Origin of the sequence: Candidatus Pantoea formicae (assembly GCF_011752625.1) — a bacterium.
Classification (GTDB): Bacteria; Pseudomonadota; Gammaproteobacteria; order Enterobacterales; family Enterobacteriaceae; genus Pantoea; species Pantoea formicae.
Genome location: NZ_VWXD01000017.1, coordinates 1 through 57,671 on the forward strand (window position 1 = coordinate 1; position 57,671 = coordinate 57,671).

A 57,671-nucleotide genomic window follows, 5' to 3' on the forward strand; every position below is an offset into this window, starting at 1 on the left:
GAACATGGAATGAGTGCTTGCCGAGATCGATACCAATGAGCGATACGTTTTGCATGATGATCCCCTTCAGAAAGAAAAACACCCTGTCAGCATAGCGCCCGACAGGGTGGAGGTGACCATCTCATTAGGGCAGCTTGCGCTGCCCCTGGCTCATACCCAGCCGACACTAGCCGGTATGCAATGAGGGAACAATAGCTTAGAACTGATACACCAGACCCACAGCAGTGATGTCGTCAGTATTCAGACCCAGTGGGTTGTTATCTTTCAACAAGGTGATGCGGTATTCAGCATACGCAGACATGTTTTTGTTGAAGTAGTAGGTTGCACCCACTGAGGCGTATTTGATGATGTCAGCATCGCCAATGCCTTCAATGTCTTTGCCTTTAGAAGAAACGTAAGCCACAGATGGACGCAGACCATTCAGGAACTGGTACTGGGCAACGGCTTCAAAGTTAACAGCTTTGTTGGCAAAACCACCGGTGATTGGGGTCGCGTTATAAGTCTGGCCGTAAATCGTTGCCAGGTAGATCTGGTTGGCGTCATATTTCAGACCCGATGCCCAATGCTGGGCTTTATCGCCATCACCACGTGCAGCTTGGTTCTGGGTGGTGGTGCGATCCAGGCTGGCATAAGCACCGACAACACTCAGGCCAAAGTCGAAGTCATAAGACGTGGACAAAGCAAAGCCATCGCCATTTGAACGACGTACCGCGATAGTGGAGTCTGTGCGGTCGTTTTTGCCTTCATACTGCGCCGCAAAATTCCAACCTTTCACCAAACCGAAGAAATCTTTGTTACGCCAGGTCAGCACGCCCGTTGAGCGGCCTGACAGGAAGGCGTCGGTGTAACCGGAGTCACCACCAAAGTAAGGCAGCATATCGGTGTAACCCAGTACGTCGTAAACCAGACCATAGTTACGACCGTAATCAATTGAACCGAACTGAGCGATTTTCAGACCCGCGAAACCAAGGCGGGTTTTGTTACCTGAGTTTGCATCGCTGCCTTCAGAGTTGCTCAGGCTGTACTGATATTGCCACTGACCATAGCCGGTCAGTTGGTCATTAATTTTGGTTTCGCCTTTAAAGCCCAGACGGGTGTAAGACGCGACTTCGCCGTTTTGGCTGTCGTTATCAGAGAACAGATGTGAAACGTTAATTTTGCCGGTCAGATCCAGTTTGTTGCCATCTTTATTATAGATTTCGGCGGCCTGAGCCGAAGAAAGTCCCAGCAGTAAAGGCATCACTGCTGCCAGTAACGAGCGCTTCATCATTTATAATTTACCCTGTGATATTTTTAATTGTATCCCCGTCTTCGGGGTGAAAAGAAAATGACACAAAAAGTTCAAGATCAGAAGTGCAATATATGTAACCAAATATTTCCTGTTGGCTTTTTGTGTGATTTTTAATCTTAACTTCCATTATATGGGATTTTATATTGAATATACTTATCTCATTCAAAGGAGAGTTATAGATTAATTTAATAATTAACATGTTGATTTTATTGAAAATTATTTATATTTATGGATGAGTGAACAGACATTTTTATTATGAGTTATATAGCACAAGCCTATGTATTATTGTTCAATAACAAATATAGAAATCCACCTAATGATTAGCATGGTAATTATCAAGTTTACATATGATGTGTCTGTTTATTTCTGATTTGATAATAACCTTAGTCACTAAATGTTATTTAGGATTTGTTTAATAAACTTCGATTAAAAAACATCCGTTACATTGGTCTTTTGTTAATAAAGATCACATTTATCGCCTTTTTCACTTGCCTCGCTTCTGCACAATCTCTGCATCCCACTGCACCACAGGTGCACAAATCGCCCCAAAACAGGGCGCTAAGCGCGTCATTTTGGCGAAATATTTCATGTGCGATCACAAAAGCATAATTTCATTTTGTGAATGCATAAATCTGCTAATGAAATGACTGCTATCCAACCCCCATCAGACTAATATTCACTTTTTATGCACTTAATGTGAATATCGACCTCCTATAACCTATTGATATTTCGTTGCTCCGACCAGTTTATGCATTTATTTCGCTAGCTGGCACGCTTACTGCACTCTACAGTAGAGCTGCAACACAATAGTTATTAACAATTCTAAAACAAAAGCTTCACTTAAGGTGAAGCAGGAGAAATGGCCATGTCACTGCAAGTTTCACGTCACGATTTCGATCAATGGATGATGCCGGTTTACGCCCCTGCGGCTTTTGTTCCGGTACGTGCTGAGGGTTCGACGCTCTGGGATCAACAGGGTAAGGATTACATCGACTTTGCAGGTGGCATTGCCGTGAATGCATTGGGACACGCGCATCCGGCTTTACAACAAGCGCTGACAGAGCAAGCCGGGAAACTGTGGCATACCGGTAACGGTTACACCAATGAGCCCATTCTGCGTCTGGCCAAACAGTTAATTGATGCGACGTTTGCCGACCGCGTGTTCTTCTGCAATTCCGGTGCTGAAGCGAACGAAGCAGCGTTGAAGCTGGCGCGTAAAGTGGCGCACGATCGATTCGGGGCGGAAAAAAATGGCATCGTGGCTTTTAACAACGCTTTCCATGGTCGTACTTTGTTTACCGTTTCTGCGGGGGGACAGCCCGCCTACTCGCGCGATTTCGCACCGCTTCCTCCAGCCATCCAGCATGCCAACTTCAACGACCTGGCATCTGCCGCCGCCCTCATTAATGATCAAACCTGTGCCGTGATTGTTGAACCGATTCAGGGCGAGGGTGGGGTGTTGCCTGCCGACCCTGCTTTCCTGCGTGGCCTGCGCGAGTTATGCGATAAACATCACGCCACGCTGATCTTTGATGAAGTGCAAAGTGGCGTCGGACGGACGGGATCGTTGTACGCCTACATGCACTATGGCGTGACGCCCGATGTCCTGACCACGGCTAAGGCCTTGGGCGGTGGCTTCCCGATTGGTGCCATGTTAACGCGTGAAGATCTGGCGTTGGTGATGGGCGTGGGGACGCATGGCACCACCTATGGCGGCAACCCACTGGCCGGTGCCGTCGCGGGTAAAGTGATGGAGCTGATCAATCAGCCTGACTTTATGGCAGGCGTAGCGGAGCGTCATCAATGGTTTGTTGCGGCGCTGCAGGAACTCAATCAACGCCTGCCTATCTTCAAAGAAATACGTGGCCTTGGTCTGCTTATTGGTGCCGTGCTGAATGAAGATTTTGCGGGCAAGGCCAAACAGTTCAATTTGGCTGCTGCGGAAGAGGGTGTCATGGTCCTGATCGCCGGGGCTAACGTGGTGCGTTTTGCACCAGCGCTCAATATCAGTGAACGGGAAGTCAAAGAGGGCCTGGTCCGTTTTGAACGTGCTTGCGCTCGTGTGCTAACAGGAGCCGCATCATGATGGTGATTCGCCCCGTCGAACGTGACGACCTTGCGCAGTTGCTGTCGCTGGCGGGCAAAACCGGGGGTGGCTTAACTTCGTTGCCCGCCGATAGCGATACACTAAAAGCGCGTATTGAGCGATCGCTGCTCACCTGGCAGGGGGCATTGTCACGCGCTGAACAAGGTTATGTGTTTGTACTGGCTGACAGCGAAGACAACCGTGCTGTCGGCATCTGTGCCGTTGAAGTCGCCGTAGGCTTACAGGACCCTTGGTACAATTTTCGCGTCGGCACCCAAGTGCATGCGTCAAAAGAATTAAATGTGTACGCCAGTTTGCCGACGCTTTCTCTGAGTAACGACCACACCGGGAGCAGTGAGCTTTGCACACTGTTTCTCGATCCTGACTACCGCGACGGCAAGAATGGCCATCTACTGTCGAAATCACGCTTTCTATTTATGGCGAACTTCCGCGACCGCTTTATGAAACATGTGGTGGCGGAGATGCGCGGAGTCAGCGACGACGACGGACATTCTCCCTTCTGGGACAGTGTGGGCAGCCGCTTCTTCTCAATGGAGTTTCGTGAAGCAGATTTCCTCAGTGGAACCGGCCAAAAAGCCTTTATTGCCGAGTTGATGCCCAAGCATCCGCTGTATATCCATTACCTCTCCGATGCTGCCCAGAAAGTCATTGGTGAAGTGCATCCCAAAACGGCGCCCGCACGTGCGGTGCTGGAAGCTGAAGGCTTTCGCTATCTCAATTACATCGACATTTTTGATGGCGGCCCGACGCTGGAGTGTGAAATCGACCGTATTCGTGCCATCCGCAAAAGCCAAATGCTGAATGCGGAAGCGGGTGAGGTGGATGAAACCTGGCCGCTTTGTTTAGTGGCAAATGGTGATTATCAGAATTTCCGCGTTGCGCTACTGCCGGTCGATATCGCCTCAGGCAGGGTGCGAATGAACGAGGAACAGCGCGTGGCATTGCGCTGCGAATTTGGCGATGCACTGCGCGTGGTGACGCTGTGCCGTGAGGAGAAAAAAGCATGACGCACTTTATTAATGGCCAGTGGGTAACGGGTGGCGCGGAAGTCTTTACCAAACATAATCCTGTCAGCGGCGAAACGCTGTGGCAGGGCAAAGCGGCGAGCCGTTCGCAGGTGAGTGCGGCGATTGATGCTGCGCGCGCCGCCTTCCCCGCGTGGGCGCGCACACCCTTTGCTGAGCGTCAGGCGCGGGTGGAAACCTTTGCTCAACTGCTCGACGGCAATAAAGTTGCCCTGGCAGAAACCATCGCCCGCGAAACCGGCAAACCACGCTGGGAAACGCTGACTGAAGTCCAGGCGATGATCAACAAGATTGCTATCTCAGTGAAGGCATATCATTCGCGCACAGGCGAGCAGTCTGAGGGTGAGAGTTCTCTGCGTCACCGTCCACATGGTGTGCTGGCCGTGTTTGGTCCTTATAACTTCCCCGGACATTTGCCGAATGGTCATATTGTTCCTGCACTGTTGGCGGGTAACTGCGTGGTGTTTAAACCCAGCGAGCTAACGCCGATGACAGCGGAAAAAACCGTGGCGTTATGGGAACAGGCGGGTTTACCTGCGGGAGTGCTCGGTTTAGTGCAGGGGGGACGTGAAACAGGTCAGGCGTTGGCGCACGAGCCGCAAATTGATGGATTACTGTTTACGGGGAGCGCCGCGACAGGCTATCACCTGCATCGTCAGTTTGCCGGACAGCCAGAGAAAATGTTGGCGCTGGAGATGGGCGGCAACAACGCTCTGATTGTTGAAGACCCTTCTGATCTTGATGGCGCGGTGCACATTGCCATTCAGTCCGCCTTTATCACGGCAGGGCAACGTTGCACTTGTGCACGTCGTTTACTGGTCAAACGTGGTGTCAAGGGAGATGCTTTCCTACAGCGTCTTATCGCCGTCAGCGCACGTCTGCAACCCGCTGCGTGGAATGCCGAGCCACAACCTTTTATGGGCAGTGTGATTTCCCCGACCGCAGCTGGACACATTTTTTCCGCCTGGCAACAGCGTATCGAATTGGGCGGTAAAGTGCTGCTGGGTATGCATTGGCCCGATCGTGACAGCGCCATCATTACACCGGGCATCATTGAGATGACGGATGTGGCCAATCTGCCGGATGAAGAGGTGTTTGGTCCCATGCTGCAGGTGATCCGATACGACGACTATCAGCAGGCGATTGAGATTGCCAATAACACACGCTATGGGCTGTCATGCGGCCTTATCTCGCCACAGCGCGACCAGTTTGATCAGCTGTTGCTGGAAGCGCGAGCGGGTATTGTGAACTGGAACAAACCGTTAACGGGTGCCGCCAGCTCCGCCCCGTTTGGTGGTGTCGGGGCCTCAGGCAACCATCGCGCCAGTGCCTGGTATGCGGCAGATTATTGCGCCTGGCCTATGGCCTCGCTGGAAAGTCCAAACCTTGCCTTACCCGGTACGTTATCGCCGGGCCTCGACTTTTCCGCTGAGGAGTCACTGCCATGAAAGCCTTTGAAGCCAATTTTGATGGATTGGTCGGCCTGACTCACCACTATGCAGGTTTGTCATTTGGTAACGAGGCCTCAACACGCAACCAGCTACAACCCTCTAACCCGCGCCTTGCGGCGAAACAAGGGCTGCTTAAGATGAAAGCGCTGGCAGATATGGGATATGTCCAGGGGGTGATTCCGCCGCACGAACGACCCAATATCCCTTTGCTGCGCCAACTCGGTTACAGCGGTACTGATGAGCAGGTGTTGGCTCGCGCAGCACAGCACTCCCCGCAGCTGCTGTCCGCCGCCAGTTCTGCCTCGGCAATGTGGGTTGCCAATGCGGCGACGGTTTCACCTTCAGCCGATAGCGCAGATGGGCGTGTGCATTTCACCGTCGCTAACCTTAACAACAAGTTTCATCGTGCGATTGAAGCGCCTGAAACAGCCGATCTGCTGCGGGCGATCTTCCGTGATCCACAGCACTTTAGTGTGCATGACGCGCTGCCTCAGGTCGGCTTGTTTGGCGATGAGGGGGCCGCAAATCATAATCGCTTCGGGGCGGATTATGGCGATGCCGGTGTCCAGCTGTTTATCTATGGTCGGGATGGTCAACAGCAAGGGGCAGCACCTGCACGTTATCCGGCGCGCCAGACAAGAGAAGCCAGTGACGCAGTGGCTCGTCTGCATCAACTAGAGAACAGTCGTACCCTGTTTGCGCAGCAAAATCCGGCGGTGATCGATCAGGGCGTATTCCATAATGACGTGATCGCGGTCAGCAACCAGCAGGTGTTTTTCTGTCATGAGGAGGCGTTTGTCGACCAGCCGCAGTTACTGCAACAGCTGGCTGAACGCGTGCCGGGCTTCCAACCGATTGTGGTGCCGCGCGAGAAAGTCTCTGTCAATGATGCCGTGAATACCTACCTGTTTAACAGCCAACTGTTGCGCCATCCTGATGGCGGTATGTTGTTGGTGTTGCCAGAAGAGTCACGCCAACATGAGGGTGTCTGGCACTATCTGACCGAACTGGTGGAGAACGGCGGGCCGATTCGCGAGCTGAAGGTGTTTGACCTGCGTGAGAGCATGTATAACGGCGGCGGCCCCGCGTGTCTGCGCCTGCGAGTGGTACTGACCGAAGCAGAGCGACAGGCGGTCAATCCCGCGGTGTTGATGAACGATCGCCTGTTTACCACATTAAACAGTTGGGTCGATCGCCACTATCGTGACCGTTTAACTCAAGCTGATTTAGCCGATCCACAACTGCTGCGTGAAGGACGCACTGCGCTGGATGAACTGACTCAACTGCTAGACTTAGGCAGTGTCTATGCATTTCAGCGTTAACGCCAAAGGCGAGCGTTAGGCTCGCCTTTGAGTTTGAAAGGAGAAATCATGCAGGATTTTTTACAACAAACCCTATCGGGAAAACCGCCGCAACAGCGTGAAGGCCGCAATGAGCATTTGAGCTGGCAATGGCTCGACGAGGGCATTCTATCCCTGACGCCACATCACCCCACGCAGCAGGCTTTAGTGCTTTCTGCCGGTATTCACGGTAATGAGACCGCGCCGGTGGAGATCCTTAACCTGCTCCTCATGCCGCTACTGCAAGGTGAGAAGCCGCTTGCCGTGCGTTTGCTGGTGCTGTTAGGCAACCCGGCTGCGCTACGCAGTGGTCAACGTTATCAACAATACGATATCAATCGCCTGTTCGGCGGGCGCTGGCAGAAGGTATCCGAACTACCGGAAGCACAGCGCACACTGCGGCTGGAACAGGCGCTAGAGAGTTTCTGGCGCACCTGCCGTGATCATGAAGTGCGTTGGCATCTGGATTTGCATACAGCAATTCGCGGCTCTTACCACGCGCGATTTGGTGTTATGCCGCTTAATCCACAGCCGTGGCCGGAAGATTTCCTGCATTGGCTGGCGGCAGCAGAGTTGGAAGCCTTAGTGTTTCATCGTTCGCCTGGCGGAACCTTCACCCACTACAGCTGTGAGCATCATGATGCAGCCAGTTGCACATTGGAATTAGGTAAAGCGTTACCCTTCGGCGAAAACGACCTTAGCCAATTTAGCGCGATACAAGGTGCATTAGCGGCCTTGCTTTATGGTGATGCATTGCCCGAGGTACATGAACAACCGCGACACTATCGCGTGGCTCAGCAGATCACGCGCCATGGGGATGAGTTTGTATTACATATGGGGCCTGAAACCCTGAACTTTACTGCTTTTCCGCAGGGCACCTTGTTGGCTGAAGAGGGCGAGACACGCTATTTCGTGCAACAGGCGCGCGAGTATGTGCTGTTTCCCAATCCTAACGTCGCGCCAGGGCTACGCACGGGATTGATGCTCGTTGAAGAGAACGAGCAGACGCAGGCTTTGACGCTTTAGTCCGTTCCTGATCTTATCGCCGCCATCTTCCCCGTCAGCATTTGTAGAGAGCGGCCGCCCGCTGCGGATGGCGGCCAATCCTTGCACGAAACCGTAGCGGCCGCCTGGTGTAATGAGTGGCCGCAACGCTCAATAGCGAAAGAGGTAGATTGGCATCAGTTACGACGCATATTTCCCTTCCTGAAAACCGACAATACCGTTACACTCCTCCTTAATTCCTGCGCATTTCCCCTTGATTGTCATACTCTTTTGCAATTCCTCACGCATTTCTTCGCTTTCTCTCCATGATTGCCTGATCTTTGTCTTTTATGCTTTCAGGGCTTTACTCAGCCTCTGAGTAGTTGACGTTTGGCGTCGTATGCTTGTTTCCGAAGACGCGACACACCTTGTCGTCATGAAACTGAATAGTAAGGACAATAATTATGCGTAAACTCACTTCCCTGTTCCTGGCTACTACAATGGCTCTTGGTGCTGCCAATATCGTCCACGCTGCGGCGGACAATCTGACACCACCGCCAGCAGGTAGCGAAAAACCGATGCACAAGCCGCCAATGCGCCATCACGGTATGGAGATGATGTTTAAAGGGCTTAATCTGACGGATGCGCAGAAAGCCCAGATCAAAACCATCATGCGTGACAGCCATAAAGATATGAAACGTCCGTCGCTGGAAGAGCGCCGCGCGAACCACAGCATTATTGCATCTGACACCTTCGACCAAGCGAAAGCAGAGGCACAGGCGGCGAAAATGACCGCTGACGCTAAAGATCGTGCGGTGAAGATGATGGAAACGCAGAACAAAATTTATAACGTGCTGACGCCAGAGCAGAAAAAACAGTACAACGCGAATTTTGAGAAACGTCTGACAGAGAAACGTCCGCATGACGGTAAAATGCCGCCACCGCCGGCTGATGGTGAATAAGCCGTTTAGCTAACCGGTTTGAGACCGCCGACGTTGTCCACTGCATCTGTTGCTCTGGGCAGCGTCGGCGGTTTTGTTTATAGCTCTATCAATGGGAAGACGCCGGACAGCAGCGGGCGACAGAGAATTTTATAACCGTCGTGGTCAAACCCGCTGCTTGCACGTTGCAGCTGTCTCGCTTCTGCTTCTGTGGCGACTGAACCCAGCCAGAACCAGTGATCAATCACATGGATCTGCGTCATCTCAGCGCCCACCTCCAGCATGCCCACTGGGCCTCGCCACGGCCAGCACACCACGCGCATTTGCTCCAGTGCGTCACGCAAGCGTTGCTGGTGTTGTTCTATCGATTCTTTGCCGTAGCAGGCGCCAGCGCAACGCTTCAACGCGGCACGAAAACAGCCTCTTCCCGGGCTTAAACGCTCCAATCCTAACAATCCATGGCATAGCCGCTGTTCATCGGCGATGGTTTTCAATTTTTCCAAGGCGGCAAAGCGACTGCGGAACAAGCCGTAAAGATTAGGGGAACAGGAAAAGTCGAGATCCTTGGCATAGACCACTTGGGGGGCGCCATCACCTAATTGCAGTGAGCAGAGCTGGCGGTTTTTGCGCAGGCGTTTATTGAACAGCGGCTGCTGCGTTTTAATCATCTGCGCTTCTAGCAGTTGTGCGCCTAAATCGCCTGCTGTGGGAATCCAGGTGACCCGTCGCGCCTGTCGCAACATACTGGCTTCTTCAGGCGTGCGGAAATGCGACATCACCCGACTGCGCAGGTTGACGCTTTTTCCGATATACAAGGGCAGGTCTTCACTCTCACCGTGGAAGGTGTAAACGCCCGGCTGATTAGGTAAGCCTTCCAGCCATTGACGAAGATGCTCGGGATATTGATAAATGGCCGCCGCATCGAATTCTAGGCGGTGGCTGGCTGCACGTCTGACCAAAACTCACTCCGATTACTGGTTGTCCGTCCAGTATATCAGTGCGCTGCTTTTCTCGCCAGTCAGTGACCGTGGAGGAGGCGTTTCCCGTGGGTTAACGGGAAACGCGGAAGGGCTACTTTTTCCAGAAATCGTCAAACACCGTAATCGGTGGGCGGCGTTTGTGTTCGGTTTTCAGATACCAGCCTTCGATGGTCTTCGCCGCTGCGGGATCAATGGATTTGCCTTCCAGATAAGCATCAATCTGCTGATAGGTCACGCCCAAGGCCACTTCATCTTGCAGGCCTGGACGGTCATCTTCTAAATCAGCCGTTGGGTGTTTCAAGTAGAGATGCTCTGGGCAACCCAAAGTTTTGAGCAACTGCTTACCTTGGCCTTTATGCAGACGGAAGATAGGGTTGATGTCACTGCCACCATCACCATATTTGGTGAAAAAGCCGGTGATGGCTTCTGCCGCATGGTCAGTGCCCACGACAACCCCTTTTGTCATCCCTGCAATGCTGTACTGAGCTTTCATGCGTTCACGGGCTTTCTCATTACCGCGCACAAAATCAGAAACCACAATACCGGCCTCTTTCAAGGCACGCTCACTGGCAAGAATCGCCTCTTTGATGTTAACCACAAGGGTGCGATCCGGCTGGATAAACGCCAACGCATCCTGACAATCTTGTTCATCCGCTTGAACACCGTAAGGCAGACGCACAGCGATAAAGGTGTAATCTTGATCGCCGGTTTCTTCACGCAATTCGCGAATAGCAGTTTGCGACAGCATCCCCGTGAGGGTAGAGTCCTGACCGCCGCTGATGCCGAGCACCAGGGTTTTCAGAAAAGGGTTGGCTTTCAGGTAAGACTTTAAGAAATCAACGCTAACGCGGATTTCCTGCTGTGGATCGATAACGGGTTTTACACCAAGGGCTTCGATGATTTCCTGCTGCAGTGACATGAACCTCTCCTCAAGTCAGTAGCCTGACGGCACAATGCGAATCATTTGCTAAAGCTAACGCCTCTGATGGCAAACAACAAGCCGTACGGCTTGTTGATGCACTTATTTGCAGGCTTTTCAGGCGCTTTTGGGCTTTTGTGCCAAAAGGTTGAACATCAAAATGGCCAGCATAAAGCAACCGAAAATCGTGCCAGTCATGCTGGCAACGGAGGTGCCACCCAGCCCGGTGACAGGCACACTGATCGCACCCAGCGTGAACATGGTGACACCAATCACGGCGGAGGCGCTCCCCGCACGATGTCCCTGACTTTGCATCGCCAGAGACGATGCGGTAGTGGCGATCACGCCGTTACTGGCGATAGTAAAGAACAGTGCAACCAAGATCACCGGCAGTGCAGCCCCGGTCAAGCCCGCCAGCAACAGGCAACTGGATGCGATAAACGCGAGGGTTAAGCCGCCTTTCAACACCCGATATTCACCCCATAGTGGGCATAAACGGGCACTGGTTTGAGATGCAATAATCAGGCCGATACCGTTCGCTGCGAAACAGAGGCTGAATGCCTGCGGTGATAAGCCGTAGATTTGCTGCAAAACGAACGGCGATGCACCGATATAGGCAAACATCCCAGACATCATAAAGCCTTGCGTCAGGCAAAAGCCCATAAAGGGACGATGTGTGAACACCTGTCCGAGTGCTGCCCAGGCAGAGAATACCGAACCCTGACTGCGTCGTTCTTCCGGCAAGGTTTCATGCAGCTTCCAGCGCGCCAGGAAAATCAGCAAAATCGCGACACAGCCTAACACCACAAAAATGCCACGCCAGTTAAGCACCGTCATCAGAGCGCCACCGAGCACCGGCGCGCCAATCGGTGCCAATCCGTTGACTAACATCAACAAGGCGAAGAAGCGTGTCAGCTCATGGCCGCTATACATATCACGTGCGATGGCACGTGACAGTACCGCACCACCTGCACCGGCTAAGCCTTCAAACAGGCGAGCCACCAACAGGGAATGAATATCTTTCGCCAATGCGCAGCCAATGGACGCGACGAACAGCAGAATGAGAGAGAGTAAAAGAGGGCGGATACGGCCGAACTTGTCACTCATGGGACCAAACAAAAGTTGGCCTGCGCCCAATCCAAGCAGGCCTGCGGTTAGGCTTAGCTGGGCCGTTGCTGTTTCCGTGTTGAGATCGCGTGCCAGTTCAGGCAATGCGGGTAAATACAGGTCGATACATAACGGCCCGAGTGCCGCGAGCAAGCCGAGTGTGATGGCATAAACCAGCCGATTGGAGTGTGCAGGTGTCATTGATCCTCTGTGTTCTTTTATGTCGGTAGATTTTTTTGCCGGGGGATTATACGAAGCGAGAGGCAGCAACACAGCAACTTTACGAAAAACTAACGCTTCAGAAATCGCTGAAAGCGAAGCCATAGATTTGATTAATCTGGATTTATGTTCCAAGCTTAGTGTGACATGGACAAAGTATGAGGAAAAAACAAAATGAATAAAGTGCTGGGATGTATCGCTGCTGCTGTAACGCTGGTTGCCCTGTCAGGCTGTACCACTTATGACAAAGCTGAAAGCTATGTCACCAAACCGGTAGTGAAGGACGTTAAGAAAGGTATGACGCGTGACCAGGTTCGCCAGATTGCGGGGCCACCTTCTACTGAAATTACCATGGTGCATGCACGTGGTACTTGCCAGACCTACGTGATTGGTGAGCGTGATGGCAAACAGCAAACCTACTTTGTAAGTTATAACGATGTAGGCCGCGTAATGAATTATGGCTTCCAGAGCTGTAAAGACTACGATACTGATCCTCAAGCCAATCAGTAAGCCTCATCCTATGAAACGGCCCGTCATTGACGGGCCGTTTTTTGTTATGCGCTTATAAGCCGTAAGGGCGCGGCACTTCCACGTAGCTGCCACCCACTTCACGTTGGTAATAGTGGCCTTCCTGCACGTAATAACGTTTGCCGTTAAAATCCAGCACGCGCATCCCGCCTTCTGGGGGTGCTTCAGGCGCTTGGACCACCACGTAGGTGTCACCCTGACGCTGATAGTAGTTGCCATTGAGCATGTAGTAAGTCAGGCCGCCGATCAGCACCGCCGTCGCGGCTTCAGGCAAGAAGCGCAGTGGGCCGGGGCCCCCCCAATGTGGACCTGGACCACCCCAGTGTGGACCAGGGCCGGGGCCCCATCCATAAGGGTGGGCAAAACTAATGGCTGGCGTCAGTAAGGTTAACGCCAGCACCGAGGCGATAACATTTTTCATCGGTGATTCTCCTGCTTTGACTAATAGCAGGATTCGCCTTCTGAGGATAAAACTCAAGTGAAAAGTGGCTGATTTTTCGTCCGTTTACCACGCTTAACACTTTCCTGACGCTTGCACCACGATTGGACTAAATTGCGGAGTTTACGCCAAAAAAAACGGCAGACTTTGCGGGCCTGCCGTGGGGGATGTCGTAAGAATTAACGATGCGCCAGTTCCGCGTTTTCGTCACTCTCTAGCACTTTTTTATCGGTTAATCCGAGCCAGCGGCTGGTGAGAGAACCGGCGGTCATTGAACCGTTAACGTTCAATGCGGTACGGCCCATATCAATCAGCGGCTCAATCGAGATCAGCAACGCAACCAGCGTGACCGGTAAGCCCATGGCAGGCAGAACAATCAACGCGGCGAAAGTCGCACCGCCGCCCACGCCTGCCACACCCGCAGAACTGAGGGTCACGATGCCGACCAGGGTCGCAATCCACATCGGGTCAAACGGGTTGATGCCCACAGTCGGCGCCACCATCACGGCCAGCATGGTTGGATAGAGACCGGCGCAGCCGTTCTGACCAATGGTCGCGCCAAATGAAGCTGAGAAGCTGGCAATCGATTCTGGCACACCAAGGCGGCGCGTCTGCGTTTCCACATTCAGTGGAATGCTGGCGGCGCTGGAGCGGCTGGTAAAAGCGAAAGTAATGACCGGCCATACCTTGCGGAAGAAGCGCATCGGATTGATGCCGTTCACTGACAGCAACAGGGCATGCACGCCGAACATGATCGCTAAACCGAGGTAAGACGCGACCACAAATCCACCCAACTTGATGATGTCTTGCAGGTTAGAACCTGCCACCACTTTGGTCATTAAAGCCAGTACACCGTAAGGAGTCAGCTTCATGATCAAGCGTACCAGTTTCATCACCCAAGATTGCAGGGTATCGATGGCCACTAACACGCGCTCACCTTTGACTTTGTCATCTTTCAACAACTGCAAAGCGGCTACACCGAGGAAGGCAGCGAAGATCACCACACTGATGATTGACGTTGGGTTAGCGCCCGCCATATCAGCAAATGGATTTTTCGGGATAAAGGAGAGCAGCAACTGCGGCGTACTCAGATCGGCGACTTTGCCGACGTAGTTGCTTTGAATCGCGCTCAGACGTGCGGTTTCTTGCGCACCTTGCACCAGTCCTTCAGCGCTGAGACCAAACAGGCCGGTGACCATCACGCCGACCAATGCGGAGATCGCCGTGGTAAACAGCAGCACGCCGATGGTCAATACGCTGATTTTTCCAAGTGAAGAGGCATTATGCAGACGCGCAACGGCGCTCAAGATTGAGGCAAACACCAGCGGCATCACGATCATCTGTAGCAATTGCACGTAGCCGTTGCCAACTATGTTGAACCAGCTAATTGAATCCTTCACCACTGGACTGTTTTCACCATAAATGGTTTGCAGGGCCAGGCCGAAAAGCACGCCAAACACCAAACCGGTCAGGACGCGTTTTGACAAACTCCAGCTTGGGTTGCCGATGCGATTTAAAACAATCAGCAGCGCGACAAAGGCCACGATATTAATAATGAGGGGAAAATCCATGCTTGACTCCAGAGATATACCGCGCCGCGAATGACCTCAGCGCGAAAAACAGTAAGTTCCCGTCAGGGAATGTCAGGAATGTTATCAGCTCAAGAAAGTGCAAGCTTATACTCAAAAGGAATGGCTTATAACTTTATTGCTTAAATTGTCACTTTATTGCGCTGTTTGACCGTTTACCAACCGACTAATACCATTCTGTAACGTATTAAACAGTTGCTCAGGCCAACCGTTAGCACCAAAAGAGGGCATGCCTGGCGGGAACCACAATGCGTACCCCACCAATGCGAGACAGAGTGCGCGTTCAAGTTGATTGCCTTTTTGGCTATTTAATAATGGGAGACGAAAGCGCCAACGACAGGGCCAAAGCAGCGGTACGCCAGCGGGTGTCAGCATATCGGCGACGATATGGCTCAGATACCCCAGCGTGAGTCCCTGTAACACATCGGCCGGTAAGAACCAGTCCGCGGGGACATTCAACTGGAACAGCCATAGGCTGATTGCGACGGCCAGCAAACTGTGGGTAAAACCGCGATGCCCAAATGCACGCGCGATGGGTTGTGAAATCCACTTGAAACGCTGACCTAACACAGATTTAGGGTGGTCAATATCGGGAAGCAGGCAGGTTAAAAGCGCAGCAGGCACAAGATGCCACCAGTCGGCGCTGGCCATTACCGGCGTCAACTCTGCGCGCTTGGCAAAAATCGCACTGGCAATGGCAAAAATGATATGGCCTTCGGCCGTCATGATAAAACCTGGCTGCAAAAACTGTCGATGCATCCAGTATAGGGATTTATCCAGTGAAATAGAACGGTGACGCTGTAACGAAGCGTTAATATTTTTCACTTTCCCGCGTCATAATGACGCGGGAAAAGAACAGGTTAGCTTAGCGTGCTAACCATCCGCCATCGACTGCCAAGGTGTAGCCTTGTACGTAATCGGATGCGCTGGAGGCCAGAAATACAACCGGCCCCATCATGTCATCGGGAATTCCCCAGCGACCTGATGGAATCCTGCCCAAAATCTCCTCATTGCGTGATTCGTCACTGCGCAATTGTTCTGTGTTATTGGTGGCCATGTAACCCGGCGCAATCGCATTAACGTTAATACCGTATTTAGCCCATTCATTGGCCATCAGGCGCGTGAGGCCCATCACGGCGCTTTTGGATGCAGTGTAGGAGGGTACGCGGATTCCCCCCTGAAATGACAGCATCGACGCGATGTTAATGATTTTCCCGCCATGACCTTGTTTGATAAATTGAAGGGCAATCTGCTGTGAGAGGAAAAACAGGCTCTTGCTGTTGATATTCATCACATCATCCCAGTCCTGCTCGCTAAAGTTAAGCGCGTCCTCGCGTCGGATAATGCCCGCGTTATTCACCAGAATATCAATATGCCCAGCCTGTGCGACGGCTTGTTCAACAATGTGCGGCACCAGAGACGGCTTGGTGAGGTCGGCCTGAATAGACCAGAAGCGACGGCCCAACGCTTCGACTTTAGCTTGAGTATCCGCCGGACCTGCGCGATTCACACCAATGATGTCGCAGCCCGCTTGTGCCAGACCCAGTGCCATTCCTTGACCTAGACCGGTATTACAGCCTGTCACCAGCGCCACTTTGCCTTCGAGATTAAATGCATTAAGAATCATCTTTCACTCCTGTTAGCGCAGCGCGCTGATGCTGACGTGGTCCATGTCATCGAATACTTGGTTTTCACCCACCATGCCCCAGATAAAGGTATAGCGCTGCGTACCCACACCGGCATGGATCGACCAGCTCGGTGAAATCACCGCCTGTTCGTTATGCACCAGCAGGTGACGGGTTTCCTGGGGTTGTCCCATCATGTGGAAAACGGCGCTCTCTTCGGCCATATCAAAGTAGAAGTACACCTCCATACGGCGTTCATGGGTGTGGCATGGCATGGTGTTCCACAGGTTGCCGTCATCAAGACGTGTTAAGCCCATCGTTAACTGGCAGGTCGGTAACACATCAGGCACGATAAACTTATTGATGGTGCGACGGTTGGACGTGGAGGCATCGCCTAAGGTGGCTTTTACGGCTTCTTCAAGCGTGATCTTTTTGTCGGGATAACGGGTATGCGCCGGTGCACTGTTGTAATAGAACTTGGCCGGTTGGCTGGCTTCGCTGCTGCGGAACACCACGCGCTGCGCACCTTGGCCTACATACAGCGCTTCCTGATGACCAATCTCCCAGGTTTTGCCGTCGACCTCGATTAAACCCGGCCCGCCGATGTTGATGACACCCAGCTCGCGGCGTTCAAGAAAGTAACTTACTCCCAACTGCTTACCGACTTCCGCGCCTATGGTGACGGATTGCTGCACCGGCATCACTCCGCCAATGATGATGCGATCAATATGGCTGTAAGTCAGGGTGTAGTTATCAGCCTCGAAGATTTTCTCGATCAAAAATTCGCGGCGTAATCCCGCGGTATCCAGTTGTTTGGCATGTTCAGTATGAATGCTTTGACGAACGTCCATCTCAAACCTCTCAACGTTAAAGGGCGTGTTTCAACGTGGCGCTTGGGGCATCTTAGGCAGGTTGGGATGTGAATTCAATAAAAATGAAACGTTGTTTTATTTATTTGCGGAGGCGATCAAAAGAGAGAGTGGCGAGCACCCATAACGCAATGGTGAAGCCTGATGGACAGGGAACGGCCTTCCCAGCCGCGACGTGTACAAGATATGGAAAAATGAGGGGAGCGTGTTGAAGCGTGGCCTGCTGGCGAGTGAGAACCAGGGATTGACCCGTCCGACCGGCAAGGATGCGGGGCGAACAGGTCCTACAGGTCTGAGAGCCAGGTGGTAAAGCGAGCCCCCTGAATAATTAGTTAAACAGGTGCTCAGCAGTGAGTTGAGTCAGGTCTTCCAGCTTCACATTCGCTAATGCCCAACGTGCATCGTCACGGTATTCTTTCGCCGGCACCACAATGGAACGCATGCGCGCCGCTTTGGTGGCGATCATGCCATTGAACGAATCTTCCAGCGTCACGCAGTTCAGCGGGTCAATGCCCAACTTCGCGGCTGCATCCAGATACACCTGCGGATGCGGTTTGCTGTAAGGCAGCGCTTCAGCCGAGGCAATGGCGTCAAAGTATTTACGCAGGTCAAACATCTCCAGCACGCGTTCCAGCATAAACAGAGGTGAAGCAGAGGCGAGGGCGACTTTTAAGCCTTGCTGCTGACAAAGTTGCAGTGCCTGCTCAACACCAGGCAGCAACGGACGTGTTTCTTCAACCAGCGCCAAGGCTCGCGCAATAATACGCTGGGTGACTTCAGCTTGATCTGGACCGTTCCAAGGCAGGGCTTCAAACCACATGCGGACGGTTTGATCGATGCGCAGACCCAAGGTATCCGGCAGTTCGTGTCGGCGGCTGATGTCCACACCTAAACTGGCGAAAACGTCGAGTTCAGCCTGATCCCACAGCGGCTCGGAGTCGATCAGCAATCCGTCCATATCAAAAATAGCGGCCAACACAGGGCGACGATAACTCATGCTACAGCTCCGTTTGAAATTTGCCCTACCTTAACATGTCAGGCAGGGAAAACCGACTTACGGCAGGTTACGCATTTTTCAGGAAAAATTGCCCCAGTACAGGTAGACTTAGGCAAAACTACTGTATGTGAAGGGAGACACCATGACTTACCAACAGGCTGGCCGCATCGCCATCCTTAAGCGAGTGGCTGGCTGGGTCATTTTCATTCCGGCTTTGCTATCGACCATCATCTCAATCCTCGGCTTTATGTTTAAACATAGCGAAAAGCAGCCGGGAATTGATGCCGTGATGCTCGATTTTGTCCATGTTATGGTTGACATGATTAAGTTCAACACGCCGTTTTTGAACATGTTTTGGCAAAATTCGCCGGTGCCAGAGTTTAACGGCGGAGCCAATATCGGTTTCTGGATCATCTACATCCTGATTTTTGTCGGGATTGCGCTGCAGGCTTCAGGTGCACGGATGTGGCGTCAGTCACGCCATATTAAAGAAGGCATTGAGGATCAGTTGATTCTTGAGCAGGCGAAGGGCGCTGAAGGTCGTACGCGCGCGCAGTTGGAAGAAAAAATCCATGTCCCACGCCACACGATATTGCTCCAGATTTTTCCGCTCTATATTCTGCCGATCGTGATTGCTATCGCCGGATATTTTGTCCTGAAGTTACTGGGCATGTTGTAAGTCGTCAGGCCGTTCAGGCCTGACGTTGTCCTAACGCATCCTCATCGAGCAATTGGTTGATGGCGAATTGCGCTTCATCTTCCCAATTACCCGCAAATACGTTGGCACGGTTCAACAGATAATAAAGTTGATAAATCGGCTGACGCTGCGAGAACCCCTCAGCCAATGGCCATACGGCGTGATAACCGTCGTAAATCTGACGCGGCAAATCAGCGTAGTAACTCAACATCGCGAGGTCGCACTCGCGATCCCCCCAATAACAGGCAGGGTCGAACAGCCAAGGGCCACTGCTGCTGCCGGCGCAGTTAGCCGGCCACAAATCACCATGTAATAAAGAAGGTTGCGGGTGGTGATTAGCCAGCGCTCGTTGAACGCAATCGACAATTAACTCGGTATTGCCATATTGCACTCCTTTCTCAGCGGCGAGTTGGAGTTGCCATCCGATTCGCTGTTCAGCGAAGAACACTGACCAGCGGCGTAACCAGCTATTGGGTTGGGGTGAAGTCGTGATGTTATTGTCGTAGTCGAGGCCAAACTGCGGTTGCTCACTCCATTGATGCAGGTGCGCCAACTGCTGCCCCAGTTGATAGGCAGTGTGCTCATTCAGGGCTTCAGGAGGAATATATTCCAGCAACAGAAAGCTACTGTCACGATCGCTGCCTACACCATAGACTTTTGGCACACGGACAGTTTGTGTGCGGGCTAGCAAACCGAGCTGGTCGGCCTCCCAACTGAATAAAGTAAGCATATCGCGCGTGTTGCACTTAACGAACACATCCAGTTCACCATAACGAATGCGCCAAGCGGGATGAACATCTCCACCGGGTAGTTCATGGCGTTCCGTGATTTCGGCATTGCCGGCGTGTTCGCTTAACAGACGACTAACGGCTGACCACATTGGGTAATCCTCTTAATTCGCTGCGTAAGTGTGATTGTAGCGCGCAAAACTTGAGCAAAACCAGTGTTGCTGCCTGATTTTTGCACTCCTTCAGGATTGCGACTTCAAATACTCTTCAAGTGTAGTGATCTCAACCTCAGGTTTGCGATGTAATGCCACCTCAGCGAGCCCCACCGTTTGCGCAATCGCTTCTTGCTGTTCCAGTGCACTGATCAGGCCAAAGCTATTGGTGCCGAGTTCGTGTGGATGTCCCTCATCATCTTTTATGGTGGTGCTGTAACCCCCATTAACCATCACGCTGTTAAGTGACTGGAGATCGCTTAAGCTCTCGTCCTGATAACTCAGCGTGACAATGTAACGTTTAAGGTCATGATCGCTCATCCTTCACCTCATTGTATTGGAACAGATTTCAGCGTAGACCAGCGCAGCTTATAGAGCGAATTCTGCACAATGTTGACCTGGGCGAGGGCGTAAATCTGTGTCAGTGAGGTTAAGAAAATTCTTGTAGCAATTAAGCTGCTATTTCGCTAAATGCCTCTTATAATGCGCGCCGGTAATGGGAAAAATCCCATTACGCAAGCGGGGCCAACGCGAAACATGGCTTTTCCGGCGATTTCATATTTTTTTACAAAACTTACCGTAAATTGCATTGATTGGCTGGGAAAACTCTTCAGACTCACCCTTTTTTAAACTGCCGTACGGGTCACATTTAATGAAAGCCTTTAATAAGCTGTCCGCTGTTGTATTGCTCTCTGCTGGAGCATTTTGTCACCAGGCATTAGCTGATAACACTGTTTTTACCTCCATGGATGACCCTTCAACGGCAAAAAAACCGTTCGAAGGCAGCGCGTCAGCGGGATATCTGGCTCAAACCGGTAACACCACCAGTTCAGCGCTGAGTGCTGCGACCAACATGACTTGGTATCAGACCAACACCGCTTACAGTCTCTGGGGTAATGCCGCGAACAACTCTTCAAACGATGAGCGTTCGTCAGAGACCTACAGCCTGGGTGGTCGTACACGCTACAACATGAACAGCGCTGATTACCTGTTCGGTCAGGCAAGCTGGTTGAGTGACCGCTTCAACGGTTATGACTCCCGTGATGTGCTGACCGCCGGTTACGGTCGCCAGATCCTCAACGGCCCAGTGCATTCACTGCGTGCTGAATTTGGTCCTGGTGTTCGTTATGATGATTTCCACGCGGGTGGCCACGAAACCAAAGCCTTGGGTTATGGTGCGGTGAGTTATCAATGGCAGCTGACGGATACCACCAAGTTCATTCAGGGTGTGTCAGTGTTGAGCAGCTTCGGTGACGACACTACGGTGAACTCCGAAACCGGCTTGCAGGTGGCGATCAATGCGCACTTTGCGCTGAAGCTGGCCTACAACGTGACCTGGAATAACAATCCGCCAGAGTCTGCGCCGGATCGTACCGACACCAAAACCACCATCCAGCTTTCTTACGCGATGTAAGCGAGCTGTGATGGAGAAAACCGTTGCCGGCCTGCGCCGCGCAGCGGTTTTTTTTTATCTGTCTATGGCTTAGCGCATTTTTCACGGGTTTAGATCGCGGGCGAAAGCTGCTATTATCTCCGGCGCTTTACACTCCTGGCGCCATTCCGACAACGTGGGTCTGACATTACGCCGGGTTACTCAAACTGAACTCAATGTTGCATGTAGGCTTTCGTGTGGCTTACCACTGCAATTAAGGATATGAAATGCCAGTAATTACTCTTCCTGATGGCAGCCAGCGCGTTTTTGACCGTCCGGTCAGCGTGATGGATATCGCTCTGGATATCGGACCGGGTTTGGCGAAAGCCTGTATTGCCGGTCGTGTAAATGGCGAATTGGTTGATGCGGTTGATCCGATCACCGAAGATGCTCAGGTGGCAATTATCACCGCCAAAGATGAAGCCGGTCTGGAAATCATTCGTCACTCTTGTGCGCACCTGTTAGGGCATGCGATCAAACAACTGTGGCCGAATACCAAAATGGCGATTGGCCCGGTGATCGATAACGGCTTCTATTATGACGTCGACCTCGAACACACCCTGACGCAGGAAGATCTTGAGCTGCTGGAAAAGCGTATGCACCAGTTGGCTGAGACTAATTACGATGTTGTGAAGAAAAAGGTGAGCTGGCAGGAAGCACGTGATGTGTTTGCTGAGCGTGGCGAAAGCTACAAAACCACCATTCTTGACGAAAACATCAGCCATGATGATCAACCTGGTTTGTACCATCATGAAGAATACATCGACATGTGCCGCGGTCCGCACGTGCCGAACATGCGTTTCTGTCATCACTTTAAACTGCAGAAAATCTCCGGTGCTTACTGGCGCGGCAACAGCGACAACAAAATGCTGCAGCGTATTTACGGTACAGCCTGGGGCGATAAGAAGCAGCTGGCTGCCTATTTGCAGCGCCTGGAAGAAGCGGCGAAACGCGATCACCGTAAAATCGGTAAGCAGCTTGACCTGTACCATATGCAGGAAGAAGCGCCAGGTATGGTGTTCTGGCACAACGATGGTTGGACCATCTTTCGTGAACTGGAAGTGTTCGTCCGCACCAAGCTGAAAGAATACGATTACCAGGAAGTAAAAGGTCCGTTCATGATGGACCGCGTGCTGTGGGAAAAAACCGGTCACTGGGAAAACTATAAAGAAGCGATGTTCACCACCTCTTCTGAGAACCGTGAATATTGCATCAAGCCGATGAACTGCCCAGGCCATGTTCAGATCTTTAATCAGGGTCTGAAATCCTACCGTGACCTGCCGCTGCGTATGGCGGAGTTTGGTAGCTGCCACCGCAACGAGCCATCAGGTGCACTGCACGGCTTAATGCGCGTACGCGGCTTTACGCAGGATGATGCTCACGTCTTCTGTACTGAAGATCAGGTACGTGATGAAGTGAACAGCTGTATCCGCATGGTGTACGACATGTACAGCACCTTCGGTTTTGAAAAAATCGTGGTGAAACTGTCGACCCGTCCGGAGAAACGTATCGGTACCGATGAAATGTGGGACCGTGCGGAAGTGGATTTAGCAGAAGCGCTGAAGGAGAACGAAATTCCGTTCGAATATCAGCCAGGAGAGGGTGCCTTCTACGGCCCGAAAATTGAGTTTACCCTGTACGATTGCCTCGACCGCGCATGGCAGTGCGGCACCGTTCAGCTAGACTTCTCCCTGCCAAAACGTTTGGACGCCACTTATGTGGGCGAAAACAACGATCGTCAGACGCCGGTAATGATTCACCGTGCGATTCTCGGTTCAATGGAGCGCTTTATCGGCATCCTGACTGAAGAGTTCGCGGGCTTCTTCCCGAGCTGGCTGGCCCCCGTGCAGGCTGTGGTGATGAATATTACCGACAGTCAGGCAGAATATGTCAGTGAATTGACAAAGAAATTGCAGAAAGCTGGCATTCGTGTCAAAGCAGACTTGAGAAACGAGAAGATAGGCTTTAAAATCCGCGAGCACACATTACGTCGCGTCCCTTATATGCTGGTTTGCGGTGAGAAAGAGGTGGAAGCAGGCAAAGTTGCCGTGCGCACCCGCCGTGGTAAAGACCTCGGGAGCATGGACGTAGATGTGTTTGTTGAGAAGCTGCAACAAGAGATTCGCAGCCGACATCTTCACCAATTAGAGGAATAAGGTTATTAAAGGCGGAAAACGAGTACAACCGACGCGTCCGAACCGTATCAACGGCGAAATCCGTGCTACCGAAGTGCGCTTAACTGGCGTAGACGGCGAGCAACTTGGCATTGTGACATTGCGCGAAGCAATTGAGAAAGCCGAAGAAGCTGGCGTAGATTTAGTTGAAATCAGCCCGAACGCCGAACCGCCGGTTTGCCGTATTATGGATTACGGCAAGTTCCTTTATGAAAAGAGTAAGTCTTCTAAGGAACAGAAGAAGAAGCAGAAAGTTATCCAGGTTAAGGAAATCAAATTCCGTCCTGGTACCGATGATGGCGACTATCAGGTCAAACTACGCAACCTGATTCGCTTTCTGGAAGAGGGCGATAAAGCCAAAATCACGCTGCGTTTCCGTGGTCGTGAAATGGCGCACCAGCAGATCGGTATGGAAGTGCTTAACCGCGTCCGTAAAGACCTGTGTGAAGATCTGGATCTGGCCATTGTCGAGTCCTTCCCGACTAAGATCGAAGGCCGCCAGATGATCATGGTGCTCGCACCGAAGAAGAAACAGTAGGCCTTCAAGTAATAATTCCGCGCAGCGTTCGTGCTGTGCGGAATCTTATTCGCCTGTCTGATTCATTTTATTAACAATGCGAAGTGGATATTTGTAAAAATGCCAAAGATTAAAACTGTCCGTGGCGCGGCTAAGCGCTTCAAGAAGACCGCTTCTGGCGGCTTCAAGCGTAAGCACGCGAACCTGCGTCATATTCTGACTAAGAAGTCTACCAAGCGTAAACGTCACCTGCGTCCGAAAGGCATGGTGTCTAAAGGCGATCTGGGTCTGGTTGTTGCCTGCCTGCCGTACGCATAAGTAAACTTTTTATAAATCTGCCTGAACACTTTGCGTACTGCAGGGAATAGGGCATCACAGAATATGATATAGGAGAGCTCACATGGCTCGCGTAAAACGTGGTGTAATTGCTCGCGCACGTCACAAGAAAATCTTAAAACAAGCTAAAGGCTACTACGGTGCACGTTCACGTGTTTACCGCGTTGCTTTCCAGGCTGTTATCAAAGCTGGTCAGTATGCTTACCGTGACCGTCGTCAACGTAAGCGTCAGTTCCGTCAGCTGTGGATCGCGCGTATCAACGCTGCGGCCCGTCAGAACGGTATCTCTTACAGCCGTTTCATCAATGGCCTGAAAAAAGCCTCTATTGAAATCGACCGTAAGATTCTGGCTGACATCGCTGTATTCGACAAAGTGACCTTCACGGCACTGGTCGAAAAAGCAAAATCAGCTCTGGCGTAAGTCAGATGAAAAAGGGAGCTTGCTCCCTTTTTTATTGCCTGCAACTCACGCAAAAGATTGACATTTTAACCGCTGGGCTTTTCAATAGTGCGGTTTCTATCAAGACAAGGTAACGCAAGCATGCACGCTGCTATTTTCCGTTTCTTTTTTTACTTTAGCGCCTGACAATCGGGGGCTTTTGCGCATAAGAAAAGAAACGAAAAATCGCGCTGAAAGCCTCCCTCGTGGAGGCTTTTTTGTTTCTGGCGACACTTAATCGGATCTCACGGTCCTAACAAGAACTGACCAGCCCGGCTGGAAGAAGAGGAAATCATGTCCCAACTCGCAGACCTGGTGGCCCGTGCCACGGCCGCTATCGACGAGGCGTCGGATATCGCCGCCCTGGACGCCGTGCGCGTCGAATTCCTGGGTAAAAAAGGGCACTTGACGCTGCAAATGACCACCCTGCGTGAACTGCCAGCAGAAGAACGCCCTGCGGCAGGCGCGGTGATTAACGAAGCGAAGCAGCAGGTGCAGGATCGTCTTAACGCACGTAAAGACACCCTGGAAAGCGCTGAGCTGAATGCGCGCCTCGCCGCAGAGACCATTGATGTCTCGCTGCCAGGTCGTCGCGTTGAGAACGGCGGCTTGCACCCGGTGACCCGCACCATCGATCGTATCGAAAACTTCTTCGGCGAGTTGGGCTTTGCGGTGGTCACCGGTCCGGAAATCGAAGATGACTATCATAACTTCGACGCACTCAACATTCCTGGACACCATCCGGCGCGTGCTGACCACGATACCTTCTGGTTCGATGCCACCCGTCTGCTGCGCACCCAGACGTCTGGCGTGCAGATCCGCACCATGAAAAACCAGCAGCCGCCGATCCGCATCATCGCGCCAGGTCGCGTGTACCGTAACGACTACGATCAAACCCACACCCCAATGTTCCATCAGATGGAAGGTTTGATTGTCGATAAAGACATCAGCTTCACCAACCTGAAAGGCACGCTGCACGATTTCCTGAACAACTTCTTTGAAGAAGACCTGCAGATTCGCTTCCGTCCTTCTTACTTCCCGTTCACCGAACCGTCTGCGGAAGTGGATGTGATGGGTAAAAATGGCAAGTGGCTGGAGGTGCTGGGCTGCGGCATGGTGCATCCGAATGTGTTGCGCAATGTGGGCATCGACCCGGAAGTCTACTCTGGCTTCGCTTTCGGCATGGGGATGGAGCGTCTCACCATGCTGCGTTATGGCGTGAACGATCTGCGCGCCTTCTTCGAAAATGATTTACGTTTCCTCAAACAATTTAAATAAGGGCAGGTTATCCAATGAAATTCAGTGAACTCTGGTTACGCGAATGGGTAAATCCAGCCCTGGACAGCGCTGCGCTGTCTGAGCAAATCACCATGGCCGGCCTTGAAGTGGACGGCGTGGATCCAGTCGCCGGTGCCTTTAATGGCGTGGTGGTGGGTGAAGTGGTGGAGTGCGGTCAGCACCCGAACGCCGACAAACTGCGCGTGACCAAAATCAACGTAGGCGGCGATCGCCTGCTGGATATCGTCTGTGGCGCGCCAAACTGCCGCCAGGGCTTGAAAGTCGCCGTGGCTACCGTAGGCGCGGTGCTGCCGGGCGATTTCAAAATCAAAGCCGCGAAGCTGCGCGGTGAGCCTTCAGAGGGCATGCTGTGCTCGTTCTCTGAGCTGGGTATTTCCGACGATCACAGCGGCATCATTGAATTACCTGCTGATGCGCCGATCGGCACTGACATCCGCAGCTACCTGAAGCTGGATGACAACACCATCGAAATCAGCGTGACACCAAACCGTGCTGATTGCCTCGGTATTATCGGCATCGCGCGCGATGTGGCAGTCGTTAACGGCTTGCCGTTAACCGAGCCGACCATCGAGCCGGTCAAAGCGACCATCACCGATACCTTCCCGATTCGCGTGGACGCCACTGACGCCTGCCCGCGTTATCTGGGCCGCGTCGTGAAAGGGATTAACGTGAAAGCAGCAACGCCACTGTGGATGCGTGAAAAGCTGCGTCGCTGTGGTATTCGCTCAATCGATCCCGTTGTGGATATCACCAACTATGTTCTGCTGGAACTTGGCCAGCCGATGCACGCCTTTGACCTCGATCGCATCGATGGCGGTATCGTGGTGCGCATGGCGAAAGAGGGCGAAGTGCTGACCCTGTTGGATGGCACCGAAGCTAAACTCAGCAGCGACACCTTAGTGATTGCTGACCATCATAAAGCGTTAGCGATGGGCGGTATCTTTGGTGGTGAACACTCGGGAGTGAACGAAGAGACTCAAAACGTCTTGTTCGAATGTGCATTCTTCGAACCTTTGGCCATTACCGGTCGTGCGCGTCGTCAGGGCCTGCATACTGATGCTTCACACCGCTACGAGCGCGGTGTTGACCCGGCTCTGCAATACAAAGCGATTGAGCGTGCGACTCAGCTACTGCTGGACATTTGCGGTGGCGAAGCCGGTCCGATTATCGATCAGACCGATGCGAGCAAACTGCCGGTTCGCGCCACTATCACGTTGCGTCGCGAAAAGCTGGACCGTCTGATTGGGCACGTTATTGCTGATGATCAGGTCACCGACATCCTGACGCGCCTGGGCTGCGAAGTGACCCTAGGCCAAAATGAGTGGAAAGCGGTCGCGCCAAGCTGGCGTTTCGATATGGCGATTGAGGAAGATTTGGTTGAAGAAGTGGCCCGTGTATACGGCTACAACAACATTCCTGATGTGCCAGTGAAAGCCAGTCTGATTATGACGCAGCATCGTGAAGCCGATTTGTCGCTGAAGCGTGCCCGTAACCTGCTGGTCGATAAAGGCTATCAGGAAGCGATCACCTATAGCTTCGTCGACCCTAAAGTGCAGCAGTTGCTGCATCCAGGTGAAGAGGCCTTGATTCTGCCAAGCCCAATTTCCAGCGATATGTCTGCGATGCGTCTGTCGCTATGGACCGGCCTGCTCGGCGCGGTGGTTTATAACCAGAATCGCCAGCAGGGCCGTGTACGCCTGTTTGAAAGCGGTTTACGCTTTGTTCCTGATACGCAGGCCGATCTCGGTATCCGCCAGGATCTTATGCTGGCGGGCGTTCTGAGCGGTAATCGCTATGAAGAGCATTGGGATCTGGCGCGCCAGGCGGTTGACTTCTATGATTTAAAAGGCGATTTAGAATCGCTGCTGGATTTGACCGGTAAACTCGAAGAGATTTCTTTCCGTGCAGAAGCCAATCCGGCGCTGCATCCGGGACAGAGCGCGGCAATTTATTTACGCGGCGAACGAATCGGATTTATCGGGGTGGTTCATCCGGAGCTGGAACGTAAGCTGGATCTCAACGGCCGCACCTTAGTGTTTGAACTGCTTTGGAATAAGGTCGCAGACCGCGTCCTGCCTGACGCGCGCGAGATTTCACGCTTCCCAGCAAACCGTCGTGATATTGCTGTTGTTGTGGCCGAAAACGTGCCTGCAGCAGATATCATCGCGGAGTGTAAGAAAGTTGGCGTAAATCAGGTAGTTGGCGTAAACTTGTTTGACGTGTACCGTGGTAAGGGCGTGAACGAGGGCGAAAAGAGCCTCGCGATTAGCCTGATTTTGCAGGATACCAGCCGGACACTCGAAGAAGAGGAGATTGCCGCGACCGTTGCCAAATGTGTTGCGGCATTAAAAGAGCGATTCCAGGCAACCTTGAGGGATTGAACCTATGGCGCTTACAAAAGCTGAAATGTCAGAGTACCTGTTTGAAAAACTCGGGTTGAGCAAACGCGATGCCAAAGAGTTGGTTGAACTCTTCTTTGAAGAAGTTCGCCGTGCGTTAGAAAACGGAGAACAGGTTAAACTGTCCGGATTTGGTAACTTTGATCTACGTGACAAAAACCAACGTCCTGGCCGTAACCCGAAGACGGGAGAGGATATTCCCATCACTGCTCGCCGGGTAGTGACATTCCGTCCTGGGCAGAAGTTGAAAAGTCGCGTTGAGAATGCGACACCAAAGGACGCTGACTAATTTCAGTATCACAAAAAGGCCGCTTAGCGGCCTTTTTTATTGGCTGAAAAACAGGCGTTTTGCGCAATCTTTTCACAATGTAAGGATTCGGTAAGTATCCGGAAAATAGCATGAAAATCGGCACTGGCTGATAGTGACTGTCTTGGCGCTTTTGTTATAACAGCGCCATCACATTACAAGAGGTTTTGCTGATGAAAAAGACAGCACTTTTACTGAGCATCCTGTTAGGTATGCCGCTGCTGGCTAGCGCCAATGTTTCTATTAACATCAACACCCCAGGTGCATCGATTCATATCGGTGACCAGGATAAACGAGGTTACTACTGGGATGGTTACGACTGGCGTCAGCCAGCGTGGTGGAAACAGCACCATAACCAACGTGTTGGTATGAAAGGACCACACGGCTACTGGAACGGTAACGGCTGGCAGTCACAGCAGCCGGGCAAAGCGCCGCATCATGATAATAAGCCACAGCCTCGTGAGCAACATCATGACCAGCGCGATCAACACGATGACCACGGTCAACCAATCCCACCGCGTCACTAAGTCACCCTCCGCGGCACTATAAGGTGCCGCTTTCTTTTTGCTACAATCCCACTACAATCAAATCTCTGTTTTCTCAGCTAATCCTATCTATGACTCTGCTGGACCAGCTTGCCCGCCAGGCCGATCGCCGTAGCCAACGCTGGCTCATACTGTTGAGCGCTGCCTTACTGCTGTTGTTCATCCTGAGCTTGTGTGCAGGGGACAGTTGGATATCCCCAACCCAATGGTTTAGCGCGAACGATCGACTTTTCGTCTGGCAATTGCGTCTGCCACGCACACTGGCGGTGCTGCTGGTCGGTGCCGCGCTCGCGGTGTGTGGCGTTGTCATGCAGGCACTGTTTAATAATCCACTGGCTGAACCCGGTTTACTGGGCGTTTCCAACGGTGCTGGGATTGGTTTAGTGCTGGGGGTGATGCTCGGAAATGGTTCGCTGTGGAGTCTGGCTTTGGCGGCAATGGCTGGCGCACTGCTGATAACCCTTATCTTGCTTCACTTTGCCCATCGTCAGTTATCAGTCAGCCGCTTGCTTCTGACCGGGGTCGCTCTCGGCATCATCTGTAGCGCCATCATGACGTGGGCAGTGTACTTTAGTACCAGCCTTGATCTACGCCAGTTGATGTACTGGATGATGGGCGGTTTCAGCGGTATTGACTGGCGTTATGGCTGGATGATGTTGGCGCTATTGCCTGTGACACTGCTACTCACGGCAACCGCGCGCATTCTGAACCTGCTGGCGCTGGGAGAGACTTCGGCACGCCAGTTGGGCTTACCCTTACTGCTGTGGCGCAATGTACTGGTACTGGCAATGGGCTGGTTAGTCGGCTCCAGCGTAGCGATGGCGGGAGCAATAGGGTTTGTCGGGCTCGTGATACCGCATTTATTACGGCTGAGCGGTTTCAGTGACCATCGTTATCTCTTGCCGGCTTCGGCACTGGCGGGGGCGGCTGTTCTGCTCGGTGCGGACATTATCGCTCGTCTGGTGCTGGTTTCGGCAGAATTACCCATCGGCGTGGTGACTGCCACGCTCGGCGCTCCCCTGTTTATTGTGCTATTAGTGAAGTCTTCGCGCTAGCTGCGGCTGGCATCTTGGTATTAACAACAGGAATCGACAATGAGTATTTATCAGACAGATCTGGTTACCCTGGATGGCGAAAAAACCACCCTGGCGCAGTATCAGGATAAAGTCCTGCTGGTGGTGAACGTGGCGTCAAAATGTGGTCTGACGGCGCAATACGAGCAGTTGGAGTCATTACAAAAAGCCTGGCAGGACAAAGATTTCAGCGTGTTGGGTTTCCCTTGCAATCAGTTCCTCGAGCAGGAGCCGGGCAGTAATGAAGAAATTAAAACGTTCTGCAGCACCACTTATGGTGTGACCTTCCCGATGTTCGACAAAACCGATGTTAACGGTGCGCATCGCCACCCGCTGTACGCGCAATTGACAGCGGCACAGCCTGAAGCACAGCGTCCTGAAGGCAGCGGTTTCCTGGAGCGTATGGTCAGTAAGGGACGAGCACCAAAAGCTGAGGGTGACATTCTGTGGAACTTTGAAAAATTCCTGATCAACAAACAGGGCAAAGTGATTGCACGTTTTTCTCCCGATATGACACCAGACGATCCGATCATTCTGAAACGCGTTGAGCAAGCGCTGGCAGATTAAATGTTGCTGCAGTGCAAGGGAGCCAGCGTCGCAGGACGCTTGGCTCCGATTGATATTAGAGTGAATCAAGGCCAACTGGTGCATCTGGTGGGTCCGAACGGCGCAGGTAAAAGCACGCTGTTAAATGTGCTTTCTGGTTTATTGTCTGCTCAGGGTGTGATTGAATTTGCCGGAAGAGCGCTGAGTGAGATCAAGGGGGCTGAGCTGGCGCAATGGCGTGCCTGGTTACCTCAACAGCAGCTGCCGCTTGGTTCAATGCCGGTATGGCACTATTTACGCCTGCATCTCTCTTCGAGCGCGACGCAGGCAGATGCAATACTGAGGGATGTGCTTGGCCAACTCAGTTTGCAGGAGAAGCTGACCTGCATGTTGACGCAACTCTCTGGCGGCGAATGGCAGCGCGTCCGGCTGGCTGCAGTGGTATTGCAGGCGCATCCGGCGATCAACCCTCGAGCAAAGTTGCTGGTTCTGGATGAACCGATGACAGCGCTGGATGTCGCACAGCAACGTGCAGTGGATAAACTGCTCGTCGACGTGTGCCATGCGGGTCTTGCCGTTATTGCCAGCAGTCATGATCTTAACCACAGTTTGCGTCACGCGCATATTGTATGGCTTATGCATCAGGGGAGGGTTGTACGACAAGGCGAGGCTAAAAGCGTGCTCACTGCTGCACATCTGGCGCCGATCTATCAGACTGACTTTGAGCAGATAGAGACAGCACAAGGCCCGCTGCTGTTTATCCCTTGAATATCGTTGCCTGAAAGGCGGATTTGCCGCTAAAGTGTCTGCCGGGCGACGGATTTAAGGACTATTCTGATGCGACTGGCGATTTTTATTCTGATTATGCTGTTGGCTGGCTGTAGTAGCCACCGTGCGCCTCCTCCAAATGGACGCTTGTCTGATTCCATCACCGTCATTGCGCAACTTAATGAACAGTTAAATCACTGGCGCGGCACACCCTACCGATATGGTGGTTTAAGCCGTGGCGGTATTGATTGTTCAGGTTTTGTTTATCTGACTTTTCGCGATCAATTCGCCATGCAACTCCCCCGATCAACCATTGATCAGACCGATATTGGCACGCGTATTGATAAAAGCGATCTGCTGCCTGGCGATCTGGTGTTCTTCAAAACCGGAAGCGGGGAAAATGGTTTGCATGTGGGAATTTACGATACTGACAACACTTTTATTCACGCATCGACCAGCCAGGGCGTCATCCGATCCTCTCTGGATAATGTCTATTGGCGCAAAGTATTTTGGCAAGCTCGGCGTATCTGATTGGTTACCCTACCAGGTATGACCTGACATTTAAACTCATGGATTTCGAGTATTCAGAAATGAAGCTCCGATTTAGCTCTGATTTAAAATGGCACTTTACCTGTAGTGGCTTTAATACTAAAAATAGCGCTTAATATATTTAACCATTGCGGATATTAGCCTCGGCTATTTGGCTTAAGTATTATTTAAGGCTTAATCAGGCAAAAAACGTCCTCTCTTCCAACGTTTGGTACTATTGCCTGGTTGTTTTCATTGATATACGATGCGCCAATTGCCACTCCATCTGGCTGTTGAAATGAAAGTCCATTTATCTGCCGACTATCAGTCGGAAACCTGGTTTTATCCAGCATACACCCTGGCGGGTCAGCTGACTTCGGTCGAGCTGGTCACGCAATTCGTTCACGACAGCGCACCTATTACGCTGCCGCAGGATCTGCTGTTGCCGCAGTTGGATGATGCCCAGCAATTACGCTTACTGCAGAGCCAGCTTTCATTGCTGGAAAAGTACCGTGACTTTTTTGAGCTACATCAAATTACCGCATTGGTTCGTATTGATGATTCGATGGCAATCACGCTGTTGGAAAGTGAATTTCTGTTAAGGAAATTTAAACAACTTCCTTTTATTATTCTGGATATAAACGAAACGTTTCCCCAATTAGCCAGCGGAAAAGCACAACCTCTGCTTGCTGCGCTTCAGCGTGAATTTCGTTTATCGCTTTCACAGTTTGGTGCAGGTAAAGCACCGGCGACAGCGGTATATGATAATCTTTTTAGTGTGTTGAAACTGGATAAAGCCTTTATTCAGGGCCTTGCAAAACGTGCATCCTTTACGCCATTTATTCAAACGGTGATTGATAACTTCTCTGACTACGCTGACCAAATGATTATATGTGGTGTAGACAATAATCAGATGCTGGAGAAAGTGAGTGTTATCCATGGCGCACATCTGCAGGGGAGTATGTTCCCGGTGGTTAAAGCGGAACGGTTAAGCGATCTTATTTATCCCGATGTGACTTTGCACAACCCTTCTCAGCAGTAAACCTTCATCTGTTATCCGTGCCGCGTCGGCGTTACACTCATCACTACTTTTAAAACTCAATGCAGGTGCGTGGTATCTGTGCGCCCTCAGGAGTATTAATGCATTTTATTAATAGTTGGCAGCAAGAGTTGCCGGGATTCTACTCCGCATTGGCCCCAACGCCTTTGGCGGGTGGGCGTCTGTTTTACTACAATGCGCCACTGGCGAACGACATGGCGTTAGACGACGCTCTCTTTCAGGGGGAAGGCCACGGTGTCTGGAGTGGTCGGGCATTACTGCCTGGGATGGCTCCGCTGGCGCAGGTCTACAGTGGACATCAGTTTGGTGTCTGGGCTGGGCAACTGGGTGACGGCCGCGGCATCTTGCTCGGCGAACAGCGACTGGAGGATGGTCGCAAACTCGACTGGCACCTAAAAGGTGCGGGCCTAACGCCTTACTCTCGGATGGGTGATGGTCGCGCCGTTATACGTTCGAGCGTACGCGAATTCCTGGCTTCTGAAGCGCTACACCACCTTGGGATCCCCACTACGCGCGCGCTCGCGCTCGCCATTGGTGATGAGCCGGTATTGCGTGAAACCCAGGAACGCGGCGCGATGCTGATGCGTATTGCGGAAAGCCATCTGCGCTTTGGTCATTTTGAACACTTCTATTATGGCGGCGAACAGGACAAGGTTCGTCAGTTGGCTGATTTCGCCATTCATCATCACTGGCCGCACTTAAAAGATGACGCCGATCGCTACCTGTTATGGTTTACCGATATCGTTAAACGCACCGCCAGCTTAATTGCCCAATGGCAAAGTGTCGGCTTCGCGCATGGCGTGATGAATACCGATAATATGTCGATTCTTGGATTGACGTTGGACTATGGCCCCTATGGTTTCCTCGACGACTACCAGCCAGGCTTCATCTGCAATCACAGCGATTATCAAGGCCGCTACGCGTTCGAAAATCAGCCAATGATTGGTCTGTGGAACCTGAATCGTCTGGCACACGCGTTATCAGGGTTGATGACGACGGATCAGCTCAAACAAGCGCTGAGTCATTACGAAACAGAGCTGATGCGAGTCTGGGGTGAGAGGATGCGTGCCAAATTGGGGCTGTTAACCGCTGATGCCAATGACAATGCGATCCTCACTCAGCTACTTTCGTTGATGACGCAAGAACACAGTGATTACACCCTGACGTTCCGATTGCTGAGTGATACACAACAGCAGGAAAGCCGCTCCCCGCTGCGTGATGAATTTATCGATCGTGAAGCCTTTGACCGCTGGTACGACAGCTATCGCCAACGTCTGGTGCAAGATGAGGCGACAGATGAGCAACGCCAGGCCGTGATGAAAGAAGCTAATCCAGCGCTGGTGCTGCGTAATTATCTGGCTCAGCAAGTGATTGAAGACGTTGAGCGAGGGGAAAAAGCGGCGCTGGAAACCTTGCATCAGGCGTTACAGCAACCCTTTAATGACGCGGCCGTTAGCGCCGAATTACGCCAACGGCCACCCGAGTGGGGTAAAACGCTGGAGGTAAGCTGCTCCAGCTAAGCGTGTTAGAACCGGCTGTCCACGGCGGCAGCCAGTTTTTCCAGCACTTCCGCACTGTCTTCCCAGCTCAGGCAGGGGTCGGTAATCGATTGGCCATACGTTAATGGCTCACCGCTAACCACTTTCTGATTGCCTTCCTGTAGGAAGCTTTCAATCATTACACCTGCCACGGCACGAGAACCGGCGCGGATTTGTGCGGCAACCTCATCCGCAACGTCACGCTGACGGCGGTGTTGTTTCAGGCAATTACCGTGGCTGAAGTCGATAACTAACTGCTCTGGCAAATTGAAATCACGCAGGTTGGCCGCTGCCGCATTGATGTCTTCCACATGATAGTTTGGCTGACGGCCGCCGCGCAGGATGACATGGCCATGAGGGTTTCCGCTGGTCTGGTAAATGGTCATTTGGCCATGTTTATCGGGTGACAGGAACATATGGCTGACGCGAGAGGCGCGAATCGCATCGACCGCGATCTGCACATTGCCATCCGTGCCATTTTTGAAGCCGACAGGGCAAGAGAGCGCAGAGGCCATTTCCCGGTGAATTTGACTCTCGGTCGTGCGTGCGCCAATCGCCCCCCAGCTGATCAAGTCGGCAATAAACTGCCCGATCACCATATCGAGGAATTCGGTGGCGGTTGGCATGCCGATGGCATTGATATCCAGCAGCAGTTTCCGTGCGATGGCGATGCCACGATTGACGTCGAAGCTTCCATCCAGATCCGGATCAGAGATCAGTCCCTTCCAGCCCACCACAGTGCGCGGTTTCTCAAAGTAGGCGCGCATCACGATTTCCAGACGGTCTTTATAGCGCTCACGTAACACATTCAGGCGTTCAGCGTACTCAATCGCCGCTTTAGGGTCGTGCAGCGAGCAGGGGCCGATAATCACCAGAAGGCGTGGATCTTCACCCGTCAGAATACGGGCAATACGTTGACGAGCGGCGGTGACATTAGTGGCAATCTCCGCTGAGATAGGGTGCTCTTGAGCGAGCGCAGCTGGCGTCAGCAGGCTGCCGATGCGCGCAGTACGCAATTCATCAGTCTTGTTCATTGGGATTCTCAAATTCTGTTCTTCGCAGCGGTGAAATACCGGGAAGTGATGGTGGTCACAATAAACCAATAGCCCACGAATTCAACCCGCTAAACAGAAAGGTGAGCAAAACATGACGGAAGCCAGGCTTTACGGCCTGGCTTACACCTCAATACATACTGCGGCGCAGCCCCATGATGTCGAGGATTTTGGTGGCAATTTCCTCCACCGAATAATTGGTGCTGTTGAGATAGCGGATCTGGTGCGTGCGGAACAGCGCTTCGACTTCACCGACTTCCAGGCGGCACTGCCGCATGGATGCGTAACGGGTATTTTCAGCACGTTCCTGACGGATAGCGGCGAGGCGTTCAGGATCGATGGTTAACCCAAACAGCTTATGTTGATGCGCACGTAACGCCGGCGGCAACTTGAGGTTATCCATATCATCAGCGATGAAAGGATAGTTGGCCGCGCGCACGCCAAACTGCATCGCCAGGTAGAGGCTTGTGGGCGTTTTGCCACAACGTGAGACGCCGAGCAGAATAACCTGCGCATCCTCTAGTCCGCGCAATGAAATACCATCATCGTGGGCCAGGGTGTAATCAATCGCCGCGATTCGCGCATCGTATTTGCCCAGATTGCTGGCGGTAAGGCCGTGGGTACGATGTGCCACCGGCATCGAAGGGACGCCCAACTCACTTTGTAATGGCCCGACCAGGGCCTGCACGATATCCTGGCAAAAGCCTTCGCTTTCCAAAATGATCTCGCGGACATCTGGCGTCACGATAGAGAAGAACACTAACGGCCGCACTCCGCTCTGTTGGTACAGCGCGTTGATTTGCGCTTTAACGGCTTGTGCTCGTTGGACATTCTCCACAAATGGCAAGGTGACACTGTTGGTATTGACGGGAAATTGTGACAACACGGCATGCCCTAAAACTTCCGCAGTGATGGCGGTGCCATCAGAGATGTAGAACACACTACGTTCAGTGCTCATAGGCGGGAAATCCTCTTGTTTACTTTTATGTAACAATATTGTCGCCGGTATTTCATTTTAATTAAAAATAAAACGAAATATCCATGCCGAAACGGGTAATGGGATCAATGAGCATCACTTTGATAACGCATATTAGATGAAATGCTGTTTTGAAAATGGCTATTTACTCGCATTTTCTCATTGTTATCAAAAATAAAGTCTGAACGTGTTGCGCAACAAAAATCAATGTCTAACTCTCTGAAAGTGGGAAAAATATCGGATTAGCAGTTTGTTAGCACTAAATAAGTGTGTTGCGCAACAATAGGCCAGCCGAGTAGTAATCTGATTTTGTCTTTCTTTTTCTGCTTTAACGATTCAACACTTAGTCTTTATTAATTGATTGTGCCAAGCTGTTTTGGCTTATAGCAAAATGTTCCATGTGCTCCAATCATTTAAATGAAGGATAATCTCAATGTCCAATCAAGACCAACAGTCGCTAGTGCTCTGGTACAACCAGCTTGGCATGCATGATGTTGATCGCGTGGGGGGCAAAAATGCTTCCCTGGGAGAAATGATTACTAACTTGTCGTCACTGGGTGTATCCGTGCCAAACGGTTATGCGACGACATCTTACGCCTTTAATCTGTTTCTCGATCAAAGCGGACTGAACCAGCGTATTTATGATTTGCTGGACAAAACGGATATTGATGATGTTGAAGAGCTGGCGAAAGCTGGTAAACAAATTCGTCAATGGGTTGTCGACACACCTTTCCTGCCTGAGCTTGAGGAGGCGATTCGCACCGCCTACGAGCAGCTCTCTTCTGATGATGCTGAGGCTTCGTTTGCGGTACGTTCATCGGCCACCGCCGAGGACATGCCAGATGCCTCCTTTGCTGGGCAGCAGGAAACATTCCTCAACGTGCAAGGGTTTGACGCGGTGCTGGTGGCCGTAAAGCACGTTTATGCTTCTTTATTTAACGATCGTGCCATCTCCTATCGTGTGCACCAAGGCTATGACCATCGTGGCGTAGCTTTGTCTGCCGGTATTCAACGCATGGTACGATCCGATCTCGCGTCATCGGGCGTGATGTTTACCATTGATACTGAATCCGGTTTCGACCAGGTGGTCTTTATCACCTCGGCGTTCGGTCTCGGCGAAATGGTGGTACAGGGTGCGGTTAACCCTGATGAATTCTATGTGCATAAACCGACGCTGGCGGCGAATCGCCCGGCCATCGTGCGCCGCACCATGGGGTCGAAAAAAATCCGCATGGTTTACGCCGATTCGCAAGAGCACGGTGAACAGGTACGCATTGAAGACGTCGATCAGGAGCAGCGCGATCGCTTCAGCCTGACCGATGACGAAGTGCAGGACCTGGCGCGCCAGGCGGTGCTGATTGAACAGCACTACAAACGCCCGATGGACATCGAGTGGGCCAAAGATGGCCACACCGGCAAGTTGTTTATCGTGCAGGCCCGCCCAGAAACCGTGCGTTCTAATGGTCAGGTGATGGAACGTTACAACCTGCAAGGTAAAGGCAAAGTTCTGGTTGAAGGTCGAGCCATCGGCCATCGCATTGGCGCCGGTGAAGTGAAGGTGATTCACGATATCAGCGAAATGCACCGCATCGAGAAAGGTGATGTGCTGGTGACGGATATGACCGACCCGGACTGGGAACCGATCATGAAAAAAGCGTCCGCGATTGTGACGAATCGCGGCGGGCGTACCTGTCATGCTGCGATTATCGCGCGTGAACTGGGTATTCCAGCCGTAGTGGGTTGTGGGGATGCGACCGACCACTTGAAGGATGGGCAAAAAGTCACTGTTTCCTGCGCGGAAGGGGATACCGGTTATGTCTACCATGACCTGCTCGACTTTGAAGTGACCAGCTCGCAAGTGGATACCATGCCGGATCTGCCATTGAAAATCATGATGAACGTTGGTAACCCGGACCGTGCATTTGATTTCGCCTGCCTGCCTAATGAAGGTGTCGGTCTGGCGCGTCTGGAATTCATTATCAACCGTATGATCGGCGTGCACCCGAAAGCGTTGTTGGAGTTTGACCAGCAGACGCCAGAGTTGCAGCAGCAGATTCGTCAGATGATGAAAGGCTTTGACGATCCGGTTGAGTTCTACATTGCGCGTCTGACTGAAGGCATTGCGACCCTGGGTGCCGCGTTTGCGCCTAAGCGCGTGATTGTCCGTCTGTCGGATTTCAAATCGAACGAGTATGCCAACCTGGTCGGGGGCGAACGTTATGAGCCAGAGGAAGAGAACCCGATGCTGGGCTTCCGTGGGGCCGGACGCTATGTGGCTGACAGCTTCCGTGACTGCTTCGCCTTAGAGTGTGAGGCGGTAAAACGTGTGCGTAACGACATGGGTCTGACTAACGTCGAAATTATGATTCCTTTCGTACGAACCGTAGATCAAGCTGCGGCAGTGGTGGAAGAGCTTGGTAAGCAGGGGCTGAAACGCGGTGAGAACGGATTGAAGGTGATCATGATGTGTGAGATCCCATCGAACGCCTTACTGGCTGAACAGTTCTTGCAGTACTTCGATGGTTTCTCTATTGGTTCAAACGACATGACGCAGTTGGCGTTGGGGCTGGATCGTGATTCTGGCGTAGTTTCGGCACTGTTTGATGAGCGCAACGAAGCGGTGAAAGCGCTGCTGTCGATGTCGATTCAAGCGGCGAAGAAACAGGGCAAATACGTCGGCATTTGCGGCCAAGGGCCGTCTGACCATGAAGATTTCGCTGCATGGTTGATGGAGCAGGGAATCGACAGTCTGTCGCTCAACCCGGATACCGTGGTGCAAACTTGGTTAAATCTGGCCGAATTGGACGCCGCGAAACCGTGATCAGCTAACGATTAGGGCGCGTTCAGTAAGATTCTGAAGCGTCCTTGCTGAAATCATAAGGCCAGCACTGCTGGCCTTTTCTTTATGCATAAAAAACACAAAAAAAAAGCCCATCACAGGGGATGGGCAAAGACTACACACAGCAATTCTTCACTTTACTCAGGGGAAAAAGGTTGTTTATAAATCAGTGGTTTGATTTCAAACATAGGGAACATGTTATTCATCAGGCTTGTTGGCGTCTTTAAGAATCCTCTTATTAGTTTAAAGCTGATAATCTTTTGTGGCCTTTTTTAACGGTTGCATCGCACAATTCAGTTCGAAAAATAATCATTCCGTAAGCGAAACTCTACTAAAGCGGCTAAATCTGCGTTTTTTCTTAAAAAGCGCTTATGGAAAAAAAGTGATGCGGCAGGAAACTATGTGGTGGGCATTAACATCTATTCATGCCCATTGAGTAAGGCGAGAGCCTGTGTTGCGGAATGCGGTGCAATGAACTGCACCGCTTGGTTTTAACCCCGGAAGTTAATCCTCGTCATGCTCGGCCAGGGCTTCGATAGCCTTCTGCGGGTCATCATCAGGGGCGGGCGCTTCATGCATCCACACGGAAACCAGACGATAGGATACCGCCAGCACCACCGGACCAATAAAGAGTCCGATCATGCCAAAAGCTATCAACCCGCCAATAACGCCGGAGAGAATCAAGATCATCGGCAAATCTGCCCCCATCCGAATCAACATCGGACGCAGTACACTGTCCAGTGTGCCGACCACGCAGCTCCACACCAGCAGGATCGTGCCCCATGTTGTGTCGCCACTCCAGTAGAGCCAGATGATCGCGGGTATCAGCACCACCAACGGTCCGAGCTGCACCAGACACGTCAGAATCATCAACACCGTCAGTAAGGTGGCGTAAGGAATGCCCGAAATCGCCAAACCAATACCGCCCAGTACACCTTGCACCAGCGCGGTGACCACCACGCCTAAAGCCACGGCACGAATGGCCTGACCGGCGAGCAGCACTGTCGCATCACCACGACGTCCACCCATGCGGTAAGCAAAATGACGAATGCCGTGACCGACCTGCTCACCGCGCCAGTAGAGCAATACGCTAAACAGGAGCATCACGGCGAGGTGAATCATAAAGCGGCCAAAGTGTCCGGCCTGTGCCACAAAGAAGCCGGTAGTGCGTCCAATATAGGGCTGTAATTGATTTAATATCGCAGTCCCGCCGCCATCGACCATTTTGTGATAGCTGGAGTAGCTTTTCTTGCCAATGTAAGGAATGTCGCGTAGCCAGGCTAAATCTGGCAGCACGAGGTGGCGCTGAGTCGCCCAGGCAATCACGGGCGCACTGTTATCAATCAGGCCACTGACCAACAGCGCAATCGGAATGATAAACAGCAGAAGCAACAGAATGGTCATGGCGATAACCGCCAGCGATCGTTTTCCCCACAGCAGATGCTGCAAACGAATCATGAGTGGCCATGTGGCAATCACCACCATGCTGGCCCAAGCAAAGCCAAGAATAAACGGCTGTACGACCCACAGACAGGCGATGATCATGATCAAAATGAACATCAACGAGAATAGCAGTTGCGGTAGATCCATACCGCGTTGCAGGCTTTTCATCACAACGTTATGACCTCAATTAATCCTTCATAGTGGGCCGCGTTGGCCCTGATTAATGATGATCTATTTCCTGAAATTTAAACAGAGAAAAGCAGGCTCAGTGGGAACCTTTCCTGAAAAAACAGCAGGGGACAAAAAAATATGATAAAACCAATGGTTGAAAAAAATAACCACGCAAACGTTTACAACATCTCGGTCACGCAATAATGATCCCACAGATTTCCCAGGCACCCGGCCTCGTTCAGCTGGTGCTGACATTCCTGCAGTCATTGAAAGAGCAAGGTTTTACCGGCGATACCGCCACAAGCTATGCCGATCGGTTGTCGCTCTCGACCGATAACAGCATTTATCAATTGTTGCCTGATGCAGCACTCTTTCCGCGTTCAACCGCAGACGTCGCGTTGATTGCCCGATTAGCCGGCGAAGCGCGCTTTAATAGCCTGACGTTTGCGCCACGCGGCGGCGGAACAGGCACCAATGGCCAATCGCTCAACCAGGGCATCGTGGTGGACATGTCGCGCTATATGAACCGCATCCTTGAGATCAATCCTGAACAGGGGTGGGTGCGGGTCGAAGCGGGCGTTGTGAAAGACCAACTTAATGCATGGCTAAAACCTTATGGTTTTTTCTTCTCGCCAGAACTGTCTACCAGTAACCGCGCCACGTTAGGCGGCATGATTAATACCGATGCCTCGGGCCAAGGCTCGCTGGTTTACGGTAAAACATCCGACCATGTCGAAGGATTACGCGCCGTGTTGCTGGGTGGTGATATCCTTGATACCCGTGCCATGCCCACCGAGTTAGCCGAGCAACTGGCTAGCACACCGACGGCAGAAGGGCGTATCTACCGAGAAGTGTTGACGCGTTGCCGTGAGCAACGCGATTTGATTCTGGAAAAATTCCCGAAACTCAACCGCTTCCTGACTGGTTACGACCTGCGCCATGTGTTTAGCGATGACTTGCAAACCTTCGACCTGACGCGATTATTGTGCGGTGCCGAAGGCACACTGGCATTTATCACCGAAGCGCGCCTTGATATCACGCCAATCCCTAAAGTGCGTCGTCTGGTTAATATCAAATACGATTCGTTCGACTCAGCGCTACGTAATGCGCCCTTTATGGTTGAAGCGAAAGCCCTTTCTGTCGAAACCGTCGATTCGAAAGTGCTTAACCTGGCGCGTGAAGATATCGTCTGGCATTCAGTCAAAGAACTCATCACCGATGTGCCTGATAAAGAGATGCTGGGCCTGAATATCGTCGAATTTGCCGGTGATGATGGTGAGTTAATTGAACAGCAGGTGAGCCACCTATGCGCGCGCCTGGAAGAACTGATGCAGCAGCACCAGGGCGGGGTTATAGGCTATCAGCTGTGTAATGATTTGGGCGGCATTGAGCGTATTTATAATATGCGAAAAAAAGCGGTGGGTCTGCTGGGGAACGCCAAAGGGCGCGCCAAGCCGATTCCATTTGTGGAAGATACTGCGGTTCCGCCAGAGCAATTGGCTGATTACATCGTTGATTTCCGCGCCTTACTCGACAGCCACGGTTTAAGCTACGGCATGTTCGGCCATGTTGATGCGGGTGTGTTACACGTGCGTCCGGCGCTGGATATGTGCGATCCGCAGCAAGAGCTATTAATGAAACAAATCTCCGACGAAGTGGTGGCCTTGACGGCACGCTACGGTGGATTGCTGTGGGGCGAACATGGCAAAGGATTCCGTGCGCAATACAGCCCGGCATTTTTTGGCGAGACGTTGTTTAACGAGTTGCGCCGCATCAAAGCGGCTTTCGATCCCGATAACCGCTTGAATCCCGGCAAAATCTGTACACCTCTTGGCAGTCAGGAACCGATGATGCAAGTGGATGCGGTGAAACGCGGCACTTACGATCGTCAAATTCCCGTGAATGTACGGACTGACTGGCGTGGCGCAATGGAGTGCAACGGCAACGGGTTGTGTTTTAACTTTGATGCGCGCAGCCCAATGTGCCCATCAATGAAAATCACCCGTAACCGCATCCATTCACCCAAAGGGCGCGCAACATTAACCCGTGAATGGCTGCGTTTGCTCTCAGAACAGGGTGTTGATCCCGGCGTGTTGGAGCAGGCGCTGCCAAAGCAAGGTGCGAGTTTGCGGACGTTAATTCAACGCACGCGCAATTCATGGCACGCGAAGCACGGCGAGTATGATTTCTCGCATGAGGTGAAGGAAGCGATGTCCGGCTGCCTTGCCTGCAAAGCCTGTTCTACTCAGTGTCCGATTAAGATCGATGTGCCGAGTTTCCGCTCGCGCTTCTTGCAGCTTTATCACACCCGTTATTTGCGACCGATGAGCGATCATCTGGTGGCCACCGTAGAGAGCTATGCGCCGCTGATGGCGAAAGCTCCCAAAGTGTTCAACTTCTTCCTGAAGCAGCCGTGGGTTCGCGACCTGAGCAAAACACATATTGGTATGGTGGATCTGCCCCTGCTTTCCACGCCGAGCCTGAAACAACAGCTCAGCGGTCATCCCGCGATGAACCTCACACTGGAGCAGCTCGAATCCATGGACGCCGCCCAGCGTGAAAATTGCGTGTTGGTAGTACAGGACCCTTTCACCAGCTATTACGAAGCGCAACTGGTGACTGATTTCGTGAAGTTGATTGAGAAGTTGGGCTATCGGCCCGTACTGCTGCCGTTTTCACCGAATGGAAAAGCGCAGCACGTTAAAGGCTTCCTGCAACGTTTTGCGCGCACGGCAGGCAAAACGGCTGAGTTCCTTAATCGAGTAGCAAAACTCAACATCCCAATGGTGGGTGTGGATCCGGCTACCGTGCTCTGTTACCGCGATGAGTATAAAGAAGTGTTGGGCGACCAGCGTGGTGAATTTAACGTACAACTCGTGCATGAATGGCTTGAGCAGGCGTTGGCGGCACGTACCGAACAAATTGCCAGCGGTGAGGCATGGTATCTGTTTGCACACTGCACGGAAGTGACAGCACTGCCTTCTACGCCGAATCAATGGCAAGGGATATTTGCGCGATTTGGTGCAAAACTCGAGAACATCAATGTCGGTTGCTGTGGTATGGCAGGGACTTACGGCCACGAGAGTAAGAACCTGGATAATTCGTTAGGCATTTACGAACTCTCATGGCATCCACAATTGCAGAAGTTGCCGCGTCAGCGTTGCCTGGCAACGGGTTTCTCCTGCCGAAGCCAGGTAAAACGCGCGGAAGGCAATGGTATGCGCCATCCACTACAAGCATTGCTGGAAATGATGTAAACAAATTGTAGGAGCCGTCACAAAGCTGGATTAGAATATCCAGCCTGCGTGGCGGACGAAATCACTCTGCAGGCTGGTGGCTTGATCCCACTCGCCGCTGAGCGCCAGTTGATGACACAAGCGAGTCAAAGACAGGCGCGCCAGTTGATAGGCCTGAATACGGAACAAACGGTCGCGATCGGCATTCCCCATCTCCTGCACTAAGCGGTGATGGAGCTTGCCCATGGCATGTAAATAGCTTTGGTCGTCACCGTTCAGTTCGCAGATTTCTGCCATATCCAAGCAGGTGTCGTTAAAGCGGCGCAGTTGTTCGATAGTACAATCGGTGCGGTTGAGCTTAGCCTGAGCCATATAGAAGTCGACGGTGATATCACGCACCGAAAACTTATATTCATCGATTTTGTGCTGTAACCAGGCTGAGACGGTAAGCGTCATATCGCTACCTTAAATGGGTTAATGATAATCATTATCATATTCAACCGCGTCAGGAATGCAATTCCCGCAATGAAATTTTATTGATTTCCTTTGCCTGTTACTAAAATCGGCAATAACAATCTCTTTACATTAAAGAAAGGCGTAACCTATCAATCAGAGTGATAACCTAAAGTTGGATTTGTGAATTTTACGGTATTTGAACGGGTTACGTAGGCAGGGCGCGCACGGGATTGCCGCCCACAAGCTGGTGTGAAGGGACTATGCTTAATAAAGCAGCAGCAAAAAACAGCACGAGATGATTATCCCTGCAAAACAAGAGGTTGAAGTGATATCTGATATCACTACCATAGGGGGATAGCCTGAAAAGGCCCAGACTTACGAGGTAGCACTATGTCATCAGTAAATGCAGCTTCTTTTTCACCCGAAGATTTCGTCTGGAAAGGGCTCACGCTGACCGAATCGGCAGCGAAACAGATTCTTAGCCTGGTTGAACAGGATCCTGAAGTTAAAGGCCTGAAACTGGGTGTGAAGCAGTCCGGCTGTGCCGGTTTTGGGTACGTTATGGACCTGGTGAAAGAGCCTGCCGATGACGACCTGACGTTTGAGCAATTCGGCGCAAAATTGTTTGTGCCACTTCAGGCGATGCCGTTTGTTGACGGTACCGAGCTGGATTATGTCCGTGAAGGCCTGAACCAGATTTTTAAATTCAACAACCCTAAAGCTCAGCACGCCTGCGGGTGCGGTGAGAGCTTTGGCGTCGAGTAAGTGAAATATGTCACGACACAGCGAAGCATCTGACGATGTACAAATGTGGGAAGGTAGCCTGAATTACAAAGAAGGCTTCTTTACCCAGTTGCAAACCGATGAATTGGCCCATGGCATCAACGAAGATGTTGTGCGTGCCATTTCGGCCAAACGTAACGAACCTGAGTGGATGTTGGAATTCCGTCTTAAGGCCTTCCGTGCCTGGTTAGAGATGGAAGAACCACATTGGCTGAAAGCGAACTACACCAAGCTCGATTATCAGGATTACAGCTATTACTCTGCGCCGTCCTGCGGCAATTGTGATGACAGCTGCGCTTCTGAGCCGGGTGCAACCCAGACTTCTGGCAGCGTTGCGTCTAGCGACTACCTGACCAAAGAAGTGGAAGACGCGTTCAACCAGTTGGGCGTTCCGGTACGTGAAGGCCGTGAAGTGGCGGTGGACGCCATTTTCGACTCCGTTTCCGTTTCTACCACCTATCGTGACAAGTTGGCTGAGCAGGGCATTATTTTCTGCTCGTTCGGTGAAGCCATTCACGATCATCCAGAGCTGGTGCAGAAATATCTCGGCACTGTGGTTCCGCACAACGATAACTTCTTTGCTGCGCTGAACTCCGCGGTGGCTTCTGACGGTACTTTCGTTTACATCCCCAAAGGCGTTCGTTGCCCAATGGAGCTGTCAACTTACTTCCGTATCAACGCCGCGAAAACCGGGCAGTTTGAACGTACCATTTTGATTGCCGACGAAGACAGCTATGTCAGCTACATCGAAGGCTGCTCCGCACCTGTGCGTGACACCTATCAGCTGCACGCTGCAGTGGTAGAAGTCATCATCCACAAAAATGCTGAAGTGAAATACTCCACCGTTCAGAACTGGTTCCCTGGTGGCGAAGGCGAGGGCGGTATCCTCAACTTCGTGACCAAGCGTGCGCTGTGTGAAGGCGACCACAGTAAAATGTCCTGGACCCAGTCTGAGACCGGTTCAGCCATCACCTGGAAGTATCCAAGCTGCATTCTGCGCGGTGATTATTCCGTGGGTGAGTTCTACTCGGTGGCACTGACCAGCGGTCGCCAGCAGGCGGATACCGGCACCAAAATGATCCACATTGGTAAAAACACCAAGTCGACCATTATCTCGAAAGGGATCTCCGCCGGTAAGAGTGAGAACACTTACCGCGGTCTGGTGAAAATCATGCCAACCGCCACCAACGCGCGTAACTTCACCCAGTGTGACTCAATGCTGATTGGCCCGGATTGCGGTGCACACACTTTCCCGTATGTGGAAACGCGCAACAACACAGCCCAGTTGGAGCATGAAGCGACAACGTCGCGTATTGGTGAAGACCAGATGTTCTACTGTCTGCAGCGTGGCATTAGCGAAGAAGATGCGATCTCAATGATCGTCAACGGCTTCTGCAAAGACGTTTTCTCCGAGCTGCCACTGGAATTTGCTGTGGAAGCGCAAAAACTGTTGGCTATCAGCCTTGAGCACAGTGTGGGCTGATGCCACACGCGTTGCCGGAAGCAATGTGAAGGAAAGAGTATGTTAAGCATTAAAGATTTACAGGTTAGTGTTGAAGACAAAGAAATTTTACGCGGTCTGAACCTTGAAGTGAAACCGGGTGAAGTTCACGCCATCATGGGACCTAACGGTTCGGGTAAAAGTACCCTGTCTGCAACACTGGCTGGTCGTGAAGATTACGAAGTCACTGGCGGTTCTGTTAGCTTTAAAGGCAAAGACCTGCTGGAGCTGGAACCAGAAGAACGCGCGGGAGAAGGCATCTTCATGGCGTTCCAGTATCCAGTCGAAATCCCTGGTGTGAGCAATCAATTTTTCCTGCAGACGTCGGTGAACGCCGTACGTAAATACCGTGAGCAGGATGAGCTGGATCGTTTTGATTTCCAGGACTTCATCGAAGACAAAATTAAACTGCTGAAGATGCCAGAAGATTTGCTGACCCGTTCAGTTAACGTCGGCTTCTCGGGTGGTGAGAAGAAGCGTAACGACATCTTGCAGATGGCGGCGCTGGAACCTGAGCTGTGTATTCTCGATGAAACGGACTCCGGTTTGGACATCGATGCATTGAAAATCGTGGCTGAAGGCGTGAACAGCCTGCGCGACGGTAAGCGTTCATTCATCATCGTGACGCACTATCAGCGCATCCTGGATTACATCAAGCCAGACCATGTGCACGTGCTGTATCAGGGCAAAATCGTGAAATCTGGCGACTTTACGCTGGTTAAACAGCTGGAGGAGCAAGGCTATGGCTGGCTTACCGACGAAGAGTGATAACGCCCTGCAACAGTGGCACCACCTGTTTGAATCGCGCGGTGAAGCGCGTTCATTGCAGGCTCAGCAGCACTGGCAGCAACTGATGCGTCTCGGCTTGCCAACGCGCAAGCATGAGAACTGGAAATACACCGCGCTGGATGGTCTGTTGGCCCATCAGTTTGTGCTACCAGAAGACCAGACGGTCACTGCTGAGCAGGTTGCCGAATTGGCTCTGCCGCTGGACGCTATCCGCTTGGTATTCGTTGATGGTCGTTTCCAGCCAGAACTGAGCGCACGCGATACTGAATTGTTCGATGTGCAGCACAGCCGCGCGGCTGAGCGCCGTCCGTTGCCTGCTGCCGTGCAGCCCGAAGTGTTCCTGCACCTGACGGAAAGCCTGGCGGAAGAGGTCACCTCTATTCGCTTGGCGCGTGGCAAATCTGCGGCTCGCCCGCTCTATTTGCTGCACATCACCAGTGGCAAGGCTGATGCACTGAATACGGTGCACCACCGTCACCACTTCGAGCTCGAGCAAAGCGCTGAAGCCGAAGTGATTGAACACTACGTGACGCTGAACGGTGCCTCGCACTTTACCGGCGCGCGTTTTACTTTTGCTGTCGCAGACAATGCCAAGCTGAAGCACATCAAGCTGGCCTTTGAAGAGAGCAGCAGCTACCACTTTGCGCATAATGACATTGTGATTGGTGGTGATGCGCAGGTCAGCAGTACCAGCTTCCTGTTGGGTGCGGGCTTGTCACGTCACAACACCAGTGTGCAGCTCAATGGTGAAAATACTGAGCTGGCACTGAACAGCCTGATCTTGCCGATCAATTCAGAAGTGGCGGATACCCGTAGCTATCTGGAGCACAACAAAGGCCATTGCCTGAGCCGTCAGCTGCATAAAACCATCTCACGTGACAAAGGCCGTTCGATCTTCAACGGTCACATCAAAGTGGCGAAGCATGCACTGAAAACTGACGGACAGATGACCAACAACAACCTGTTGCTCGGTCGTCTTGCGGAAGTGGACACCAAACCACAGCTGGAAATTTATGCTGATGATGTGAAGTGCAGCCACGGTGCCACCATTGGTCGTATCGACGACGAGCAGATGTTCTATCTGCGCTCGCGCGGTATTACCGAAGAAGCGGCACAGCAGATGATCATCCATGCATTCGCGGCAGAGTTGACCGAGTTGCTGGAAGAAGAGTCGCTGCGTCAGGTGGTACTGCAACGCATCGCCGCGCGTTTCCCCGGAGTTGAGTCATGATTTTCGATCTCGAACGAATCAGAGCGGAATTTCCGATTCTGAAACGTGAGGTCAACGGACATCCGCTGGCCTACCTTGATAGCGCGGCCAGCGCTCAGCGCCCGCTCGCGGTTATCAATGCGGAAAGTTATTTTTACCAGCACGGCTACGCCGCCGTGCATCGCGGTATTCACTCGCTGAGTGCGCAGGCCACCACCGACATGGAAAACGTGCGCACGCAAGCTGCACGCTTCCTCAATGCGGCTTCGCCCGAAGAGATTATCTTTGTCAAAGGCACCACTGAAGCGATCAATTTGGTCGCTAACAGCTGGGGCGGCAGTCAATTGCAGTCGGGCGATAACATCATCATCACGGAGATGGAGCATCACGCCAACATCGTACCGTGGCAGATGGTGGCGCAACGTACCGGCGCTGAAATTCGCGTTTTGCCGCTTAATGAGCAAGGTGAGTTAGCGCTGGAGCAGCTGGCGGGACTGATCGACAGCCGCACGCGTTTGCTGGCGGTGACGCACGTCTCTAACGTGCTGGGTACGGTTAATCCGGTCAAAGCCATTGTCGCCCAGGCGAAAGCTGCGGGCGTAGTGACGCTGGTGGACGGCGCACAGGCTGTGATGCATCACCAGGTGGATGTACAGGACATTGACTGCGATTTCTACGCTTTCTCGGGGCATAAAATTTATGGCCCAACCGGCATTGGTGTGCTGTACGCGCGTAAGGCGCTGCAGGAAATCATGCCGCCATGGGAAGGCGGTGGTTCGATGATCGATCAGGTGGTACTGCCAACCGGCACCACCTGGAACAGTACTCCATGGCGTTTTGAAGCGGGTACACCTAACACCGGCGGTATTATTGGGTTGGGTGCAGCGCTGACGTGGATCAGTGAACTTGGCTTAGAGGTGATCAATGAGCGTGAAAGCGCGCTGATGCGTTACGCATTGGATAAGCTCGCTTCGGTGCCTGACCTCATCGTCTACGGCCCTGAAAAACGGAGCGGTGTGGTGGCCTTCAACCTCGGCAAGCATCATGCGTTTGACGTTGGCAGTTTCCTTGATCAGTACGGTATTGCCATCCGCACCGGCCATCATTGCGCGATGCCGTTGATGCGTCACTATGCGGTGCCAGCCATGTGTCGTGCCTCATTTGCGCTGTACAACAGTGAAGAAGAAGCCGATCGCCTGGCAGCAGGTTTGACCCGTATTCATCGTCTGCTGGGTGGTTGAGCAGATATCAGGAGTAATCCATGGCGAATTTGCCAGACAAAGAGAAGCTCGTGCGCAACTTTAACCGTTGCGCAAACTGGGAAGAGAAGTACCTCTACATCATTGAACTCGGGGCGAAATTACCAGAATCCTCTGAAAGCTTACAGCAGCCAAAGTATGTGATTTCAGGTTGCCAGAGTCAGGTGTGGATCAGGATGACCCCGCAAGCGGATGGCTCCATCGCCTTTGAAGGTGACAGTGATGCCGCCATTGTTAAAGGTTTGATTGCAGTCGTATTTAGCCTGTATCAAGGGCTAAAATCACAGGAAATTCTCGACCTTGATGTCGGTCACTGGTTTGGCGAATTAGCGCTAACCCAGCACCTCACTCCGACACGTTCGCAGGGATTGGAAGCGATGATTCGCGCGATCCGTCATAACGCTCAAAGCCTCAGCTAAGTTACACTCTCCAGACCCCGGCATGACCGGGGTCTGTTCCATCCGACAAAGAGAAAATTGCATGAGACCAGCGTTACGTTTAGCCGGTGCATTGCTGTTGTCCTGCTTCGGACTTTCTGCGCCTGCACTTGCAACTGAATATCCCCTGCCAGCCGACAATAGCCGTTTAATTGGCGAGAATACCCTAACCACTGTACCGGACGACAAACGGCCGCTAGAGAGCATTGCAGCTCACTATAAGATAGGCATGCTGGGCATGTTGGAGGCCAATCCGGGTGTTGATCCCTGGCTGCCAAAAGCAGGCACACAATTGACGGTCCCGTTGCAGATGCTGCTGCCGGATGCGCCTCGTGAAGGTATCGTGATAAACCTTGCGGAACTGCGTCTGTATTACTATCCGAAAGGCGAAAATCGCGTGGTGGTCTATCCGATCGGTATCGGCCAATTAGGCGCTGCGACACCGAGTATGGTCACCAGTATCAGCCAGAAGATCCCGAATCCCACCTGGACGCCCACCGTTAACATCCGTAAACGATACGCTAAAGAGGGCATCACCTTGCCTGGTGTGGTGCCAGCAGGCCCGGATAACCCAATGGGGCTGTTTGCCATGCGTTTGGCACGGGGAACGGGGCAGTACTTGATCCACGGCACTAACGCAGATTTTGGCATTGGTATGCGCGTCAGTTCGGGCTGTATTCGACTGCGCCCTGACGACATCGAAGCCCTGTTCAATAGCGTACCCAAGGGAACGCGCGTACAGGTCATTAACGAGCCCATTAAGTATGCGGTGGAACCGGATGGTAAACGTTACGTAGAAGTGCACCAACCGCTGTCACGTAATGAAAAGGATGATCCACAAACCATGCCGATTGTGCTTACGGCGAAGATGAAAACTTTCATTAATAGTCAGAAAAGCGATACCGCACTGATCAAAGAAGCGATTACACGTCGTTCAGGCATGCCCGTGCTGGTGAGCAGTGGTGAACCGGTGACGGAGGAGACGACGTTACCGGCGGTGCTACAAACGCAGCAGAACGCGGCACAGGCGGGACAAGCGACGATTAGTCAGGCAATGGGCGAGGCCGCCGCAAAACCCTAACTCAGGGCCAAAATCAGGACAAAAAAAATGGTGCCACATGGGCACCATTTTTCAAACCAGAACTCTTACTTACGGTAAGAGTGAGCCTGGTTGTCCAGACGCTGGTTAGCGCGAGCTGCGTCATCTTTAGCAGCCTGAACGTCAGAACGGATTGCGTTCACGTCGTTGCTCAGCTGGTCAACTTTAGCGTTCAGAGTCTGAACGTCTGAAGACAGCTGGTCAATTTTAGCGTTGCTTGAGCAACCAGCCAGCAGAGTTGAACCCAGAATTACCGCGCCCAGTACCAGTTTAGTACGATTCATTATTAATACCCTCTAGATTGAGTTAATCTCCATGTAGCGTTACAAGTATTACACAAAGCTTTTTGAGTTGAGAATAAATTTTTGATGAGAACATGCTTAAATTTGATCGTTCGCTCAAAGAAACAGCATTTCGCAGAAGATGATGAAAATATTTAGCGAAAACAGAGAGATTTAATCGGATTAACCTTAATTACACGGGATATTGAATAGTTATTTTCGATTGGTAATTTTTGATTTTTGTATTAGCTGTGTAATAAAAAAAGCGCCTCAAAAAGGCGCTTTTAAATAAATAGTCAACTAAAAATCAGAGTAAGTGGACAGAAGCGGTGTTGGTGGTTCCACTTGGCACCAGTGCACCAGAAACCATCACGACCACATCGCCTTTTTGCGCATAACCACTTTCCAGCGCCATTTCTTTACCAATCCGGTAGAAATCATCCGTTGAGGCAATTTCCGTCACCAGACGTGTTTCGATACCTTTGCTCAAAATCAGCTGGCGCGCGGTGGTGTGGTTGGTGGTCAAAGCAAGGATCGTCGCGTCTGGGAAGTATTTACGTACAGCCTTAGCTGATTTACCGCCTTCTGTTGCCACAACAATCACGGGTGCTTCCAGTTTCTCTGCGGTCTCTACTGCACCGCGGCACACGGCTTCAGTGATGCGCAGTTTGCGCGAGTCTTGCAGCTCATCGATGCGTGACTTCATCACGCGGTCGGTGCGCTCACAGATTGTCGCCATGATGGTGACAGATTCCAGTGGATATTTACCCTTGGCGCTCTCACCAGAAAGCATCACCGCATCCGTTCCGTCCAGGATGGCGTTCGCCACATCGCCCGCTTCTGCACGGGTAGGGCGCGGGTTTTTGATCATTGAATCCAGCATCTGCGTGGCGGTAATCACCACCTTGCGTGCTTTATTACACTTCTTGATCATCATCTTCTGCGCGAAGATCACTTCTTCAACCGGGATTTCAACACCCAAATCGCCGCGCGCAACCATGATGCCGTCAGAGGCTTCAAGGATCTCGTCGAAGTTATTCAGGCCTTCCTGGTTCTCGATTTTGGAGATGATCTGAATGTGCTCACCGCCATTTGCTTTCAGGTGTTCACGAATTTCCAGCACATCTGAACGTTTACGGATAAACGAAGCCGCCACGAAGTCAACGCCTTGCTCACAACCGAAAATCAGGTCGCGTTTATCTTTTTCTGCCAGTGCTGGCAGCTGAATGGAGACGCCTGGCAAGTTAACGCCTTTGTTCTCACCTAAGTCACCGTTGTTCAGTACCTTACAGACGACGGTGTTTTCAGTCACTTCAGTCACCTGCATACCAATCAGACCATCATCAACCAGCACGGTGTTGCCGATTTTCAGATCTTCAGTAAAGCCTGCATAGGTCACGGCGACACGCTCTGTGTTGCCGATGACTGACTGGTCGGTGGTGAAGGTGAACGTCTGGCCGGCTTTCAGTGAAACGTCGTTACCGCCATCCAATTTCATGGTGCGGATTTCAGGGCCTTTAGTGTCCAGCAGAATCGCGGCCTGACGACCGGTTTTTTCCATGACGGCACGCATATTCGTGATGCGTTGACCATGTTCGGCATAATCACCGTGAGAGAAGTTCAAGCGCATGACGTTCATGCCTGCTTCCAGCAGTTGAGTCAGCATCTCTTCAGATTCGGTTTTCGGACCGATAGTACAAACAATCTTGGTCTTTTTCATGTCAGGTTTTCTATAAGTTGTGATGGATGATAAAGGTCGGTATTCGCAGCGCTTGGCAGCGAAGTGAAAATGAGTGTGGTGTTGGTTTCGTTCGTACAGAAGTAAGGATAGGTGACGAAGACTAAGCGTGCAGAGAAGTTATGCAGTACGCGAGGGAACTGACAGGGCAGTGTTGCGCAAATCATTTGAGTTGTTTGCATAGGCACGTTAGCGCTGAAACCTTTCAGGTGGACAACGCGCCATAGTATAGTCGCTAAGTATGGGAAAACCAATACAAAACCAGAGAGAGAAAGCGATTGAGATCAAGGAAGGTGGGTGTTGCGCAAAAGGAGAAAAACTAAGAGTGGTGCGCTCTAATGGACTCGAACCATCGACCCCCACCATGTCAAGGTGGTGCTCTAACCAACTGAGCTAAGAGCGCATTCAGAAATTTGGTGCGTCCGAGTGGACTCGAACCACCGACCCCCACCATGTCAAGGTGGTGCTCTAACCAACTGAGCTACGGACGCACTTGGTGCGCTCTAATGGACTCGAACCATCGACCCCCACCATGTCAAGGTGGTGCTCTAACCAACTGAGCTAAGAGCGCAACATGCTGTCAGGGCGACAGCGGGGACGAATATTAACGGCAGGTTGCGATGCTGGCAAGGGAAAAAATGAAATTCCCTGACGACTGACCAGCATCTGTGCGACCCGACGTTTTTTTAGGCATTACCGGGCCAAATATCGGCCCGTTCAGCCACTTAGCGCGCCGCGCGCGACAAAATGATTTGTGCAGGTAGACGTTGCAAACGGCAAATGCGCCAAATCATCATGACAGCGGCCGATGTCAGACCGACAATAAATCCGCACCAGAAACCGGCAGGACCCAGTTCAGGCACGATCCAGTCCGTCAGCGCCAGGATATAACCCACCGGCAATCCCAACACCCAATAAGCAATAAAGGTGATGAAGAAGATCGAGCGAGTGTCTTTGTAGCCACGCAAAATCCCGCTGCCTATGACCTGTATTGAGTCTGAGAACTGGTAAATCGCGGCCAAGAGCATTAACTGTGCTGCCAGCGTGATGACCTCTGGATTGGTGGTGTAAAGTGCGGCGATATGTTCACGGAATGTCACGGTAAATAGCGCCGTGATTGCGGCCATACTGATGCCTACGCCTTGGCCGGTCCAAGCCGCTACGCGCGCTTGCTCGGTTGAACCTTGTCCAAGTCGATAACCCACACGTATGGTTGTGGCTACGCCAAGCGATAACGGCAAGACAAACATCAGAGAACTGAAGTTGAGGGCAATCTGGTGGCCTGCCACTTTGACGATACCCAGTGGAGAAACCAGCAGCGCGACAACCGCAAACAGCGTGACTTCAAAGAACAGGGCCAATGCCACCGGCAGCCCTAGGGTGAACAGTCGTGAAAGAATCAATCGGGAAGGGGCTGACCAACGCGTCGTCATTTTGATATCACGCATGCTGGCCATGCGCTTCACCCAAAAACGCATCACGATAAACATCACCCAGTAGACAGAGGCGGTCGCGACCCCACAACCGACACCGCCAAGAGCGGGCATACCGAAATGACCATAAATGAAGACATAGTTCAGCGGGATGTTGACCATCAATCCAAGGAAGCCCAGCAGCATGGCAGGTTTGGTTTTTGACAGACCTTCACACTGGTTGCGCGAAACCTGGAAGAACAGATAACCCGGCGCACCCCAGAGTAACGCGTGCAGGTAACCCTCTGCTTTAGCGGCCAATTGCGGATCAATATCATGCATGGCATGAATCAAATAACCGGCGTTCCACAGCACCACCATGATCAGCAACGCCACGGCCAGCGCCAGCCAATAGCCTTGGCGCACCTGTTCTGCGATACGTTCGCGTCGACCTGAACCGTTGAGTTGCGCAACGGTGGGCGTCAAAGCCAGTAGGAGACCATGGCCAAAGAGGATGGCGGGAAGCCAGATAGAGGTGCCGACAGCAACGGCGGCCATATCCGTGGCGCTTACCGCACCGGCCATAATGGTATCCACAAACCCCATCGCTGTCTGAGCCACCTGAGCAAGGATGACCGGGATCGCGAGGGCCAGCAATTGACGCGCTTCTGTTAAATACTTCTGCACGTAACACCTGCTTATAAGATGAAGAGAGTGGGGGAAATCCCCAGAGAATGCGCGGCATAGTGTAGCGGTCGCGTTGCGTTACACCAAACTTTGATCGCATTTTGTAAAGCTATTTGTGTAAAGTTTGAACTCCGGCAAATTAAACGCTGCCGAGTAAGCTGTGATAAACTGGCACAAACTTCACTAAGGCTGAAATTATGTTTACTGGAATTGTGCAGGGCACGGCCGAAATTATTGCCGTTGAAGAAAAAGAACTGTTTCGCACTCACATTGTGCGCTTGCCGGAAGAGCTGTTGCCGGGGTTGGCATTGGGTGCATCCGTTGCGCATAACGGCTGCTGCCTGACCGTCACCGCCATTGAAGGCGATTGTGTGAGCTTTGATTTGATCAAAGAAACACTACGCATCACCAACCTTGGAGAATTAAAGGTGGGTGACGTGGTGAATATTGAGCGCGCGGCGAAGTTTAGCGATGAAATTGGCGGTCATTTAATGTCCGGCCATATTATGACCACCGCTGAAATTTGCAAAATTATTCAGTCAGAAAATAACCGTGAAGTTTGGTTTAAATTGCAGGATGCCTCGCAAATCAAATATATCCTGCATAAAGGCTTTGTCGGTATTGATGGCATCAGTCTGACCGTGGGTGATGTGACCAAAAGCAAATTCTGTGTGCATCTCATCCCCGAAACGCTAGAGCGCACCACGTTAGGCGCGAAGAAACTGGGCCACAAGGTCAATATCGAGATCGATCCGCATACGCAGGCGATTGTGGAAACGGTTGAGCGCGTACTGGCCCAACGTGAAGCAGCTGCCGCTGCGGCCATCGCACATGCGGATGATGCAGAATAACAGCCATTAAAAAAGGCGCCTCGGGCGCCTTTGTTCCTCGGGCTAGGGATTAGCGGGCAACCCGTAATCCACCCTCTTTGCCACGGCTAAACACCACCTGCCAAAGCTGTATATCACGCGCACGAAATGCACCCGCACAGGCATTGAGATAATAAGTGAACATGCGTTTAAAGCGGTCACCGTACTTCTCTGAAAGCTGAGGCCATGCCTCCAGGAAGCGCTCATACCAAGCCATCAAGGTCGTGTCATAATCGGCCCCGATGTTATGCCAATCTTCCATAATGAAATGCTTTTCACTGGCATCAGCAATCTGGCGCACTGAGGGTAAGCAACCGTTGGGGAAGATATATTTATCAATCCATGGGTCGACGTTCATATCGGTGGTGATGGCACCAATGGTATGCAGTAAAAATATGCCTTCGGGTTTGAGGTTGCGGTCGGC

54 protein-coding genes, 3 tRNA genes, 1 other RNA gene and 1 other annotated feature (1 of these 59 running past the window's edge) are annotated in these 57,671 nt (G+C 52.0%); of the genes, 34 read left to right on the top strand and 24 right to left on the bottom strand.

The window, feature by feature from the left end; genetic code table 11:
* Nucleotides 1-196: 196 nt before the first annotated feature.
* Complete coding sequence (locus F3J38_RS25585) at nt 197-1,270, bottom strand: porin (RefSeq protein ID WP_304623132.1); 1,074 nt, start codon at nt 1,268-1,270, stop codon at nt 197-199.
* An 886-nt stretch (nt 1,271-2,156) separates the two neighbouring features.
* Between F3J38_RS25585 and F3J38_RS25590 the strand changes: the two genes are divergently transcribed.
* The 6 genes from F3J38_RS25590 (at nt 2,157) to spy (ending at nt 9,160) form a co-directional block, all read left to right on the top strand.
* Nucleotides 2,157-3,377: an aspartate aminotransferase family protein gene (locus F3J38_RS25590; RefSeq protein WP_167143792.1), complete on the top strand. Its 1,221-nt coding sequence runs from the start codon at nt 2,157-2,159 to the stop codon at nt 3,375-3,377.
* A complete protein-coding gene (astA, locus tag F3J38_RS25595) occupies nt 3,374-4,405 on the top strand; it encodes an arginine N-succinyltransferase (RefSeq protein WP_167143795.1) in 1,032 nt (343 codons plus the stop codon). The genes F3J38_RS25590 and astA overlap by 4 nt, the downstream gene beginning before the upstream one ends.
* Nucleotides 4,402-5,871, top strand: coding sequence for a succinylglutamate-semialdehyde dehydrogenase (gene astD / locus F3J38_RS25600; protein WP_167143798.1), 1,470 nt, complete (start codon nt 4,402-4,404; stop codon nt 5,869-5,871). Before astA ends, astD begins: the two co-directional genes overlap by 4 nt.
* The gene (gene astB / locus F3J38_RS25605) at nt 5,868-7,196 is read left to right on the top strand and encodes an N-succinylarginine dihydrolase (protein ID WP_167143802.1); all 1,329 of its coding nucleotides are present in this window, start codon (nt 5,868-5,870) and stop codon (nt 7,194-7,196) included. Before astD ends, astB begins: the two co-directional genes overlap by 4 nt.
* Nucleotides 7,197-7,244: 48 nt before the next feature.
* Complete coding sequence (gene astE, locus F3J38_RS25610) at nt 7,245-8,240, top strand: succinylglutamate desuccinylase (protein WP_167143804.1); 996 nt, start codon at nt 7,245-7,247, stop codon at nt 8,238-8,240.
* A 422-nt stretch (nt 8,241-8,662) separates the two neighbouring features.
* The gene (gene spy, locus F3J38_RS25615) at nt 8,663-9,160 is read left to right on the top strand and encodes an ATP-independent periplasmic protein-refolding chaperone Spy (protein ID WP_084936285.1); all 498 of its coding nucleotides are present in this window, start codon (nt 8,663-8,665) and stop codon (nt 9,158-9,160) included.
* Nucleotides 9,161-9,237: 77 nt separating this feature from the next.
* On the opposite strand, the gene cho is transcribed toward spy, so the two are convergent.
* The 3 genes from cho to F3J38_RS25630 all read right to left on the bottom strand — a co-directional run bounded on the left by cho (nt 9,238) and on the right by F3J38_RS25630 (nt 12,346).
* The gene (gene cho / locus F3J38_RS25620; RefSeq protein ID WP_167143806.1) at nt 9,238-10,098 is read right to left on the bottom strand and encodes an excinuclease Cho; all 861 of its coding nucleotides are present in this window, start codon (nt 10,096-10,098) and stop codon (nt 9,238-9,240) included.
* 112 nt (nt 10,099-10,210) lie between these two features.
* On the bottom strand, nt 10,211-11,038 hold the full coding sequence (gene nadE, locus F3J38_RS25625; protein ID WP_167143809.1) for an NAD(+) synthase: 828 nt from the start codon (nt 11,036-11,038) through the stop codon (nt 10,211-10,213).
* A gap of 117 nt (nt 11,039-11,155) precedes the next feature.
* Entirely contained in the window at nt 11,156-12,346 is a 1,191-nt protein-coding gene (locus F3J38_RS25630; protein WP_167143812.1) for a multidrug effflux MFS transporter, read from the bottom strand.
* 192 nt (nt 12,347-12,538) lie between these two features.
* Between F3J38_RS25630 and osmE the strand changes: the two genes are divergently transcribed.
* Complete coding sequence (gene osmE, locus F3J38_RS25635) at nt 12,539-12,874, top strand: osmotically-inducible lipoprotein OsmE (protein ID WP_167143815.1); 336 nt, start codon at nt 12,539-12,541, stop codon at nt 12,872-12,874.
* 52 nt (nt 12,875-12,926) lie between these two features.
* On the opposite strand, the gene F3J38_RS25640 is transcribed toward osmE, so the two are convergent.
* The 6 genes from F3J38_RS25640 to hxpB form a co-directional block, all read right to left on the bottom strand.
* On the bottom strand, nt 12,927-13,313 hold the full coding sequence (locus F3J38_RS25640) for a DUF6515 family protein (protein ID WP_167143818.1): 387 nt from the start codon (nt 13,311-13,313) through the stop codon (nt 12,927-12,929).
* Nucleotides 13,314-13,510: 197 nt separating this feature from the next.
* A complete protein-coding gene (locus tag F3J38_RS25645) occupies nt 13,511-14,902 on the bottom strand; it encodes an L-cystine transporter (RefSeq protein ID WP_167143821.1) in 1,392 nt (463 codons plus the stop codon).
* Nucleotides 14,903-15,055: 153 nt separating this feature from the next.
* The gene (locus tag F3J38_RS25650) at nt 15,056-15,646 is read right to left on the bottom strand and encodes a metal-dependent hydrolase (protein WP_167143992.1); all 591 of its coding nucleotides are present in this window, start codon (nt 15,644-15,646) and stop codon (nt 15,056-15,058) included.
* Nucleotides 15,647-15,785: 139 nt separating this feature from the next.
* Nucleotides 15,786-16,547, bottom strand: coding sequence for a 2-dehydro-3-deoxy-D-gluconate 5-dehydrogenase KduD (gene kduD / locus F3J38_RS28015; RefSeq protein ID WP_205298412.1), 762 nt, complete (start codon nt 16,545-16,547; stop codon nt 15,786-15,788).
* 12 nt (nt 16,548-16,559) lie between these two features.
* A complete protein-coding gene (kduI, locus tag F3J38_RS28020) occupies nt 16,560-17,396 on the bottom strand; it encodes a 5-dehydro-4-deoxy-D-glucuronate isomerase (RefSeq protein WP_205298413.1) in 837 nt (278 codons plus the stop codon).
* A gap of 346 nt (nt 17,397-17,742) precedes the next feature.
* Nucleotides 17,743-18,411, bottom strand: coding sequence for a hexitol phosphatase HxpB (hxpB, locus tag F3J38_RS25660; protein ID WP_167143824.1), 669 nt, complete (start codon nt 18,409-18,411; stop codon nt 17,743-17,745).
* Between the two features lie 142 nt (nt 18,412-18,553).
* Here hxpB and F3J38_RS25665 point away from each other — a divergent pair, with 142 nt between their 5' ends.
* On the top strand, nt 18,554-19,090 hold the full coding sequence (locus F3J38_RS25665) for a YniB family protein (RefSeq protein ID WP_167143827.1): 537 nt from the start codon (nt 18,554-18,556) through the stop codon (nt 19,088-19,090).
* A 13-nt stretch (nt 19,091-19,103) separates the two neighbouring features.
* On the opposite strand, the gene F3J38_RS25670 is transcribed toward F3J38_RS25665, so the two are convergent.
* Complete coding sequence (locus tag F3J38_RS25670; RefSeq protein ID WP_167143829.1) at nt 19,104-19,988, bottom strand: fructosamine kinase family protein; 885 nt, start codon at nt 19,986-19,988, stop codon at nt 19,104-19,106.
* A gap of 90 nt (nt 19,989-20,078) precedes the next feature.
* Nucleotides 20,079-20,369 carry a type V toxin-antitoxin system endoribonuclease antitoxin GhoS gene (gene ghoS / locus F3J38_RS25675; protein ID WP_167143832.1) on the bottom strand — a complete coding sequence of 97 codons (291 nt, stop codon included), beginning with the start codon at nt 20,367-20,369 and terminating at the stop codon, nt 20,079-20,081.
* Nucleotides 20,370-20,700: 331 nt separating this feature from the next.
* Between ghoS and F3J38_RS25680 the strand changes: the two genes are divergently transcribed.
* From F3J38_RS25680 to F3J38_RS25755, 16 genes are all read left to right on the top strand, one after another.
* A complete protein-coding gene (locus tag F3J38_RS25680; RefSeq protein ID WP_167143834.1) occupies nt 20,701-21,462 on the top strand; it encodes a DUF481 domain-containing protein in 762 nt (253 codons plus the stop codon).
* A 245-nt stretch (nt 21,463-21,707) separates the two neighbouring features.
* Nucleotides 21,708-23,636 carry a threonine--tRNA ligase gene (gene thrS / locus F3J38_RS25685; RefSeq protein ID WP_167143837.1) on the top strand — a complete coding sequence of 643 codons (1,929 nt, stop codon included), beginning with the start codon at nt 21,708-21,710 and terminating at the stop codon, nt 23,634-23,636.
* Between the two features lie 4 nt (nt 23,637-23,640).
* Nucleotides 23,641-24,192, top strand: coding sequence for a translation initiation factor IF-3 (gene infC, locus F3J38_RS25690; RefSeq protein WP_034821726.1), 552 nt, complete (start codon nt 23,641-23,643; stop codon nt 24,190-24,192).
* 99 nt (nt 24,193-24,291) lie between these two features.
* Entirely contained in the window at nt 24,292-24,489 is a 198-nt protein-coding gene (gene rpmI, locus F3J38_RS25695) for a 50S ribosomal protein L35 (protein ID WP_006118955.1), read from the top strand.
* A gap of 82 nt (nt 24,490-24,571) precedes the next feature.
* Nucleotides 24,572-24,928: a 50S ribosomal protein L20 gene (gene rplT, locus F3J38_RS25700; RefSeq protein ID WP_007892678.1), complete on the top strand. Its 357-nt coding sequence runs from the start codon at nt 24,572-24,574 to the stop codon at nt 24,926-24,928.
* 115 nt (nt 24,929-25,043) lie between these two features.
* Nucleotides 25,044-25,169, top strand: a sequence feature (Phe leader region).
* The gene (gene pheM, locus F3J38_RS25705) at nt 25,049-25,093 is read left to right on the top strand and encodes a pheST operon leader peptide PheM (RefSeq protein ID WP_121626058.1); all 45 of its coding nucleotides are present in this window, start codon (nt 25,049-25,051) and stop codon (nt 25,091-25,093) included. It overlaps the preceding feature by 45 nt.
* A 71-nt stretch (nt 25,170-25,240) precedes the next feature.
* A complete protein-coding gene (gene pheS / locus F3J38_RS25710; protein ID WP_167143840.1) occupies nt 25,241-26,224 on the top strand; it encodes a phenylalanine--tRNA ligase subunit alpha in 984 nt (327 codons plus the stop codon).
* Between the two features lie 14 nt (nt 26,225-26,238).
* Nucleotides 26,239-28,626: a phenylalanine--tRNA ligase subunit beta gene (pheT, locus tag F3J38_RS25715; RefSeq protein WP_167143843.1), complete on the top strand. Its 2,388-nt coding sequence runs from the start codon at nt 26,239-26,241 to the stop codon at nt 28,624-28,626.
* 4 nt (nt 28,627-28,630) lie between these two features.
* On the top strand, nt 28,631-28,933 hold the full coding sequence (gene ihfA, locus F3J38_RS25720) for an integration host factor subunit alpha (protein ID WP_007892687.1): 303 nt from the start codon (nt 28,631-28,633) through the stop codon (nt 28,931-28,933).
* A gap of 191 nt (nt 28,934-29,124) precedes the next feature.
* On the top strand, nt 29,125-29,478 hold the full coding sequence (locus tag F3J38_RS25725; protein ID WP_167143846.1) for a DUF2502 domain-containing protein: 354 nt from the start codon (nt 29,125-29,127) through the stop codon (nt 29,476-29,478).
* Between the two features lie 89 nt (nt 29,479-29,567).
* Nucleotides 29,568-30,551, top strand: a complete 984-nt coding sequence (btuC, locus tag F3J38_RS25730) for a vitamin B12 ABC transporter permease BtuC (RefSeq protein WP_167143849.1) — start codon at nt 29,568-29,570, stop codon at nt 30,549-30,551.
* Between the two features lie 39 nt (nt 30,552-30,590).
* The gene (locus F3J38_RS25735; RefSeq protein ID WP_167143852.1) at nt 30,591-31,136 is read left to right on the top strand and encodes a glutathione peroxidase; all 546 of its coding nucleotides are present in this window, start codon (nt 30,591-30,593) and stop codon (nt 31,134-31,136) included.
* Nucleotides 31,137-31,883: a vitamin B12 ABC transporter ATP-binding protein BtuD gene (btuD, locus tag F3J38_RS25740; protein ID WP_167143855.1), complete on the top strand. Its 747-nt coding sequence runs from the start codon at nt 31,137-31,139 to the stop codon at nt 31,881-31,883.
* A 69-nt stretch (nt 31,884-31,952) separates the two neighbouring features.
* Nucleotides 31,953-32,414, top strand: coding sequence for an NlpC/P60 family protein (locus F3J38_RS25745; protein ID WP_167143858.1), 462 nt, complete (start codon nt 31,953-31,955; stop codon nt 32,412-32,414).
* A 295-nt stretch (nt 32,415-32,709) separates the two neighbouring features.
* On the top strand, nt 32,710-33,453 hold the full coding sequence (locus F3J38_RS25750) for an EAL domain-containing protein (protein ID WP_167143861.1): 744 nt from the start codon (nt 32,710-32,712) through the stop codon (nt 33,451-33,453).
* Between the two features lie 98 nt (nt 33,454-33,551).
* Nucleotides 33,552-34,991, top strand: a complete 1,440-nt coding sequence (locus F3J38_RS25755) for a protein adenylyltransferase SelO (RefSeq protein WP_167143864.1) — start codon at nt 33,552-33,554, stop codon at nt 34,989-34,991.
* A gap of 5 nt (nt 34,992-34,996) precedes the next feature.
* Here the strand turns inward: F3J38_RS25755 and F3J38_RS25760 are convergent, their stop codons facing one another.
* Both F3J38_RS25760 and ppsR read right to left on the bottom strand, forming a co-directional pair.
* The gene (locus F3J38_RS25760) at nt 34,997-36,043 is read right to left on the bottom strand and encodes a 3-deoxy-7-phosphoheptulonate synthase (RefSeq protein WP_167143867.1); all 1,047 of its coding nucleotides are present in this window, start codon (nt 36,041-36,043) and stop codon (nt 34,997-34,999) included.
* A 148-nt stretch (nt 36,044-36,191) separates the two neighbouring features.
* Nucleotides 36,192-37,019, bottom strand: coding sequence for a posphoenolpyruvate synthetase regulatory kinase/phosphorylase PpsR (ppsR, locus tag F3J38_RS25765; protein WP_167143870.1), 828 nt, complete (start codon nt 37,017-37,019; stop codon nt 36,192-36,194).
* 451 nt (nt 37,020-37,470) lie between these two features.
* On the opposite strand from ppsR, the gene ppsA reads away from it, so the two are divergent.
* On the top strand, nt 37,471-39,858 hold the full coding sequence (ppsA, locus tag F3J38_RS25770) for a phosphoenolpyruvate synthase (RefSeq protein WP_167143874.1): 2,388 nt from the start codon (nt 37,471-37,473) through the stop codon (nt 39,856-39,858).
* Between the two features lie 98 nt (nt 39,859-39,956).
* On the opposite strand, the gene rprA is transcribed toward ppsA, so the two are convergent.
* Nucleotides 39,957-40,064: antisense sRNA RprA (gene rprA, locus F3J38_RS25775), an RNA gene on the bottom strand.
* 316 nt (nt 40,065-40,380) lie between these two features.
* Nucleotides 40,381-41,487: an AI-2E family transporter YdiK gene (ydiK, locus tag F3J38_RS25780; RefSeq protein ID WP_167143877.1), complete on the bottom strand. Its 1,107-nt coding sequence runs from the start codon at nt 41,485-41,487 to the stop codon at nt 40,381-40,383.
* A gap of 206 nt (nt 41,488-41,693) precedes the next feature.
* Between ydiK and ydiJ the strand changes: the two genes are divergently transcribed.
* Complete coding sequence (gene ydiJ, locus F3J38_RS25785; RefSeq protein ID WP_167143880.1) at nt 41,694-44,747, top strand: D-2-hydroxyglutarate dehydrogenase YdiJ; 3,054 nt, start codon at nt 41,694-41,696, stop codon at nt 44,745-44,747.
* Nucleotides 44,748-44,777: 30 nt separating this feature from the next.
* Here the strand turns inward: ydiJ and F3J38_RS25790 are convergent, their stop codons facing one another.
* Complete coding sequence (locus tag F3J38_RS25790; protein WP_167143882.1) at nt 44,778-45,182, bottom strand: hypothetical protein; 405 nt, start codon at nt 45,180-45,182, stop codon at nt 44,778-44,780.
* A gap of 390 nt (nt 45,183-45,572) precedes the next feature.
* On the opposite strand from F3J38_RS25790, the gene sufA reads away from it, so the two are divergent.
* From sufA to F3J38_RS25825, 7 genes are all read left to right on the top strand, one after another.
* A complete protein-coding gene (gene sufA, locus F3J38_RS25795; protein ID WP_084936255.1) occupies nt 45,573-45,947 on the top strand; it encodes a Fe-S cluster assembly scaffold SufA in 375 nt (124 codons plus the stop codon).
* Between the two features lie 7 nt (nt 45,948-45,954).
* Entirely contained in the window at nt 45,955-47,448 is a 1,494-nt protein-coding gene (sufB, locus tag F3J38_RS25800) for a Fe-S cluster assembly protein SufB (protein ID WP_167143886.1), read from the top strand.
* Nucleotides 47,449-47,487: 39 nt separating this feature from the next.
* Nucleotides 47,488-48,234 (top strand): Fe-S cluster assembly ATPase SufC, encoded by a 747-nt coding sequence (gene sufC, locus F3J38_RS25805; RefSeq protein ID WP_167143889.1) that lies wholly within the window; start codon nt 47,488-47,490, stop codon nt 48,232-48,234.
* Nucleotides 48,209-49,486, top strand: a complete 1,278-nt coding sequence (gene sufD, locus F3J38_RS25810) for a Fe-S cluster assembly protein SufD (RefSeq protein WP_167143892.1) — start codon at nt 48,209-48,211, stop codon at nt 49,484-49,486. The genes sufC and sufD overlap by 26 nt, the downstream gene beginning before the upstream one ends.
* Entirely contained in the window at nt 49,483-50,706 is a 1,224-nt protein-coding gene (gene sufS, locus F3J38_RS25815) for a cysteine desulfurase SufS (RefSeq protein ID WP_167143895.1), read from the top strand. The genes sufD and sufS overlap by 4 nt, the downstream gene beginning before the upstream one ends.
* A 20-nt stretch (nt 50,707-50,726) precedes the next feature.
* Nucleotides 50,727-51,143 (top strand): cysteine desulfuration protein SufE, encoded by a 417-nt coding sequence (sufE, locus tag F3J38_RS25820; protein ID WP_167143898.1) that lies wholly within the window; start codon nt 50,727-50,729, stop codon nt 51,141-51,143.
* Between the two features lie 61 nt (nt 51,144-51,204).
* The gene (locus tag F3J38_RS25825; RefSeq protein ID WP_167143901.1) at nt 51,205-52,242 is read left to right on the top strand and encodes a L,D-transpeptidase family protein; all 1,038 of its coding nucleotides are present in this window, start codon (nt 51,205-51,207) and stop codon (nt 52,240-52,242) included.
* Between the two features lie 65 nt (nt 52,243-52,307).
* Here the strand turns inward: F3J38_RS25825 and F3J38_RS25830 are convergent, their stop codons facing one another.
* From F3J38_RS25830 to F3J38_RS25855, 6 genes are all read right to left on the bottom strand, one after another.
* On the bottom strand, nt 52,308-52,544 hold the full coding sequence (locus F3J38_RS25830; protein ID WP_007374746.1) for a major outer membrane lipoprotein: 237 nt from the start codon (nt 52,542-52,544) through the stop codon (nt 52,308-52,310).
* A gap of 304 nt (nt 52,545-52,848) precedes the next feature.
* Nucleotides 52,849-54,261 (bottom strand): pyruvate kinase PykF, encoded by a 1,413-nt coding sequence (pykF, locus tag F3J38_RS25835; RefSeq protein WP_167143904.1) that lies wholly within the window; start codon nt 54,259-54,261, stop codon nt 52,849-52,851.
* 344 nt (nt 54,262-54,605) lie between these two features.
* A tRNA-Val gene (locus F3J38_RS25840) sits at nt 54,606-54,682 on the bottom strand.
* 11 nt (nt 54,683-54,693) lie between these two features.
* A tRNA-Val gene (locus F3J38_RS25845) sits at nt 54,694-54,770 on the bottom strand.
* Between the two features lie 3 nt (nt 54,771-54,773).
* Nucleotides 54,774-54,850: transfer RNA gene (locus F3J38_RS25850), tRNA-Val, on the bottom strand.
* Between the two features lie 154 nt (nt 54,851-55,004).
* Nucleotides 55,005-56,378 (bottom strand): MATE family efflux transporter, encoded by a 1,374-nt coding sequence (locus F3J38_RS25855; RefSeq protein ID WP_167143907.1) that lies wholly within the window; start codon nt 56,376-56,378, stop codon nt 55,005-55,007.
* A 197-nt stretch (nt 56,379-56,575) separates the two neighbouring features.
* Here F3J38_RS25855 and F3J38_RS25860 point away from each other — a divergent pair, with 197 nt between their 5' ends.
* On the top strand, nt 56,576-57,229 hold the full coding sequence (locus F3J38_RS25860) for a riboflavin synthase subunit alpha (RefSeq protein WP_167143910.1): 654 nt from the start codon (nt 56,576-56,578) through the stop codon (nt 57,227-57,229).
* Between the two features lie 49 nt (nt 57,230-57,278).
* On the opposite strand, the gene cfa is transcribed toward F3J38_RS25860, so the two are convergent.
* Nucleotides 57,279-57,671, bottom strand: partial view of a cyclopropane fatty acyl phospholipid synthase gene (gene cfa, locus F3J38_RS25865; protein WP_167143996.1) — the final stretch only. 756 nt of this gene lie beyond the right edge of the window; only the last 393 of its 1,149 coding nucleotides appear in the window; its start codon lies off the right edge, out of view; it ends in the stop codon at nt 57,279-57,281.

Excerpts from the sequence above, each read along its gene's own strand:
- F3J38_RS25590 (WP_167143792.1), top strand. The coding sequence starts at position 2,157 with ATGTCACTGCAAGTTTCACGTCACGATTTCGATCAATGGATGATGCCG.
- pheS (WP_167143840.1), top strand. The coding sequence starts at position 25,241 with ATGTCCCAACTCGCAGACCTGGTGGCCCGTGCCACGGCCGCTATCGAC.
- F3J38_RS25745 (WP_167143858.1), top strand. The coding sequence starts at position 31,953 with ATGCGACTGGCGATTTTTATTCTGATTATGCTGTTGGCTGGCTGTAGT.
- F3J38_RS25755 (WP_167143864.1), top strand. The coding sequence starts at position 33,552 with ATGCATTTTATTAATAGTTGGCAGCAAGAGTTGCCGGGATTCTACTCC.
- F3J38_RS25645 (WP_167143821.1), bottom strand. The coding sequence starts at position 14,902 with ATGGATTTTCCCCTCATTATTAATATCGTGGCCTTTGTCGCGCTGCTG.
- astB (WP_167143802.1), top strand. The coding sequence starts at position 5,868 with ATGAAAGCCTTTGAAGCCAATTTTGATGGATTGGTCGGCCTGACTCAC.
- F3J38_RS25825 (WP_167143901.1), top strand. The coding sequence starts at position 51,205 with ATGAGACCAGCGTTACGTTTAGCCGGTGCATTGCTGTTGTCCTGCTTC.
- pheT (WP_167143843.1), top strand. The coding sequence starts at position 26,239 with ATGAAATTCAGTGAACTCTGGTTACGCGAATGGGTAAATCCAGCCCTG.
- F3J38_RS25670 (WP_167143829.1), bottom strand. The coding sequence starts at position 19,988 with ATGTGGTCAGCCGTTAGTCGTCTGTTAAGCGAACACGCCGGCAATGCC.
- sufE (WP_167143898.1), top strand. The coding sequence starts at position 50,727 with ATGGCGAATTTGCCAGACAAAGAGAAGCTCGTGCGCAACTTTAACCGT.
- astA (WP_167143795.1), top strand. The coding sequence starts at position 3,374 with ATGATGGTGATTCGCCCCGTCGAACGTGACGACCTTGCGCAGTTGCTG.
- astD (WP_167143798.1), top strand. The coding sequence starts at position 4,402 with ATGACGCACTTTATTAATGGCCAGTGGGTAACGGGTGGCGCGGAAGTC.
- ydiK (WP_167143877.1), bottom strand. The coding sequence starts at position 41,487 with ATGAAAAGCCTGCAACGCGGTATGGATCTACCGCAACTGCTATTCTCG.
- rplT (WP_007892678.1), top strand. The coding sequence starts at position 24,572 with ATGGCTCGCGTAAAACGTGGTGTAATTGCTCGCGCACGTCACAAGAAA.
- kduI (WP_205298413.1), bottom strand. The coding sequence starts at position 17,396 with ATGGACGTTCGTCAAAGCATTCATACTGAACATGCCAAACAACTGGAT.
- sufC (WP_167143889.1), top strand. The coding sequence starts at position 47,488 with ATGTTAAGCATTAAAGATTTACAGGTTAGTGTTGAAGACAAAGAAATT.
- F3J38_RS25585 (WP_304623132.1), bottom strand. The coding sequence starts at position 1,270 with ATGATGAAGCGCTCGTTACTGGCAGCAGTGATGCCTTTACTGCTGGGA.
- sufB (WP_167143886.1), top strand. The coding sequence starts at position 45,955 with ATGTCACGACACAGCGAAGCATCTGACGATGTACAAATGTGGGAAGGT.
- nadE (WP_167143809.1), bottom strand. The coding sequence starts at position 11,038 with ATGTCACTGCAGCAGGAAATCATCGAAGCCCTTGGTGTAAAACCCGTT.
- ydiJ (WP_167143880.1), top strand. The coding sequence starts at position 41,694 with ATGATCCCACAGATTTCCCAGGCACCCGGCCTCGTTCAGCTGGTGCTG.
- sufA (WP_084936255.1), top strand. The coding sequence starts at position 45,573 with ATGTCATCAGTAAATGCAGCTTCTTTTTCACCCGAAGATTTCGTCTGG.
- F3J38_RS25665 (WP_167143827.1), top strand. The coding sequence starts at position 18,554 with ATGACTTACCAACAGGCTGGCCGCATCGCCATCCTTAAGCGAGTGGCT.
- ppsR (WP_167143870.1), bottom strand. The coding sequence starts at position 37,019 with ATGAGCACTGAACGTAGTGTGTTCTACATCTCTGATGGCACCGCCATC.
- F3J38_RS25750 (WP_167143861.1), top strand. The coding sequence starts at position 32,710 with ATGAAAGTCCATTTATCTGCCGACTATCAGTCGGAAACCTGGTTTTAT.
- kduD (WP_205298412.1), bottom strand. The coding sequence starts at position 16,547 with ATGATTCTTAATGCATTTAATCTCGAAGGCAAAGTGGCGCTGGTGACA.
- F3J38_RS25630 (WP_167143812.1), bottom strand. The coding sequence starts at position 12,346 with ATGACACCTGCACACTCCAATCGGCTGGTTTATGCCATCACACTCGGC.
- ihfA (WP_007892687.1), top strand. The coding sequence starts at position 28,631 with ATGGCGCTTACAAAAGCTGAAATGTCAGAGTACCTGTTTGAAAAACTC.
- F3J38_RS25735 (WP_167143852.1), top strand. The coding sequence starts at position 30,591 with ATGAGTATTTATCAGACAGATCTGGTTACCCTGGATGGCGAAAAAACC.
- rpmI (WP_006118955.1), top strand. The coding sequence starts at position 24,292 with ATGCCAAAGATTAAAACTGTCCGTGGCGCGGCTAAGCGCTTCAAGAAG.
- spy (WP_084936285.1), top strand. The coding sequence starts at position 8,663 with ATGCGTAAACTCACTTCCCTGTTCCTGGCTACTACAATGGCTCTTGGT.
- F3J38_RS25760 (WP_167143867.1), bottom strand. The coding sequence starts at position 36,043 with ATGAACAAGACTGATGAATTGCGTACTGCGCGCATCGGCAGCCTGCTG.
- pykF (WP_167143904.1), bottom strand. The coding sequence starts at position 54,261 with ATGAAAAAGACCAAGATTGTTTGTACTATCGGTCCGAAAACCGAATCT.
- F3J38_RS25640 (WP_167143818.1), bottom strand. The coding sequence starts at position 13,313 with ATGAAAAATGTTATCGCCTCGGTGCTGGCGTTAACCTTACTGACGCCA.
- btuC (WP_167143849.1), top strand. The coding sequence starts at position 29,568 with ATGACTCTGCTGGACCAGCTTGCCCGCCAGGCCGATCGCCGTAGCCAA.
- F3J38_RS25860 (WP_167143910.1), top strand. The coding sequence starts at position 56,576 with ATGTTTACTGGAATTGTGCAGGGCACGGCCGAAATTATTGCCGTTGAA.
- F3J38_RS25830 (WP_007374746.1), bottom strand. The coding sequence starts at position 52,544 with ATGAATCGTACTAAACTGGTACTGGGCGCGGTAATTCTGGGTTCAACT.
- F3J38_RS25680 (WP_167143834.1), top strand. The coding sequence starts at position 20,701 with ATGAAAGCCTTTAATAAGCTGTCCGCTGTTGTATTGCTCTCTGCTGGA.
- sufD (WP_167143892.1), top strand. The coding sequence starts at position 48,209 with ATGGCTGGCTTACCGACGAAGAGTGATAACGCCCTGCAACAGTGGCAC.
- sufS (WP_167143895.1), top strand. The coding sequence starts at position 49,483 with ATGATTTTCGATCTCGAACGAATCAGAGCGGAATTTCCGATTCTGAAA.
- F3J38_RS25790 (WP_167143882.1), bottom strand. The coding sequence starts at position 45,182 with ATGACGCTTACCGTCTCAGCCTGGTTACAGCACAAAATCGATGAATAT.
- ghoS (WP_167143832.1), bottom strand. The coding sequence starts at position 20,369 with ATGAGCGATCATGACCTTAAACGTTACATTGTCACGCTGAGTTATCAG.
- osmE (WP_167143815.1), top strand. The coding sequence starts at position 12,539 with ATGAATAAAGTGCTGGGATGTATCGCTGCTGCTGTAACGCTGGTTGCC.
- ppsA (WP_167143874.1), top strand. The coding sequence starts at position 37,471 with ATGTCCAATCAAGACCAACAGTCGCTAGTGCTCTGGTACAACCAGCTT.
- hxpB (WP_167143824.1), bottom strand. The coding sequence starts at position 18,411 with ATGAGTTATCGTCGCCCTGTGTTGGCCGCTATTTTTGATATGGACGGA.
- F3J38_RS25725 (WP_167143846.1), top strand. The coding sequence starts at position 29,125 with ATGAAAAAGACAGCACTTTTACTGAGCATCCTGTTAGGTATGCCGCTG.
- astE (WP_167143804.1), top strand. The coding sequence starts at position 7,245 with ATGCAGGATTTTTTACAACAAACCCTATCGGGAAAACCGCCGCAACAG.
- thrS (WP_167143837.1), top strand. The coding sequence starts at position 21,708 with ATGCCAGTAATTACTCTTCCTGATGGCAGCCAGCGCGTTTTTGACCGT.
- btuD (WP_167143855.1), top strand. The coding sequence starts at position 31,137 with ATGTTGCTGCAGTGCAAGGGAGCCAGCGTCGCAGGACGCTTGGCTCCG.
- F3J38_RS25650 (WP_167143992.1), bottom strand. The coding sequence starts at position 15,646 with ATGACGGCCGAAGGCCATATCATTTTTGCCATTGCCAGTGCGATTTTT.